Source organism: Streptomyces sp. NPDC001156 (assembly GCF_053598275.1).
Genome location: NZ_JBSFJX010000015.1, coordinates 57,263 through 106,427 on the forward strand (window position 1 = coordinate 57,263; position 49,165 = coordinate 106,427).

General features: G+C 70.2%; 39 protein-coding genes, 1 tRNA gene, 3 pseudogenes and 1 riboswitch (1 of these 44 only partly in view). Of the genes and pseudogenes, 26 read left to right on the forward strand and 17 right to left on the reverse strand.

Going from position 1 to position 49,165, the window contains the following annotated elements; genetic code table 11:
• The 3 genes from ACWDA7_RS10920 to recQ all read left to right on the forward strand — a co-directional run.
• A protein-coding gene (locus ACWDA7_RS10920) for an NADH-quinone oxidoreductase subunit M (protein WP_450603796.1) crosses the window boundary here: on the forward strand, positions 1 to 530 show its 3' portion. It extends 1,042 nt beyond the left edge of the window; the window shows 530 of its 1,572 coding nt (coding positions 1,043-1,572); its start codon lies off the left edge, out of view; it ends in the stop codon at positions 528 to 530.
• Entirely contained in the window at positions 527 to 2,176 is a 1,650-nt protein-coding gene (gene nuoN, locus ACWDA7_RS10925; RefSeq protein WP_450603798.1) for an NADH-quinone oxidoreductase subunit NuoN, read from the forward strand. Before ACWDA7_RS10920 ends, nuoN begins: the two co-directional genes overlap by 4 nt.
• Before the next feature lie 210 nt (positions 2,177 to 2,386).
• Complete coding sequence (recQ, locus tag ACWDA7_RS10930; RefSeq protein ID WP_450603799.1) at positions 2,387 to 4,375, forward strand: DNA helicase RecQ; 1,989 nt, start codon at positions 2,387 to 2,389, stop codon at positions 4,373 to 4,375.
• A 97-nt stretch (positions 4,376 to 4,472) separates the two neighbouring features.
• On the opposite strand, the gene fahA is transcribed toward recQ, so the two are convergent.
• Together fahA and ACWDA7_RS10940 are read right to left on the reverse strand one after the other, a co-directional pair.
• Entirely contained in the window at positions 4,473 to 5,687 is a 1,215-nt protein-coding gene (gene fahA / locus ACWDA7_RS10935; RefSeq protein WP_450603800.1) for a fumarylacetoacetase, read from the reverse strand.
• Between the two features lie 342 nt (positions 5,688 to 6,029).
• Positions 6,030 to 7,250, reverse strand: a complete 1,221-nt coding sequence (locus ACWDA7_RS10940; protein ID WP_450603801.1) for an RNA-guided endonuclease InsQ/TnpB family protein — start codon at positions 7,248 to 7,250, stop codon at positions 6,030 to 6,032.
• A gap of 347 nt (positions 7,251 to 7,597) precedes the next feature.
• Between ACWDA7_RS10940 and ACWDA7_RS10945 the strand changes: the two genes are divergently transcribed.
• The gene (locus tag ACWDA7_RS10945) at positions 7,598 to 8,455 is read left to right on the forward strand and encodes an HAD family hydrolase (protein ID WP_450603802.1); all 858 of its coding nucleotides are present in this window, start codon (positions 7,598 to 7,600) and stop codon (positions 8,453 to 8,455) included.
• Between the two features lie 13 nt (positions 8,456 to 8,468).
• Here the strand turns inward: ACWDA7_RS10945 and ACWDA7_RS10950 are convergent, their stop codons facing one another.
• The gene (locus ACWDA7_RS10950; RefSeq protein ID WP_450603842.1) at positions 8,469 to 8,957 is read right to left on the reverse strand and encodes a transglycosylase SLT domain-containing protein; all 489 of its coding nucleotides are present in this window, start codon (positions 8,955 to 8,957) and stop codon (positions 8,469 to 8,471) included.
• A gap of 19 nt (positions 8,958 to 8,976) precedes the next feature.
• Positions 8,977 to 9,145, reverse strand: a riboswitch (cyclic di-AMP (ydaO/yuaA leader).
• Between the two features lie 372 nt (positions 9,146 to 9,517).
• A complete protein-coding gene (locus ACWDA7_RS10955) occupies positions 9,518 to 11,512 on the reverse strand; it encodes a CocE/NonD family hydrolase (RefSeq protein ID WP_450603803.1) in 1,995 nt (664 codons plus the stop codon).
• A gap of 453 nt (positions 11,513 to 11,965) precedes the next feature.
• Here ACWDA7_RS10955 and ACWDA7_RS10960 point away from each other — a divergent pair, with 453 nt between their 5' ends.
• The 6 genes and pseudogenes from ACWDA7_RS10960 to ACWDA7_RS10985 all read left to right on the forward strand — a co-directional run bounded on the left by ACWDA7_RS10960 (position 11,966) and on the right by ACWDA7_RS10985 (position 17,633).
• Positions 11,966 to 12,976 carry a polyprenyl synthetase family protein gene (locus ACWDA7_RS10960; RefSeq protein ID WP_450603805.1) on the forward strand — a complete coding sequence of 337 codons (1,011 nt, stop codon included), beginning with the start codon at positions 11,966 to 11,968 and terminating at the stop codon, positions 12,974 to 12,976.
• A gap of 218 nt (positions 12,977 to 13,194) precedes the next feature.
• Positions 13,195 to 13,715 (forward strand): annotated as a pseudogene (locus ACWDA7_RS10965) (CHRD domain-containing protein); the annotation flags it as partial.
• A gap of 117 nt (positions 13,716 to 13,832) precedes the next feature.
• Positions 13,833 to 14,216 (forward strand): DUF3455 domain-containing protein, encoded by a 384-nt coding sequence (locus tag ACWDA7_RS10970; RefSeq protein ID WP_450603843.1) that lies wholly within the window; start codon positions 13,833 to 13,835, stop codon positions 14,214 to 14,216.
• 284 nt (positions 14,217 to 14,500) lie between these two features.
• Positions 14,501 to 15,736, forward strand: coding sequence for a LolA family protein (locus ACWDA7_RS10975; protein WP_450603806.1), 1,236 nt, complete (start codon positions 14,501 to 14,503; stop codon positions 15,734 to 15,736).
• Between the two features lie 30 nt (positions 15,737 to 15,766).
• Entirely contained in the window at positions 15,767 to 16,750 is a 984-nt protein-coding gene (locus tag ACWDA7_RS10980) for an ABC transporter ATP-binding protein (RefSeq protein ID WP_450603807.1), read from the forward strand.
• Positions 16,737 to 17,633, forward strand: a complete 897-nt coding sequence (locus tag ACWDA7_RS10985) for an ABC transporter permease (RefSeq protein WP_450603808.1) — start codon at positions 16,737 to 16,739, stop codon at positions 17,631 to 17,633. The genes ACWDA7_RS10980 and ACWDA7_RS10985 overlap by 14 nt, the downstream gene beginning before the upstream one ends.
• A gap of 3 nt (positions 17,634 to 17,636) precedes the next feature.
• Here the strand turns inward: ACWDA7_RS10985 and ACWDA7_RS10990 are convergent, their stop codons facing one another.
• Complete coding sequence (locus tag ACWDA7_RS10990) at positions 17,637 to 18,227, reverse strand: flavodoxin family protein (protein WP_450603809.1); 591 nt, start codon at positions 18,225 to 18,227, stop codon at positions 17,637 to 17,639.
• Between the two features lie 911 nt (positions 18,228 to 19,138).
• Here ACWDA7_RS10990 and ACWDA7_RS10995 point away from each other — a divergent pair.
• On the forward strand, positions 19,139 to 21,097 hold the full coding sequence (locus tag ACWDA7_RS10995; protein ID WP_450603810.1) for a hypothetical protein: 1,959 nt from the start codon (positions 19,139 to 19,141) through the stop codon (positions 21,095 to 21,097).
• 75 nt (positions 21,098 to 21,172) lie between these two features.
• On the opposite strand, the gene rarD is transcribed toward ACWDA7_RS10995, so the two are convergent.
• Together rarD and ACWDA7_RS11005 are read right to left on the reverse strand one after the other, a co-directional pair.
• Positions 21,173 to 22,189 carry an EamA family transporter RarD gene (rarD, locus tag ACWDA7_RS11000; protein WP_450603811.1) on the reverse strand — a complete coding sequence of 339 codons (1,017 nt, stop codon included), beginning with the start codon at positions 22,187 to 22,189 and terminating at the stop codon, positions 21,173 to 21,175.
• Positions 22,190 to 22,328: 139 nt separating this feature from the next.
• The gene (locus ACWDA7_RS11005) at positions 22,329 to 23,183 is read right to left on the reverse strand and encodes an SDR family oxidoreductase (RefSeq protein WP_450603813.1); all 855 of its coding nucleotides are present in this window, start codon (positions 23,181 to 23,183) and stop codon (positions 22,329 to 22,331) included.
• A 91-nt stretch (positions 23,184 to 23,274) separates the two neighbouring features.
• Here ACWDA7_RS11005 and ACWDA7_RS11010 point away from each other — a divergent pair, with 91 nt between their 5' ends.
• Positions 23,275 to 23,685, forward strand: coding sequence for a winged helix-turn-helix transcriptional regulator (locus tag ACWDA7_RS11010; protein ID WP_450603814.1), 411 nt, complete (start codon positions 23,275 to 23,277; stop codon positions 23,683 to 23,685).
• A 10-nt stretch (positions 23,686 to 23,695) separates the two neighbouring features.
• Here ACWDA7_RS11010 and ACWDA7_RS11015 read toward each other — a convergent pair whose 3' ends face one another.
• The 5 genes from ACWDA7_RS11015 to ACWDA7_RS11035 all read right to left on the reverse strand — a co-directional run bounded on the left by ACWDA7_RS11015 (position 23,696) and on the right by ACWDA7_RS11035 (position 30,864).
• Positions 23,696 to 24,775, reverse strand: coding sequence for a 2-oxoacid:ferredoxin oxidoreductase subunit beta (locus tag ACWDA7_RS11015; RefSeq protein WP_450603815.1), 1,080 nt, complete (start codon positions 24,773 to 24,775; stop codon positions 23,696 to 23,698).
• Positions 24,768 to 26,696 (reverse strand): 2-oxoacid:acceptor oxidoreductase subunit alpha, encoded by a 1,929-nt coding sequence (locus ACWDA7_RS11020; RefSeq protein WP_450603817.1) that lies wholly within the window; start codon positions 26,694 to 26,696, stop codon positions 24,768 to 24,770. The genes ACWDA7_RS11015 and ACWDA7_RS11020 overlap by 8 nt, the downstream gene beginning before the upstream one ends.
• 321 nt (positions 26,697 to 27,017) lie before the next feature.
• Positions 27,018 to 27,677 (reverse strand): response regulator transcription factor, encoded by a 660-nt coding sequence (locus ACWDA7_RS11025; protein ID WP_359395325.1) that lies wholly within the window; start codon positions 27,675 to 27,677, stop codon positions 27,018 to 27,020.
• Positions 27,678 to 27,998: 321 nt separating this feature from the next.
• Positions 27,999 to 29,351 carry a sensor histidine kinase gene (locus ACWDA7_RS11030; RefSeq protein ID WP_450603818.1) on the reverse strand — a complete coding sequence of 451 codons (1,353 nt, stop codon included), beginning with the start codon at positions 29,349 to 29,351 and terminating at the stop codon, positions 27,999 to 28,001.
• A gap of 322 nt (positions 29,352 to 29,673) precedes the next feature.
• Entirely contained in the window at positions 29,674 to 30,864 is a 1,191-nt protein-coding gene (locus ACWDA7_RS11035) for a sensor histidine kinase (protein ID WP_450603820.1), read from the reverse strand.
• Positions 30,865 to 31,203: 339 nt separating this feature from the next.
• Between ACWDA7_RS11035 and ACWDA7_RS11040 the strand changes: the two genes are divergently transcribed.
• The 12 genes from ACWDA7_RS11040 to ACWDA7_RS11095 all read left to right on the forward strand — a co-directional run bounded on the left by ACWDA7_RS11040 (position 31,204) and on the right by ACWDA7_RS11095 (position 42,684).
• Positions 31,204 to 31,650: an NADH-quinone oxidoreductase subunit A gene (locus tag ACWDA7_RS11040; protein ID WP_450603844.1), complete on the forward strand. Its 447-nt coding sequence runs from the start codon at positions 31,204 to 31,206 to the stop codon at positions 31,648 to 31,650.
• Positions 31,641 to 32,297 carry an NADH-quinone oxidoreductase subunit B gene (locus tag ACWDA7_RS11045; RefSeq protein WP_450603822.1) on the forward strand — a complete coding sequence of 219 codons (657 nt, stop codon included), beginning with the start codon at positions 31,641 to 31,643 and terminating at the stop codon, positions 32,295 to 32,297. Before ACWDA7_RS11040 ends, ACWDA7_RS11045 begins: the two co-directional genes overlap by 10 nt.
• Positions 32,297 to 33,565, forward strand: coding sequence for an NADH-quinone oxidoreductase subunit C (locus ACWDA7_RS11050; RefSeq protein WP_450603823.1), 1,269 nt, complete (start codon positions 32,297 to 32,299; stop codon positions 33,563 to 33,565). The genes ACWDA7_RS11045 and ACWDA7_RS11050 overlap by 1 nt, the downstream gene beginning before the upstream one ends.
• The gene (locus ACWDA7_RS11055) at positions 33,562 to 34,530 is read left to right on the forward strand and encodes a complex I subunit 1/NuoH family protein (protein WP_450603825.1); all 969 of its coding nucleotides are present in this window, start codon (positions 33,562 to 33,564) and stop codon (positions 34,528 to 34,530) included. The genes ACWDA7_RS11050 and ACWDA7_RS11055 overlap by 4 nt, the downstream gene beginning before the upstream one ends.
• A 110-nt stretch (positions 34,531 to 34,640) precedes the next feature.
• A complete protein-coding gene (locus ACWDA7_RS11060) occupies positions 34,641 to 35,153 on the forward strand; it encodes a 4Fe-4S binding protein (RefSeq protein ID WP_450603845.1) in 513 nt (170 codons plus the stop codon).
• The gene (locus ACWDA7_RS11065) at positions 35,150 to 35,782 is read left to right on the forward strand and encodes an NADH-quinone oxidoreductase subunit J family protein (protein ID WP_450603827.1); all 633 of its coding nucleotides are present in this window, start codon (positions 35,150 to 35,152) and stop codon (positions 35,780 to 35,782) included. The genes ACWDA7_RS11060 and ACWDA7_RS11065 overlap by 4 nt, the downstream gene beginning before the upstream one ends.
• Positions 35,782 to 36,147, forward strand: a complete 366-nt coding sequence (nuoK, locus tag ACWDA7_RS11070) for an NADH-quinone oxidoreductase subunit NuoK (RefSeq protein ID WP_450603829.1) — start codon at positions 35,782 to 35,784, stop codon at positions 36,145 to 36,147. Before ACWDA7_RS11065 ends, nuoK begins: the two co-directional genes overlap by 1 nt.
• On the forward strand, positions 36,144 to 38,135 hold the full coding sequence (locus ACWDA7_RS11075; protein ID WP_450603831.1) for an NADH-quinone oxidoreductase subunit 5 family protein: 1,992 nt from the start codon (positions 36,144 to 36,146) through the stop codon (positions 38,133 to 38,135). The genes nuoK and ACWDA7_RS11075 overlap by 4 nt, the downstream gene beginning before the upstream one ends.
• 6 nt (positions 38,136 to 38,141) lie before the next feature.
• A complete protein-coding gene (locus ACWDA7_RS11080; protein WP_450603832.1) occupies positions 38,142 to 39,716 on the forward strand; it encodes an NADH-quinone oxidoreductase subunit M in 1,575 nt (524 codons plus the stop codon).
• Positions 39,713 to 41,212 carry an NADH-quinone oxidoreductase subunit N gene (locus tag ACWDA7_RS11085; protein WP_450603833.1) on the forward strand — a complete coding sequence of 500 codons (1,500 nt, stop codon included), beginning with the start codon at positions 39,713 to 39,715 and terminating at the stop codon, positions 41,210 to 41,212. The genes ACWDA7_RS11080 and ACWDA7_RS11085 overlap by 4 nt, the downstream gene beginning before the upstream one ends.
• Before the next feature lie 219 nt (positions 41,213 to 41,431).
• On the forward strand, positions 41,432 to 42,295 hold the full coding sequence (gene htpX, locus ACWDA7_RS11090) for a zinc metalloprotease HtpX (protein WP_450603834.1): 864 nt from the start codon (positions 41,432 to 41,434) through the stop codon (positions 42,293 to 42,295).
• The gene (locus tag ACWDA7_RS11095) at positions 42,292 to 42,684 is read left to right on the forward strand and encodes a YccF domain-containing protein (RefSeq protein WP_450603835.1); all 393 of its coding nucleotides are present in this window, start codon (positions 42,292 to 42,294) and stop codon (positions 42,682 to 42,684) included. The genes htpX and ACWDA7_RS11095 overlap by 4 nt, the downstream gene beginning before the upstream one ends.
• Before the next feature lie 409 nt (positions 42,685 to 43,093).
• Here ACWDA7_RS11095 and ACWDA7_RS11100 read toward each other — a convergent pair whose 3' ends face one another.
• The gene (locus ACWDA7_RS11100; protein WP_450603836.1) at positions 43,094 to 44,356 is read right to left on the reverse strand and encodes an APC family permease; all 1,263 of its coding nucleotides are present in this window, start codon (positions 44,354 to 44,356) and stop codon (positions 43,094 to 43,096) included.
• A gap of 183 nt (positions 44,357 to 44,539) precedes the next feature.
• On the opposite strand from ACWDA7_RS11100, the gene ACWDA7_RS11105 reads away from it, so the two are divergent.
• The gene (locus ACWDA7_RS11105; RefSeq protein ID WP_359411111.1) at positions 44,540 to 44,806 is read left to right on the forward strand and encodes a GlsB/YeaQ/YmgE family stress response membrane protein; all 267 of its coding nucleotides are present in this window, start codon (positions 44,540 to 44,542) and stop codon (positions 44,804 to 44,806) included.
• A 102-nt stretch (positions 44,807 to 44,908) separates the two neighbouring features.
• Here ACWDA7_RS11105 and ACWDA7_RS11110 read toward each other — a convergent pair whose 3' ends face one another.
• Complete coding sequence (locus ACWDA7_RS11110; RefSeq protein ID WP_359411109.1) at positions 44,909 to 45,397, reverse strand: YajQ family cyclic di-GMP-binding protein; 489 nt, start codon at positions 45,395 to 45,397, stop codon at positions 44,909 to 44,911.
• Between the two features lie 221 nt (positions 45,398 to 45,618).
• Between ACWDA7_RS11110 and ACWDA7_RS11115 the strand changes: the two genes are divergently transcribed.
• Positions 45,619 to 45,700, forward strand: a tRNA-Tyr gene (locus tag ACWDA7_RS11115).
• 162 nt (positions 45,701 to 45,862) lie between these two features.
• Here the strand turns inward: ACWDA7_RS11115 and ACWDA7_RS11120 are convergent.
• From ACWDA7_RS11120 to ACWDA7_RS11130, 3 genes and pseudogenes are all read right to left on the reverse strand, one after another.
• Positions 45,863 to 46,117 (reverse strand): annotated as a pseudogene (locus ACWDA7_RS11120) (site-specific integrase); the annotation flags it as partial.
• Positions 46,118 to 46,355: 238 nt separating this feature from the next.
• On the reverse strand, positions 46,356 to 46,886 hold the full coding sequence (locus ACWDA7_RS11125) for a hypothetical protein (protein ID WP_450603837.1): 531 nt from the start codon (positions 46,884 to 46,886) through the stop codon (positions 46,356 to 46,358).
• 156 nt (positions 46,887 to 47,042) lie between these two features.
• Positions 47,043 to 49,090, reverse strand: a pseudogene (locus ACWDA7_RS11130) (PA14 domain-containing protein).
• Positions 49,091 to 49,165: the final 75 nt, after the last annotated feature.

Below are 49,165 nucleotides of genomic sequence, written 5' to 3' on the forward strand. Positions count from 1 at the left end.
AGGGCCAGTCCGGGGCAACCCTCTACATGGTCAACCACGGCATCTCGACCGCTGCCCTGATGCTGGTGGCCGGCTTCCTGATCTCGCGCCGCGGCTCGCGTCTGATCGCGGACTACGGAGGCGTGCAGAAAGTGGCGCCGGTGCTCGCCGGCACCTTCCTGATCGGCGGCCTGGCGACGCTCTCGCTGCCCGGGCTCGCGCCGTTCGTCAGTGAGTTCCTGGTCCTGGTCGGCACGTTCGCACGCCATCCGGCCATCGGCATCATCGCCACCTTCGGCATCGTCCTCGCCGCGCTCTACACCCTCGTCCTCTACCAGCGGACGATGACGGGCCCGGTGAAACCGGAGGTCGCCCAGATGCCGGACCTGCGCGTGCGTGAACTGCTGGTGGTCGCCCCGCTGATCGCGTTGCTGATCTTCCTGGGCGTCTACCCGAAGCCGGTCACCGACATCGTGAACCCGGCGGTCCAGCAGACCATGTCCGACGTACACCAGACCGACCCCAAGCCCGAGGTGGAGGCGGCCAAGTGAGCACAGCAGTCGTCCACAGCCTGTGGACAACCGCGGCCGATCCGATCTCGAAGATCGGCGCGCCGAAGATCGAATACGGTCAGTTGGCACCCACCTTGATCGTCCTGGGTGGGGCACTGGTCGGAGTGCTGATCGAGGCCTTCGTGCCGCGCAAGTCCCGTTACTACGCCCAGGCGTTCGTATCGACGGTCGCGCTCGCCGCCGCGTTCGCCGCAGTCGTGGCGCTCGCGGCCGGCGGGTACGGCACCACCAAGGCGCACATCGCGGCCATGGGCGCCATCGCGGTCGACGGGCCGTCCCTGTTCCTTCAGGGGACGATCCTGCTGGCCGGTCTGCTCGGCGTGTTCACCTTCGCCGAGCGGCGCCTGGACCCGGCAGCGCACGGCAACCGGGTCGACTCCTTCGCCGCGCAGGCGGCGGCCGTACCGGGCAGCGAGAGCGAGAAGGCCGCCGTGAAGGCGGGCTTCACGACGACCGAAGCGTTCCCGCTGCTGCTGTTCGCGGTGGGCGGCATGCTCGTCTTCCCCTCGGCGAACGACCTGCTGACCCTGTTCGTCGCCCTGGAAGTCTTCTCGCTGCCGCTGTACCTGCTGTGCGCCCTGGCCCGCCGCAAGCGGCTCATGTCGCAGGAGGCCGCGGTCAAGTACTTCCTGCTCGGCGCCTTCGCCTCCGCGTTCACGCTGTTCGGCATCGCGCTGCTGTACGGCTACGCGGGCTCGGTGTCCTACGGCACGATCGCCCGGGTCGTGGACGGCACGGTCACGAACGTCGACCCGGCGCTCGCGGGCACCATGGGCAATGACGCGCTGCTGCTGATCGGTGCCGCGATGGTCGTGATGGGCCTGCTGTTCAAGGTGGCCGCGGTGCCCTTCCACATGTGGACACCGGACGTGTACCAGGGAGCACCGACCCCGGTGACCGGTTTCATGGCGGCGGCGACCAAGGTGGCGGCGTTCGGCGCCCTGCTGCGGCTGCTGTACGTCGTGCTGCCGGGCATGCGCTGGGACTGGCGTCCGGTGATGTGGGCGGTCGCGATCGTCACCATGCTGGGCGGCGCGATCGTCGCGATCACCCAGACCGACATCAAGCGCCTGCTCGCCTACTCGTCGATCGCGCACGCGGGCTTCATCCTCGCGGGTGTCATCGCGACGACACGGGACGGCGTGTCCTCGGTCCTCTTCTATCTGGCCGCGTACTCGTTCGTGACGATCGGAGCCTTCGCCGTCGTGACGCTCGTCCGGGACGCGGGCGGCGAGGCCACGCACCTGTCCAAGTGGGCCGGGCTCGGACGCAGGTCGCCCCTGGTGGCGGCCGTGTTCGCGGTGTTCCTGCTGGCCTTCGCGGGCATCCCGCTGACCTCTGGGTTCGCCGGGAAGTTCGCCGTGTTCAAGGCGGCGGCGGAGGGCGGGGCGGTCCCGCTGGTGGTGATCGGTGTGATCTCGTCGGCGATCGCCGCGTTCTTCTACATCCGGGTGATCGTGCTGATGTTCTTCAGCGAGCCGCACCCCGAGGGCCCGACGGTGGCGGTGCCCTCACCGCTGACGATGACGGCGATCGGGGCGGGCGTGGCGGTCACGCTGGCACTGGGTGTGGCGCCGCAGTACTTCCTGGATCTGGCGAGCCAAGCGGGTGTGTTCGTGCGCTGACGCACAGCGCCCGCAGGGCGACGGCCCGGTGCCCGCTCGGGGGGTGCCGGGCCGTCGTGCGTGCGGCTCACCGGTTCGGCGCGCGACGCGTCACGACCGCCGGTCCTTGACCTGGGGTGGACACGGGAGCCTGTGGACAACTCCGGACCTGTCGGCGCGGCCCCCTATCGTGGACGTCGTGGTCGAAGGACGACGTACGGGGGACGGGCGATGGACGGGACAGGTGTGATGACCGAGGCGGGCGTGCGGCCGGTGCCGGGCGGTGGCAGCGAGGCGCTGGCCGCGCTGAACCGGGTCTTCGGCTACGAGACCTTCCGCGGCGAGCAGGAAGCGATCATCGAGCATGTGGTGGCCGGCGACGACGCCGTGGTGCTCATGCCCACCGGCGCCGGCAAGTCGCTCTGCTACCAGATCCCGGCCCTGGTCAGACCCGGCACGGGCGTGGTCGTCTCGCCCCTGATCGCGCTGATGCAGGACCAGGTGGACGCGCTGCGGGCGCTCGGCGTGCGCGCGGGGTTCGTCAACTCCACGCAGGACTTCGAAGAGCGGCGCATGGTGGAGGCGGAGTTCCTGGCCGGCGAGCTGGACCTGCTCTATCTGGCCCCCGAGCGGCTGCGCCTGAACGCCACCCTCGACCTGCTCTCGCGCGGCAAGATCTCGGTGTTCGCCATCGACGAGGCGCACTGCGTGTCCCAGTGGGGCCATGACTTCCGGCCCGACTATCTGGCCCTGTCCCTGCTCGGCGAGCGCTGGCCGGAGGTCCCCCGGATCGCGCTGACGGCGACGGCGACGCAGGCCACGCACCAGGAGATCACCCAGCGGCTCGGCATGCCGAGCGCCCGTCACTTCGTGTCGAGCTTCGACCGGCCCAACATCCAGTACCGGATCGTCCCGAAGGCCGACCCCAAGAAGCAGCTGCTCACGTTCCTGCGCGAGGAACACGCAGGCGACGCAGGCATCGTCTACTGCCTCTCGCGGAACTCGGTGGAGAAGACGGCCGAGTTCCTGACCCGCAACGGTATCGAGGCGGTGCCGTACCACGCGGGCCTGGACGCGGGCACACGCGCCGCGCACCAGTCCCGGTTCCTGCGCGAGGACGGACTGGTCGTCGTCGCCACCATCGCGTTCGGGATGGGCATCGACAAGCCGGACGTACGGTTCGTCGCGCATCTGGACCTGCCGAAGTCGGTCGAGGGCTACTACCAGGAGACCGGCCGCGCGGGCCGCGACGGGCTGCCGTCCACGGCGTGGATGGCGTACGGGCTGAACGACGTCATACAGCAGCGCAAGCTCATCCAGTCCGGGGAGTCCGACGAGGAGTTCCGCCGCCGGGCCCAGGCGCACCTGGACGCGATGCTGGCGCTGTGCGAGACCGCCCGGTGCCGCCGCGGTCAGCTGCTGGCCTACTTCGACCAGGACCCCGGGACCGGCGGCTGCGGCAACTGCGACACCTGCCTGGTGCCGCCGGACACCTGGGACGGCACGATCGCGGCCCAAAAGGTGCTGTCCACGGTGTGGAGGCTGGACCGGGAGCGGCGGCAGAAGTTCGGCGCGGTGCAGATCGTCGACATTCTGCTGGGGCGGCGCACGGCCAAGGTGATCCAGTTCGACCACGACCAGCTGTCCGTGTTCGGCATCGGCGAGGAGCTGTCCGAGGGCGAATGGCGCGGCGTCATACGGCAGTTGCTGGCGCAGAGCCTGCTGGCGGTCGAGGGCGAGTACGGGACGCTGGTGCTGACCGAGGCCAGCGGTGCGGTGCTGCGGCGGGAGCGCGAGGTGCCCCTGCGCAAGGAGCCGCCCAAACCCACGGTCACCCGGTCCGCGGCCCCGAAGGGTGAGCGTGCGCCGAAGGTGGCGGCGGAGCTTCCGGCCGAGCTGCTGCCGGTCTTCGAGGCCCTGCGCTCCTGGCGTGCGTCCCGGGCGAGGGAACAGGGCGTCCCGGCCTATGTGATCTTCCACGACGCGACGCTCCGCGAGATCGCAACGGCCCGCCCGAGGACGGTGGCCGAGCTCGGCGCGATCGGCGGAGTGGGAGAGAAGAAACTCGCGACGTACGGGGAGGGGGTGCTCGGCGTCCTGGCCGCCCTCGACGGGCCGGCGGAGGAGGATTCCGCGGACGGTGGGCCGGTGTCCGGCCAGGGCCCCGACCCGGAGTGGCCGGAGCCCGAGGACGAGCCCGAACCGGAGGACTGGGCGTAGGTGCTGCCGGGGGGCGTCTTTCGGCGACGGGCGGCCACAGCGCCCGCACCGTGGCCCCCAGCAGCGTCTCCTGCCCGCTCTCCGGGATGCCGCCGGCTCAGCTGCTCGGTACCACCCGGCCTGACACCTCTCCGAGGCCCACCCGCGTCCCGTCCGGCCCCGGTGCCCACGCCGTCATCGTCACCACGTCCCCGTCCTCCAGGAACGTCCGCTTGCCGTCCGGGAGTTCGAGCGGGTCCCGCCCGTTCCAGGTCAGCTCCAGGAGTGAGCCGCGCTCGCCCTCGGCCGTGCCGCTCACGGTGCCCGACCCGTACAGGTCGCCCGTCCGCAGCGACGCGCCGTTCACCGTCATGTGCGCCAACTGCTGCGCCGCCGTCCAATACATGGTCGAGAACGGCGGTTCGGAGATCACATGGCCGTTGACCGCCACGGACATGTGCAGGTCGTAGCCCGCCGGTTCGTCCTGTGAGTCGTCGAGGTACGGCAACAGGGTGTGCGTGCGCTCCGGCGGCGCCACCCGTGCCTGCTCCAGCGCGTCCAGCGGGGTGAGCCACGCCGAGACGGAGGTGGCGAACGACTTGCCGAGGAACGGTCCGAGCGGCACGTACTCCCAGGACTGAATGTCCCGCGCCGACCAGTCGTTGAGGAGGCAGAGACCGAACACATGGTCGCGGAAGCCGGACAGCGGGACCGGCCGGCCCATCTGCGACGGCACACCCACCACGAATCCCACCTCGGCCTCGATGTCCAGGCGGACGGAGGGCCCGAAGACCGGCACCGGGTCCGTGGTCGCCTTGCGCTGGCCCTGCGGACGGACGACATCGGTGCCGGACACCACCACCGTGCCCGATCGGCCGTGGTAACCGATGGGCAGGTGCTTCCAGTTGGAGGGCAGCGAGTCGGGCGCGTCGGGGCGGAAGATCCGGCCGACATTGCGGGCGTGGTTCTCGGAGGCGTAGAAGTCGACGTAGTCCGCCACCTCGAAGGGCAGATGCAGGGTGACCTCGGAGAGCGGGCGCAGAAGGGGTTCGACGGTCTCCCGGTGCGCGGGCACCATCACCCACGCCGTCAGCGCCCGGCGCACGTCCGACCAGGCGGTGCGCCCCGCCGCCAGCAGCGGGCCGAGCGACGGCCGCGCCAGCAGGGCGGCGTAAGGGGAGCCCAGTGCCAGCGCCGCGGCGCCCGCGTCCAGTACGTGGTCGCCCAGACGGACGCCGACGCTCCGATCGTCCGAGCCGATGGGCGAGAACACGCCGTAGGGCAGATTGTGCGGGCCGAAGGGGTCGCCCTCGGGGAGGTCGAAGGGGGGCATCTGATGCTGCCTCGCTTTCGTGCACTTCTGGTGTGCCGGGCATGGGAAATGTGTTCCATGTGGTCGCCGCACACGTTACGGGGGAGTCGCCTGTCTGGGCAGTGTCGAAGTGTTCGCTATGTCCGAATAGGTCTTGTCGGAGCAGTCAATTCCGGCTTGGCGTCCTTCAGGGATATGGACGGGGTGGGGCCGGTCCATAGGGGGACACGTGGGGGACCCGTGGCCGACAGGGCCGGCAGTGTGCCGTTCGACGCGGACCGCGACGTACCGGGGCTCATATTGAAGGCTTCCCTCCCTGGGAGGGGATTGTCCACCCTCCAGGGCTGAGCGGGGATTTACGGCTCAGGCTGCCGCCTGGGCCAGCGGCCCCGGCGGTCTTACGCCCTCGACACCGTCCGGGTTCCAACCTGCCCGGACCAGCATCACGCGGGCGGAGTTCTTGTCCCTGGGGGACACGGCTCCGCACACGGTGCAGGCATACGTTCTCATCGAGAGAGGGAGTGCGTGCTTGGTTCTCGCTCCGCACGTTGCGCAGTCCATCGTGGTGTGCGCCGGGTGCACCAGACGCACGTCTCGCGCGTGTTTGCGGCCCATCTCGACCAGGGCACGCTTGGTCGCGGCGATGGCGGCATCGGCCGCCTTGCGGGCCATGGTGGTCTTCGCGAGGAACCTCGGATGGAAGTCCTCCACCGCAACCCCGTCATGGCCGCGCATCACACCCTTGGCCCACTTGCGGCCGGTGTCCTCCCGCTGCCTCGCGATCTTCTTGTGCAACTTCGCTGCCTGCGCTTGCGCCTTCTGGTAGCCGGCGGATGCGGGCTGCCCCTTCGGCCGGCGCCGCCGGGCCATCATCCGCTGGTACCTCGCCAGCCGCTGCGCGGCCCGCTTGCCGTACCCGCCATGCGGGAGGTCATAGGCGTCATCGGTGGTGGTGGCGGTCTCCTTCACACCCCAGTCCACACCCAGGACGCGGCCGGTCTCAAAGAGCGGCTCAACCTGAGCCGGGACAACGAAGGACACGTACCAATGTCCGAGGCTGTCCCGGTACACGCGCACGCTCGACGGGTCCGCGGGCAGCTCCCGCGACCACACCACGCTCACCACGATCCCGCCCGCCAGGTGCACACGACCGTCCTTGATGCGAAAGCCCCGCCGGGTGTAGTTCAGGCTCGGCCGCGCCTGCCGCTTCTTCTTCCACCGGGGCATCCCCGCCCGACGGTGCGCCGCAACCCGGTCCTTGATGTCCTTGAGGGCCTTGGCGCGAGCCTTGGCGAAGTCGCGTATCACCTGCTGCTGAGGCACGCTCGCGCCCTCAGCCAGCCACGGCATCCCCCTGCGGGCCTCGGTCAGCATCTTGTCGAGCTGAGCCGGGCCACACGTCAGCTTCTCGCCTGTTGCCCTGGCCTGCACGTGGACCTGTTTGGACTTGGCCACGCATTCGTTCCAGATCCACCGGCAGCGATCCCACTCGGCTTCGAGTCGGCGCCTGGCCGTGTTCGACAGGCGCACACGGAAGGTGTACCGGGCATGCCCGGCGTCCTTTGTGGCCGCTGCTGTCGTCATGCATCCGAACCTACCCGGGAGGACTGACAGTTGAGAGTTCTTGATCATCGTGGGCGACATCACCGCCGTGCGGGGTCGACACCGGATCGCCCTGACGGCGATCCGGCTACCCCTGCCCTGCTCCGCAGGAGTCCGATTCATCCCCGGCCTGAAGGCCGGCGCATCCTCGGAGGAACCCGGTGAAGAGCTCAACGGCGCGTGGGGCAGGGGGAGTCGAGCCGCCGGTCGCCGTTCCCGGGGGCCGTGACGTGAGGGAGGATATCCGTGCGTGCCGGGCTGCGTGGGATATCGGATGCCGTCCGGTAACCGCCCGAACGCTGAGGTGTTTCCATCCGTATTCTCTGATCATGGCCGCACCCCTCGCTTACTCGCTCATCGCCACTGACCTGGACGGAACGCTGCTGCGTGGTGACGACACGCTCTCCGACCGGTCACGGGCCGCACTGGAACGGGCCACCGCGGTCGGTGCACAGCACCTGGTGGTGACGGGGCGCCCGGCGCCGAGGGTGCGACCGCTGCTCGACGACCTCGGCGGGAGGGGGCTTGCGGTGTGCGGACAGGGCGCGCAGGTGTACGACGCCGGCGCTCAGCGGCTGCTTTTCTCCGTCACCCTGGACCGGGAGTTGGCCGAAACCGCGCTCGGCAAGATCGAGGCCGAGGTGGGGCAGGTGTACGCGGCCGTGGACCAGGACGGAGTGCACGGGCTCACGCTCATCGAGCCCGGCTACCAAATGCCGCATCCCACGCTGCCCGCGGTGCGGGTGGAGCGGCGCGAGGACCTGTGGTGCGAGCCCATCAGCAAGGTGCTGCTGCGCCACCACGCCCTGTCCGACGACGAGTTGGCGACGGTGGCCCGTGGCGTGGTCGGTTCCCTGGCTACGGTCACCATGTCGGGACCCGGCACCGTCGAGCTGCAGCCGAGCGGCGTCACCAAGGCGACGGGGCTCGCGCTGGCCGCCGGTTTCCTGGGCCTGAGCCCGTCAGGGACCATCGCTTTCGGGGACATGCCCAACGACATCCCCATGTTCGACTGGGCGGCGCAGGGCGTCGCCATGGCCAACGCCCACCCGGAACTCAAGGCGGTCGCCGACGAGATCACCACGTCGAACGAGGACGACGGCGTCGCCGTCGTCCTCGAGCGGCTGTTCCCGGCCGCCAGCCCCCGGCCGCCAGCCCCCGGCCGGCGGCTGCCGGTCAGGCGCTGACGGCCCGCGGACCTCAGTAGGCGCTGTTGACGTTGTCGATCGAGCCGTACCGGTGGGCGGCGTAGTTGCACGCGGCCGTGATGTTCGCGACCGGGTCGTAGGGGTCGAAGGGCGTGCCCGACACGTGGTACGTCCGGAAGGTCGGGTCGATGATCTGGAGGAGCCCCTTGGACGGGATGCCCTTGCGGGCGTTGGAGTCCCAGAGGTTGATGGCCTTCGGGTTGCCCGAGGACTCGCGCATCACGTTGCGGTAGATGCCGTTGTACGAGCCGGGGATTCCCTTCTGGGCCATGATCGCGAGCGACTGGCGGATCCAGCCGTCGAGGCTACCGGCGCGGGACGTCACGCTGGCGGCCTTCGTCGGAGCGGCCGGCGTGGCGGCCGAAGCGCAGGTCGCACCCATGATCGGCAGGGCGAGAACCACGGCTCCGGTCCCCGCGGCGGTGAGTGCGCGGCGGATGCGGGTGGCCTTGGAGTTGCGGTCCTGGCGACGTGCGGGCAGGGCGAAAGCGGACATGTGGCATTCCTCTCCGGCGCCTGCGAGGTGAGCTGTCGGGTTCGGGCGGGGAGGTGCCCGGCCGTGTCCTCGGTGTCGAGGCACGGCTTCACCCCAAGCCGCTCCGGCACAGTGTCCGGCCCGGCGACTTACCTGGGTCCCCCGCTCCTGCCGTGGTGGGTCGATGGCTTCTCGAGCGGCGGCAGGATTCGGCGGCCCGCTCGGGTCGAAGGGAAGGTATGCGAGAGCACATGTCGGGAACAAGCCTGGATGTCATGCTCCGACCCGATTGACCATGACATCGGGGAATAAGGGGTGTGATCCTCTTTGTCGAGAGATGCTCAACTTGGCATACGCAAAGGGTGATTGGGTGACCCGCCCGAAAGCCCCCCTCCGACGGGTGCGTGACTCAATTCACTTCGCCCTTACGTGAGGCGCGATTGGCAACTAAGGGGCTAATGTGGCAATTCGGACAGGCGGATGCGCGCACCTCTCCCGCCCGGCATTCCGGCCAATCGGGCATATTGCCCCATAAGGGCTTGAGGTGGCGATCGGATGCCTCGCCTCTATCCCGTTCCGCGGGGGATCCGCTTCTCCCATGTGCGGTGGAACACCACCTCGTAGCCGTCCTTGCAGACGACCTCGTGAGAGGTGACGAAGTCCGTCTCGGTGCAGGTGAGCTCCGCGTGCGTCTCCACCCTCGCGTCCCAGCCCGACTCCGGGCGGTGCAGCCGGACCGACCAGTCGCAGCGGATGCGGGCGGTCAACGGACCCGAGTCCTCGATGGTGTACGCCTCCAGCGCGTCCTCGCTCACTTCGAGGCCGTCGGGATACACGCGCGTGCCGTCCCGGCGCGGGTCGACGACCAGGAGCCACTCGCCCTTCGCCACGTCCCGCACCACCAGGCGCTCCGGGCGGGGTTCGTCGAGCGTGGCCGGATCGCTGACGCCGAGCGGCTCGGACTGCTCCGGTTCCTCGAAGGCGATGTGCGGCCCCTGCTCCCGGGTCCGCACCGGGAGTTCCAGCGAGCTTCCGGCGGGGTCCAGCGTGAAGCCCGCCTCCGAACCGGGCCGGGGCCACGCCCACGGCCAGTACGCGGAGGAGACGGCCAGGCGGATGCGGTGACGGGGCGGGAAGGCATGGCCGACACCGCTCAGTTCGAAGACCACGTCCTCCGTCGTGCCCGGAATCCAGGGGGCGGGCCGATCAGGACCGCGGCGCGCCCACAGGTTCAGGACTCCACGGGTGACCAGTGTCGACGAACCGTCGGGCGCCACATCGCAGAGACGGGCGACCACTTGGCCGCCCGGCACCGGACAGGTCAGCCGCAGCCGCACCCGGGGACGGCCCAGCACCCAGGTCTCCTCGGCGGGTTCGAACTCGAAACACACCGACCTCGCGTCCTCCTCGCGCTGGTCCGGCGGCAGATCGGCGTGGTCGCCACGGGGAGCGAAGCCGCCCGAGTCGAGGCCGGTGTGCATCGGGGACCGGACGGGCACGGACGCGCCCTGGAGTGCGTACGGGACCCGGGTGACGTTCGGCGAGGGCCAGGACGGCTCGCCGACCCAGCGGCCCGGGAGTGCGTCGTAGTGCGTCGCCGGAGGATGCGGGTCGCTGATGTACACCCGCAGCGGCGGCTCGGCCATGACTCCCGTGTCCTCGCCCTTGAGCCAGTGGTCCCACCAGCGCAGCGTCTCCTGGAGGAAACCGATCGCCGGACCCGGCAGCCCGTGATCCGGGTACTGGTGCGACCAGGGCCCGATCAGACCGCGTACGCGATCGGCCGGAAGGTGCTCCACGAGCCCGAGGACGGCGTCCCGGTACGGGTCGTGCCGGCCGCCCACCGCGAGTACGGCCGCCCGGCGGAGCGCACCGTGGTCCTCCCGGATGCCGCCGTGGCCCCAGGGGCCGTCCCACACCGGGTGGGCCGGCCAGGTGTCGACGAGCGGGTCGAGCGCCTCCAGGCGGTCGGCCCAGACGTCCCGCCACACCGTGCCCACATGTGCCGGGTCCGGCGGACGGGCCGCGAGGGCGACCAGGGCCGACGCACGGGCGGGCAGGTCCCCGGCGAGGACGGAACCCCCCAGGTGGTGCAGGTCGTTGTCCAGGCGCTCGTCCCCGGCGCACACCGCGACGACCGCCCCCAGCGGCTCGGGCGCGAGGGCCGCGACCCTGAGCGAGGCGATGCCGCCCAGGCCGATGCCGAACATGCCCACACGGCCGTCGCACCAGGGTTGAGCGGCCAGCCACTCGACGACCTCGACACCGTCGGACAGCCCGGTGGCCGTGTACGCGTCGGCGGGCCGGCCGTCCGAGTTGCCGTGCCCGCGCGCGTCCACCCGTACGGAGACATAGCCGTGCCCCGCGTACCAGGGGTGCCGCTGCCAGTCGCGGAGCGCGGTGGAGTCGGTCAGGCGGCCGGGGAGGTACTCGAGGAGGGCCGGGACCGGCTCGGCGGTCAACGGGCGCCACGCGCGCGCATACAGACGAGTGCCGTCCTGGAGCGGGATCCAGAAATCACCGTGAGCCGTCGCGTGGGGGAAGGACGTACGGATGTGCATGTGCGTACCTCGGCTCCTCGGCGATGTCCGCAGCCGGCTGGGGCGGCGGCGCGGTCGCGGGGCGGTGACCTCCCGTTCACGCGCGGCCGGGTGACGGCGACCGGTGTGTACGGTTCGGGCGCCCGCGACCCGGTGGGGTGCGTCCGGCGGGGTACACGGGAGGACGTGAGGGGGCTGGCACCGGCTGCGAGAGGTTATTTCCGGGTATGTCGATGAAGATGTGTTCATATCACCTGATCAAGAACATACCGTTCGTGATTCGATACCGCCCGGCCTGGAACAGTGGGCGCTCGCGGTGATCGAAACGTGACCGGATACGCTGACTTGAGTGATGGCAACGACAGATCGACAAACTCGGTGAGCCACGTCGACAGACAGCGTCATCGACCGAGTGACCGTGCTTGAGACCGACCGTGTGATCGTCAGCAGACGTCAGCAGACAGGAGACCCCACGTGACCGTCGTCGGGCCGTTCGGGCTGAGCGTGCGGGACCAGGCTCTGGAGGCCGATGTCCAGGCCGGACTGGCCGCTGTCGAGGAGGGGTTGCTGGACGCCACCAAGAGCGAAGTGCCCTTCATCACGGAGGCCGCGCAGCACCTCGTGCACGCGGGCGGCAAGCGTTTCCGGCCGCTGCTCGTGATGCTCGCCGCGCAGTTCGGTGATCCGTACGCGCCCGGCATCGTGCCCTCGGCCGTGGTCGTGGAGCTGACCCATCTCGCCACGCTGTACCACGACGACGTGATGGACGAGGCCGAGGTGCGGCGCGGGGTCGACAGCGCGAACACCCGCTGGGGCAACGCGGTCGCGGTCCTCACCGGTGACTTCCTGTTCGCGAGGGCGTCGCACATCCTGGCCGACCTCGGCCCCGAGGCGGTGCGCATCCAGGCCGAGGCGTTCGAACGGCTGGTCACCGGCCAGATCCTGGAGACGGCCGGCCCCCGGGACGGCCGCGACCCGGTGGACCACTACCTCGACGTGCTCGGCGGCAAGACGAGCTCCCTGGTGGCGGTGGCCTGCCGCTTCGGGGCGATGATGTCGGGTGCCGACGAGACGGTCGTGGACGTGCTGACGCAGTACGGCGAGCGGCTGGGCGTGGCGTTCCAGCTGGCCGACGACGTGCTGGACATCGCCTCGGACTCGCGCGAGTCCGGGAAGACGCCCGGGACGGACCTGCGCGAGGGCATCGCCACGCTGCCGGTCCTGCGCCTGCGTGAGCGCGCGGAGCGTCTGGGGCTGGCCGAGGACATCGCCCTGTGCGAGCTCCTGGACTCGGACCTCACCGACGACGCCCGCCATGCGGAGGCGCTCGCCCGCCTCAGGGTGCATCCCGCGCTGGAGCAGGCCCGCCGCGACACGATCCGCTATGCGGAGGACGCCCGCTCGGCTCTGGTCCCGCTGCCGGAGTGCGGTGCGAAGGCGGCTCTGATGGAGATGTGCGACGCGGTGGTGCACCGAGCGGGCTGACCCGTCGGCGCCGCGCGGCGGTACCGGCGGTCGGTACCGCCCGTCACATCGGGTTCTTGTGACACGCATGGCACATCCGTGACCGTTCCGCCATACCTGCCTGCGGAATGTGAGACAGGTCACATAATTGGATTGAGTCCAGTCTCGGATCGGGTCCGTATCCATGCCCAGAAGCTGACGCAGGGGGCGTCAGCTCGGGTACGGGGAGATTTCCGGACATGCGTACAGGCGCTCCGTTCACCAAGCGCCGCAAGAGCCTGATCATCACCGGCATCGCCGTGGCCGCCGCGGCCTCGGTCGCCGCCGCGATCATCCCGGCCTTCGCCGCCGGGCACGGCCACGCGCGGCACGGCACCGACCATGCCGGGCACGCCGACCAGGCCGTCGTCACCCAGAGCGGCACCCTCACCGGCACCGGCTCCGGCGGCACGATCCTTGTCGCGAGCCTGCGCGGCGCCGACGAGGTGCCCGTCGCCGGCGGCCCCGCGGTGGGTGACAGGGACGGCGCCGCCCTGGAGTTCGTCAGGGTCAAGGCCGACAAGGTCTCCGTCGCCGTCACCTGGCGCGGCACGGTCCGGCCCACCCTGCTCCACATCCACCAGGGCCCAAGGGCGCCAACGGAGGGGTCAAGATCGACTTCAGCAAGCTGCTGGAGAGGGGCGTCAAGGGCCACACCGTCGTCGGAACCGTGAAGGTCACGGACACCGCCCTGCTGTCGCGGCTCAAGAGCGACCCAGGCGCCTTCTACGCCAATCTGCACACCGCCGAATTCCCGGGTGGAGCCGTCCGAGGCCGGCTCCACAACGTCACCACCGCCTTCGACTTCCGCCAAGCGCTGGACAACTTCCAGGCCTCGGTGGTCAAGGGCAAGCAGATCTACGAGTGCAAGCCGGCCGCAGGCGGCGGCTACACCTTCGCCCAGCGCGATGTCGCCGCCCTGCTCGGCGGCGGGATCCTGCACTCCTTCGTGAAACCCAACTCCGGTACGCCCCAGTGGGGCGCCCCCGACCGCAGCGCCGTCACCGGCACGGTTCTGACCAAGACCTTCAACGGGGACAGGAACATCCCCGAGCTCGACCTGAAGACCGGCCGGTCCGGCAGGCACCACGGTCTGCTCGCGGACACCGCGGAGATCCTGCGCCTGAACACGGTGGGCGGCGTGGCGCCGACCGGCTCCTGTACCCCTGGAACCGTCGTGGGCGTCCCCTACCGGGCCGACTACGTCTTCGTGCAGCGCTGAGAACCCGGCGGCTCACGCGTCCCTGAGGGCGGCGCCGGCCCACGACCCCTACGGGTCGCGGCCGGCGCCGCTCCGCCGTGTCATACCCGAGGATTACGCGGACTTGAGTCCGCGGGCTGACGCTTCTTCCCGGCCGATTTGGTCAGATGGAAGACACCACCTCACAGGAGTTCGGGTGAGAATGGGCGGCACAGGGGTGGGCGCACCCTCCGGCGAGAGCGAGACCAGAGCCGGGGAGAGTGCACGGACGGCATGCCGCCGCCGACGACGGAGGTAAGGCACACATGGCACCGTACGAATCCGACGACAGCACACCCGCCGAGGAGGTCGAGGACGTACGCGACGGGCGGCGCACGGCCGCGCGGTACGTCGTCCCGGTGACGGTGGTGGGACTGGCCGCGGCGACCATCGGGCTCGTCCCGGCGTTCGCAGGATCCGGCGACCCCGACCTGCCGAAGATCAGCGCGCAGCAACTCATCGAGAAGATCGCCAAGTCGGACGTCCAGCAGATGTCCGGCACGGTGAAGATCAGCACGGACCTGGGCCTGCCGAACCTCGGCGGTGTGGAGAGCGGCCTGACCTCGGGTGCGCTCTCCGGCGATGCGGCGGGCAAGGACGCATCGGCCGCCGACCCGTCCGCCAAGCTGCTGGAACTGGCTTCCGGCACGCACACCGTGCGGGTCGCCGCCGACGGCCAGGACAAGCAGAAGCTCTCCCTGATCGAGAAGGCCGCCGAGTACAGCGTCATCCGCAACGGCGACAACGTCTGGGCCTACGACAGCGCCTCGAACGAGGCGTACCACTCGACCGGTGCGGGCGGCCACGAGAGCGGCAAGGCGACGCCCGAGGACGTGCCGGCCACGCCGAAGGACCTCACAGAGGAGGCCCTGAAGGCCGCCGACAAGACGACCTCGGTGACGGTCGACGGCACCGCGCAGGTCGCGGGCCGGGACGCGTACAAGCTGCTCGTCAAGCCGAAGCAGTCGGGCACCACGGTCGGCGCGATCAGCATCGCGGTGGACGCGAAGACCGGGCTGCCGCTGAAGTTCACGCTGACCCCGGCGTCGGGCGGCGCGGCCGTGGTGGACGCGGGCTTCACCCAGATCTCGTTCGCCAGGCCGGCCGCGTCGACATTCGACTTCACGCCACCCAAGGGCACGAAGGTCACTCAGGGTGACGACCTGAAGGCGGAGCAGAGGAACGAGCACAAGGCGGAGCCGCAGGGCACCGACGAGCGGCTCGGGCGCGGCGCGGAGCCGAAGACCATCGGCGAGGGCTGGAACGCGATCGTCGTGCTGGACACCGGAAGCAAGGGCGGGGTGCCCTCGGGCCCGTCGTCCGACTCCGGCGCGGTCTCCGGCTTCATGAACTCGCTCGGCGACCACGTCAAGGGCAAGTTCGGCTCGGGCACGGTCTTCTCGACCCGCCTGGTCAACGCGCTGATCACGGACGACGGCAAGGTCTACGCGGGCGCGGTCACCAAGGACGCGCTGGTGAAGGCCGCCGACGCGGGCAAGTAGCACCTACGCACGGCACGAGCTGGAGAGCCCATGGAGGAACTGTCCGCCGCGGATGCGGGGCCGGGCACGGTGAGCGACCGGGACGCCCCGGTCATCGCCACCCGCTCCCTGAGCAAGCGCTTCCGCGGCGGGCAGCTCGCCGTGGACGGACTCGACCTGACCGTCCCGGCGGGCAGCGTCTTCGGCTTCCTCGGGCCGAACGGCTCAGGCAAGACCACCACCATCCGCATGCTGATGGGCCTGATCGAGCCCACCTCGGGCACGGCGCGCGTACTGGGGCGGCCCATGCCCCGCGCCTCGCGCGCCGTGCTCCCGCACATCGGCGCCCTCATCGAGGGCCCGGCTCTCTACGGCTTCTTCTCCGGCCGCGACAACCTCCTGCGGTACGACGCCGCCGACCCCACCGCCGACCCGCGCACCCGGCGCGCACGCGTCGCGGCCGCGCTGGACCGGGTCGGGCTCACCGCCGCGGCGGGCAAGAAGGCGAAGGCGTACTCCCTGGGCATGAAACAGCGCCTCGGGCTCGCGGCCGCGCTGCTGCAGCCCCGCAGGCTCCTGGTCCTGGACGAGCCGACCAACGGCCTCGACCCGCAGGGCATGCGCGAGATCCGTCTGCTGATACGGGAACTGGCCTCGGACGGCACGACCGTCTTCCTCTCCTCCCATCTGCTCGACGAGATCGAGCAGGTCTGCACGCACGCCGCCGTCATGGCACAGGGCCGGCTGATCACGCAGGGTCCGGTGGCGGAGCTGGCCGCCGGGTCGCGCGGGCACCTCGTCGTGACGACCCCGGACGTGGCCGGCGCGGCCCGCGTCCTGAAGGAACAGGGCGTGACCGGCATTGTGGTGGGGGAGGACCGGATCACGGGCGAACCGCCAGACCGCGAACTGGCCGACCTCAACGCCGCGTTGGTCACCGCCGGGATACGCGTCCGCGGCTTCGGCGTGGAACGTGCCTCCCTGGAGGACGCATTCGTGGCACTGACCGGGGAGGGCTTCGATGTCGCAGGCTGAGACGGCCGGGGTCGACCCGCTTCCGCTCGCCCGGAGAACCAGCCGGCTGTGGACGTTCGGTCTGCTGCGCAGCGAGCTGGTGACCACGTTTCGGCGCTGGCGCACGCTCGCCCTGCTCGCCGTGCTGGCCGGTGTGCCGATCCTGGTCGGGATCGCCGTCAAGCTCGAGACCGGCGACGGTTCAGGCGCCGGCGGACGGGGCGGTGGGGGCGGGCCGGCGTTCATCTCGCAGATCACCAACAACGGCCTGTTCCTGGTGTTCACCGCGCTCGCCGCCACGCTCCCGTTCTTTCTGCCGATGGCGATCGGCGTGATCGCGGGCGACGCGATCGCGGGTGAGGCGGGCTCCGGAACACTGCGCTACCTCCTGGTCGCGCCCGCCGGCCGTACCCGGCTGCTGCTGGTCAAGTACGCGACCACGATCGCCTTCTGCCTGGTCGCCACGCTCGTCGTCGCGGTCTTCGCGTTCGCGGTGGGCGCCCTGCTCTTCCCGCTCGGCGATCTGACGACCATTTCGGGCACCCGTATCAGCTTCGCCGAGGGGCTGGGCCGCGCCCTGCTGATCGCCCTGGTCGTCGCCGCCTCCCTGATCGGGGTCGCGGCCCTGGGCCTGTTCATCTCGACCCTGACCAACAGCGGCATCGCGGCGATGGCGACCACCGTCGGACTGCTGATCACGGTCCAGATCCTCGACCAGATACCGCAGTTGCACGCGCTGCAGCCGTACTTCTTCTCGCACTACTGGCTGTCCTTCGCGGACCTCATGCGGGATCCGGTCTACTGGGACGACCTCATCCGCAACCTCGGCGTCCAGGCCCTGTACGCGGCCGTGTTCGGCTCGGCGGCATGGGCGCGCTTCACGACGAAGGACATCACCGCGTAGGGCTCATACGGCCGCGGTCTCGTACGGGAAGCGGGCGAGCGGCGCCGCCTGGGCGAAGCACGTCCCGGCCCGTTCCAGGGCCTGCGTGTCCCGCAGTACGTCACCGGGCCTGCTGCCGTTGCCGAGCAGGACTCCGCCGAAGTGCATCTTCATGTACGCGGCGGTGTTGTTGAGCGTGCCGACGAGTGGATCGGCGACTTCCCGCTCTTCGTCGGCGAGCGCGGTGACGCCCCAAAGCGTGCGGCCCGCCATCTGCTTCCTGAACTCGAGGCCGGGGATGCGCAGCCAGGCCGACCAGTGGTCCAGGTAGCGCTTGGTCTGGCCGGACACCGAGTACCAGTACAGCGGTGACGCGATCACGAGGTCCGTCGCCGCCAGGGTGGCGTCGAGCATCCGCGCGACGTTCCGGCCGGCCGGGTGCAGGGGGTCGCTGTCGTGCCGTACGTCCTCGAAGTCGGGCAGCGGGTTCTCGGCGAGGCTGATCCACTGCTGGCCGACGTCGGCGGGCAGCTGGGCGGCGGCCCTGCGTGCCAGCTGTTCGGTGTTTCCATCGGTGCGGCTGCTGCCGAGGACGAACAGGAAGTGGCGGGTCATGCGGGGCTCCCGGGTTCGGCGGCAGATGCGAGCGACAATATGCATGCGCAGTATATGCACATGAATATACATCCAGAAGTGCCCTCTGGTCCACCAGATGGTCGCCATACGGCCCGGATGGGTGCCCCGTGTCGTCGTACGGCGGTCGGCGTGCTCATCGAGGACCTCTGTTCGTCCCCGGTGAACGCCCCGATCGCGCGGGCGGGTTGCGCGCACTCGCGCGGCGGTGGGCCGCTCAGGCCGCCGGTGCGCCAGGCGGGCACCCACGGCACCCAGTAGACGTAGATCAGCGTCTCCTCGGGCGGTGGTCCGCCCGACGATCTTCACGGGTGGCGAACCTCTCTGCAGCGGGGCCCGATTTCCGGGACGAGTCTGTGACGCGGTGGTGACGGGGGACAGGGGGTGGGGACTGGACACTGAACTGCAAAAGGCATCACTGGAGTTCGGTCGGCGCCTGCGGGCTGCCGTGGTGATCACGGGGTTGTGGCGAAGGTGCGGCACGGCGATGGACGGTGACCGCGTCCGGACGGACTACAACCACATGTGCGCATTCGGCGTCGCTGGAGTGGGAGGGGAGCGATGACAACTACGGTGCTCGTGGCGGATGCTGCGCGTTCGACAGGTTCCGCGCGCCCCGTCTCAGCGACGCGTGCGGCGCGAGCGGGCGGCGTCGAGGGGGATTCCGCAGCACACCCGCGTACGCTGGCCTACCGTGCGCTCCTGGTCGAGGGCACGACCCACGGCCGTGACGGCTGGACGAGGACGGGGCCGCCGGGCCGGCGTCCTGCCGAAGCCGGTGCGTTCGGGGGCGGGCAAACTCTGGCGTTTCCCGGAAGTGCCGGCGGCGGACACGGCGGCACTTCCTTCCCCCACCGACGCACTCTCCATCGACCGACCCGAGTGAGGGAACGATGTCTCGACTCAGCCGCGAGCCCGAGCGCGGGCGGACCGCCGAGGGCGCCGCGTCCGCCGGAGGCGCGGAGGCCGGGGTGACGACGATCGAGGTCCATGTGAGGGGCGACGGTGCAGCGGGTGCGGGCACGACCGTGGGGGGAGTGCCGGTGGTCGCCGCGCCGGGGCAGTCGCCGCAGGAGGCGGTCCTGGACCACCTCCACCGGCTCGCGCTGACCGTGGGCCATCCGGTCCTCGCGGTGGTCCGCGACGAGCGGATCGGGTTCGTGGTGCCGATCAGGGTGTCGGCGGACGGGGCGAGCGAATTCGCGGGGGAGCCGGTACCAGTGGACGCGGCCGAGACACCGTCCCCAGGGCCCGAACGGGCTCTTGACCAGCCGAGGGCGCAGGCGGCACCCCCCGCGACGGCACCTGCACCTGAACCTGTCCGGCCACGGCTGGACAAGCCGACGCACCTGCTGCGCGCCATCGAGGAGCAGCAGCAGTCGGCGGGTGGAGCGGCGACGTTCCCTCTGCACGCGGTACCGGAGCCGACGGCGGGACAGCCCGCGCCGGAACCGCAGCTCGTCACTCCCGGACAGCCGACGGCCCGGGAGCACCCTGTCGCCGGGTCGTTCGTGGCCGCCGGGCGTCCCGTGTCGGCACCGCACTCCGCTGTCCACCGTGAAGCCGCGGAGCATCAGCAGGCCACGCCCGGTCAGGAGGTCCCGGCGGCCGTGCGGTCACGGGTGCCGAATCGTCCCGCGCCGGTGCAGCACCAGGCCGCTGCCTCCCGGGGTTCCGCCCCTGCTCAGTCCGCCGAGGAACCTCTCGCCTCCGGGTCGTTCGTGGCCGCCGGGCGTCCCGTGTCGGCACCGCACTCCGCCGACCGCCGTGAAGCCGCGGCGTATCAGCAGGCCACGCCCGGTCAGGAGGTCCCGGCGGCCGTGCGGCCCCCGGTGCCGCATGGTTCCGCGCAGGTGCAGCACCAGGCCGCTGCCTCGCAGGGCGCCGCCCCCGCTCGGCCCGTCGAGGAACCCCCTGCCGAGGAAGACACCGTCGGCGATCGCCCCTCCCACCTCGGTGCCGCCGTCGCCACCTTCATGCTGCGGGCCATGCCCGAGGCTCCGTTGATCAGCGCCACCTCGGGGCCCGCACAGGTGCTGCCGGGGGGCGGCGCCGTCGCCCCGGGGACGGTCTCCGCCCCGACCGGGACCTTCGGTCCGCCGCCGGTGATGCCCCTCCCGCCCGTGCCGCCGGCACCGGCACCCACCTGGAGGGCGCCGGAGACCGGGCCGGACCAGCCGGAGACGCTCAGGCCCGACTTCGAGCCCGACCCCGACTCGTACTCCACCCCCGCGTGGAAACCCACCCCGGCCCCCCGCACCGCTCGGGTCGCCGAGGTGGAGGAGGCCAAGGAACCGCCTGTCCGGGAGTTCGACTCCGTGGCCGAAGCCGTGCTCGCGCCCGAGTCCGGGGCCGTGCCGCCCGGTGGTGCGGGCGGGCCGATCGCGGAACCCATGGCCCGGATCAACGCGGCCGTGAAGCAGGGCCGTATCGAGGAGGCCGCCGACCTGGCCGAGCGGACGGTCGCAGAGGCCTCGGCCGTGCTCGGTGCCGAGCACCCCGATGTGCTGCGCCTGCGTGAACTCACCGCCTACATCGCCTACCTGGCCGCGGACGCCCTGCGCTCCTTCCACCTCTCCCTCGACCTGGCCCGGCTCCGCCGCCGCCTCGGCGACCCGCGCGGCGCCTACGGGAACGTGCAGAGCGCGGCCGCCGCCTGGCGTGCGGTCCGCGACCCGATCCAGGGGCTGCACCTCGGCCGCGACCTCGTCGCCGTGTGGACCGAACTCGCGACCGATGAAGGTCCCGCAGCCGATGACCTCGATCAGCTCGAACGCGCCCGCAGCCGGATGGTCCGGCTCGCCGAACGCGCCCGCAACGCCGCCGGCGGTGAGCACTCCCGGGGACACTGACCGGAAAGGGGCCAGAGCCGCGCACGGCCCTGGCCCCTCGTATGTCGTTCCGGTCGCCCGATGGACGGCCGCGACTCAAGACGTGGCGTCCACCGGCTGATCGGCTCCCGCCACCACACCGTCCACGGTCCGCTGCGCGCTCACCGTTCCGGTGGCGACGATCCCGCCGGGCGCGGCTGTCCCGGCCCTGAGCGTGCGCGCCGCCCGGTGGGCCGTGCGCAGCGCGTCCCCGGTCAGCAGCGCCAGTGCGATCCACACCAGGGCGAAGCCCGCCCAGCGTTCTGGCGGCATCGCCTCGTGGAAGTAGACGATGCCCAGCAGGAACTGGAAGACCGGTGCCAGGTACTGGAGCAGACCCAGTGTTGACAGCGGCACCCGGATCGCGGCGGCGCCGAAGCAGACCAGGGGGAGCGCGGTGACGACACCGGTCGCGGCGAGCAGCGCCGCGTGCCCCGGCCCACCGGTGGTGAACGTCGAGTCGCCGTGCGCCGTCAGCCACAGCAGATACGCCAGCGCGGGCACGAACTGCACGGCGGTCTCCGCCGCCAGCGACTCGATGCCGCCGAGGCTGACCTTCTTCTTCACCAGTCCGTAGGTGGCGAAGGAGAAGGCGAGGCACAGCGAGATCCACGGCGGCTGGCCGTAGCCGATCGTCAGGACGAGCACCGCGGCGAAGCCGACCCCGACCGCCGCCCACTGGACGGGCCGCAGCCGCTCCTTAAGGATCAGGACACCCATCGCTATGGTGACCAGCGGGTTGATGAAGTAGCCGAGCGAGGCCTCGACCACGTGACCGCTGTTGACGGACCAGATGTAGACGCCCCAGTTGACGGTGATGAGCGCCGCGGCGATGGTCACCAGAACCAGCTTGCGGGGCTGCCGCAGCAGCTCCCCGATCCAGGCCCAGCGCCGCATCACCAGCAGTGCGACGCCGACGAGGACCAGGGACCAGACCATCCGGTGGGCCAGGATCTCGATCGCTCCGGCCGGTTTCAGCAGAGGCCAGAAGAGGGGGACGAGCCCCCACATCCCATAGGCCGCGAAGCCGTTCAGCAGACCTGTCCGCCGCTCACTCTTCGACTTCTCAGCCACGGCCCCTCCTTCTCGCGCGACTGCTCCCGTGCAGCATCCATGAAGGTAGCGCGAGCGCCCCCGCCTGTCATACCCGTATCGCCATACGGTCATGACAGGCGGAGGTGGGCCGGGACGTCCAGGGGCCCGCCGGAGGTGATCAGGCCTTCAGCGCGGCCGTGATCGACTCGCTGATCGGCGTGGTCTGGCGGCCGGTGAGACGGGAGAGGTCTCCCGTGGTGACGGCCAGCTCGCCCTTCTCGATGGAGGCGTCCACGCCGGCCAGGATCGCGGCGAGGGGCTGGGGCAGTCCCGCGCCGGTCAGGATCCCCTTCAGCGCCTCGACGGAGACGCTGTTGTACGCGATCTCCTTGCCGGACTGCCGGCTCAGCTCGGCGGTGTACTCGGCGAAGCCCCAGGCGGTGTCGCCGCTCAGTTCGTACGTCTTGTCCTCGTGGCCCTCGCCGGTCAGCACCGCGACGGCGGCGGCCGCGTAGTCGGCGCGCGAGGCCGAGGCGACCCGGCCCTCCCCGGCGGCCTGGACGACGGCGCCGTGCTCCAGGACGGGGGCGAGGTGCTCGGTGTAGTTCTCGTGGTACCAGCCGTTGCGCAGCAGCACATACGGCACGCCCGAGGCCAGGATGGCCTCCTCGGTGGTCCGGTGGTCATCGGCGAGGGCGGCCGTCAGGCTGCCGGGGGCGCTGGTGTAGGCGAAGAGGGCGACTCCGGCCGCCTTGGCGGCGTCGAGAACGACCTTGTGCTGGCCGGCCCGGCCCTTGTCGAACTCATTGCCGGAGATGAGCAGCACCTTGTCGCCGGTGGCGAAGATGCTGTCGAAGCTCGCGGGGTCGTTGTAGTCGGCGACCGTGATCCGTACGCCGCGCTCCGCGAAGTCGGCGGCCTTCTCCGGGGTGCGGACCACCGCGGTGATCTCCTCGGCCGGAACCTTCTCCAGTAGCTGCTCCACCACGTGGCGGCCGAGGTGTCCGGTGGCTCCGGTGACGACGATGCTCATGACTTGGATCTCCTTGGGGGGTGCGTCTGACACTCACCCTAGGAGGGTCACTAACCTGTGGAAAGTACCCACTTTCAAGTAAGGTACTGGCATGACAGTAAGTAGCGCGGTCGCCCGCGGAGGCGACACCGATGCGGCGATGTGCCCCTACCGTCTGGTGCTGGAGCACGTCACGAGCCGCTGGGGCGTCCTCGTCCTGATCGAGCTCCTCGACCGGCCCCACCGCTTCAGCGAACTGCGCCGCGCGGTCGGGAAGATCGCCCAGGTCAGCGAGAAGATGCTCACCCAGACCCTGCAGACGCTGGAGCGCGACGGCATGGTCCACCGCGACGCCAAGCCAGTGATCCCGCCGAGGGTCGACTACTCCCTGACCGACCTGGGGCGCGAGGCCGCCGAGCAGGTGCGCGCGCTGTCGCTGTGGACTGAGCAGCGCATGGACGACGTCGAAAGGGCCCGCCAGGCATACGACGAGGCCCGGGCATCGAAGGCCCGGGCCTCGTGAGCAGCGTGTCCTAGCCGACGACGGTCCAGGTGTCCCCGCCGGCGAACAGGGCTGCGAGGTCGCCCTTGCCGTTGTGCTCGATGGCGGCGTCGAGCTGGTCGGCCATCTGCGTGTCGTAGACGGGCCGGTCGACCGAGCGGAACACGCCGATCGGCGTGTTGTGGAGCGTGTCCGGATCGGCAAGCCGGGACAGCGCGAACGCCGTGGTGGGGGAGGCCGCGTGGGCGTCGTGGACGAGGATCTCCGCCTCGTTCTCCGGCGTCACGGGCACGACCTTCAGGTCACCGGTGCGGAGGTCGCGCACGACGCCGCGGTTGCCTTCGGGGCCGAAGCGGATCGGCTGTCCGTGCTCCAGACGGATCACGGCTTCCTCGGCGCTCTGCTTGTCCTTGAGGGCGTCGAACGCGCCGTCGTTGAAGATGTTGCAGTTCTGGTAGATCTCCACCAGGGCGGTGCCGGGGTGGGCCGCGGCCTGGCGCAGCACTCCGGTCAAGTGCTTGCGGTCGGAGTCGACGGTACGGGCCACGAAGGACGCCTCGGCCCCGATGGCGAGCGAGACCGGGTTGAAGGGCGCGTCGAGCGACCCCATCGGCGTCGACTTGGTGATCTTGCCGACTTCGGAGGTCGGGGAGTACTGGCCCTTGGTGAGCCCGTAGATCCGGTTGTTGAACAGCAGGATCTTCAGGTTGACGTTGCGGCGCAGCGCGTGGATGAGGTGGTTGCCTCCGATGGACAGCGCGTCGCCGTCACCGGTGACCACCCACACCGACAGATCGCGCCGGGAGGAGGCGAGGCCGGTCGCGATCGCCGGGGCACGTCCGTGGATGGAGTGCATGCCGTACGTGTTCATGTAGTACGGGAAACGGGACGAGCAGCCGATGCCCGAGACGAAGACGATGTTCTCCCTGGCCAGACCCAGTTCCGGCATGAAGCCCTGGACGGCGGCGAGGATCGCGTAGTCACCGCAGCCGGGGCACCAGCGCACTTCCTGGTCCGACTTGAAGTCCTTCATGGACTGCCGGGCCACGGCCTTGGGAACGAGGGAAAGCGCCTCGATCGTGTCCCTGCCTTCCGTGGACGTCTCAGCCATCGATGGCCTCCTTGAGAGCCGCGGCGAGCTGTTCGGCCTTGAACGGCATACCGTTCACCTGGTTGTACGAGTGGGCGTCGACCAGGTACTTCGCCCGGACGAGCGTGGCGAGCTGACCGAGGTTCATCTCGGGGATCACCACCTTGTCATAACGTCTGAGGACCGCTCCCAGATTCCGCGGGAAGGGGTTGAGGTGGCGCAGATGGGCCTGCGCGATCGACTCCCCGGCCGTGCGCAGCCGCCGTACCGCCGCGGTGATCGGGCCGTAGGTCGACCCCCACCCCAGCACCAGCGTCTTCGCCTCCTGCGGATCGTCCACCTCGACGTCGGGGACCTCGATGCCGTCGATCTTCGCCTGGCGGGTGCGCACCATGAAGTCGTGGTTGGCCGGGTCGTAGGAGATGTTGCCCGTGCCGTTCTGCTTCTCGATGCCGCCGATCCGGTGCTCCAGACCCGGCGTGCCGGGAAGCGCCCATGGCCGCGCCAGAGTGTGCGGATCCCGCTTGTAGGGCCAGAACACCTCGGTGCCGTCGTCCAGGGTGTGGTTGGGTCCCTCGGCGAACCGCACCCGCAGGTCGGGCAGCTCGTCCAGGTCCGGGATCCGCCAGGGCTCCGAGCCGTTGGCCAGATAGCCGTCGGAGAGCAGGAAGACGGGCGTGCGGTAGGTGAGCGCGATCCGCGCCGCCTCGAGGGCCGCGTCGAAGCAGTCTGCGGGCGTCTTCGGGGCGATGACCGGGACCGGTGCCTCGCCGTTGCGCCCGAACATCGCCTGCAGCAGGTCCGCCTGCTCCGTCTTGGTCGGCAGACCGGTGGACGGCCCGCCGCGCTGGATGTCGACGACCAGCAGCGGCAGCTCCAGCGAGACGGCGAGGCCGATGGTCTCGCTCTTGAGGGCCACGCCGGGGCCGGAGGTCGTCGTCACCGCGAGCGAGCCGCCGAACGCCGCGCCCAGCGCGGCTCCGATACCGGCGATCTCGTCCTCGGCCTGGAAGGTGCGCACACCGAAGTTCTTGTGCTTGGACAGTTCGTGCAGGATGTCCGAGGCCGGAGTGATCGGGTAGGAGCCCAGGAACAGCGGCAGGTCCGCCTGGCGGGACGCGGCGACCAGCCCGTAGGACAGGGCGAGGTTCCCGGAGATGTTCCGGTAGGTGCCCACCGGGAACGCCTTGACGGCTGGTGCGACCTCGTAGGAGACCGCGAAGTCCTCGGTCGTCTCGCCGAAGTTCCAGCCGGCGCGGAAGGCGGCGATATTGGCGGCCGCGATGTCCGGCTTCTTCGCGAACTTCGACTTCAGGAACTTCTCGGTGCCCTCGGTCGGGCGGTGGTACATCCACGACAGCAGGCCCAGCGCGAACATGTTCTTGCTGCGCTCGGCCTCCTTGCGGGAGAGGTCGAACTCCTTGAGCGCCTCGACGGTGAGCGTGGTCAGCGGCACCGGGTGGACGCTGTAGCCGTCCAGCGAGCCGTCCTCCAGGGGACTGGCCTCGTAGCCGACCTTCTGCATGGCCCGCTTGGTGAACTCGTCCGTGTTGACGATGATCTCCGCGCCGCGCGGCAGGTCGCCGACGTTCGCCTTCAAGGCGGCCGGGTTCATCGCCACCAGCACGTTCGGCGCATCCCCGGGGGTCAGGATGTCGTGGTCGGCGAAGTGCAGCTGGAAGGAGGAGACGCCCGGCAGCGTGCCTGCGGGGGCGCGGATCTCGGCGGGGAAGTTCGGCAGCGTCGACAAGTCGTTGCCGAAGGACGCCGTCTCCGAGGTGAAACGGTCACCGGTGAGCTGCATGCCGTCACCGGAGTCTCCCGCGAACCGGATGATCACCCGGTCGAGCTTGCGTACGTCCTTCCCGCCCGCCGGTTTGCGCTGTTCTCCTACGACGGCTTCGTCTGCCTGCTCCGCTGGACTGCTGACCTGGCTGGTCACTGAACTGGACCTCCCTCGAGGCGGCTGACCGGGACGGGCCGTCCCGCCGGCCTTCCCACGATCAACCCTACGTCCGTAAGGGTCGCCTTCCCCCGGCCGTTCGCATGATGGACATCATGGCGAGACGATCCGGCGCCCTGAATTGTCATGATTTACCCACCCCCCGACCGTGCTTTTGAAGACGTTCCGTGCTCATCCTTTGGTTTCCGGTGCTTCTGGCGTACTCGGCGCGCCGACTCGCGGGGCGGCCGGCGCGGACCGGCGGAACGCCGGACCCGAGCGTGCCGCCGGAGCCCCGCTGTCTGAAACAGTGTCAGTCGATCAGGAATTGAGGTAGGTGAGGACGGCCAGAACACGCCGGTGATCCCCGTCACTCTGCGACAGGCCGAGCTTCAGGAAGATGTTGCTCACGTGCTTCTCGACCGCTCCGTCGCTCACGACGAGCTGCCGGGCTATCGCGGAGTTCGTCCGCCCCTCGGCCATCAGCCCCAGGACCTCACGCTCGCGCGGGGTGAGCGCCGCGAGCACGTCCTGCTTGCGGCTGCGTCCGAGCAGCTGTGCGACGACCTCCGGATCCAGTGCGGTGCCCCCCTTGGCCACCCGCACCACGGCGTCCACGAACTCGCGCACCTCGGCGACCCGGTCCTTGAGCAGATAACCGACTCCACGGCTGGAACCAGCCAGCAGCTCGGTCGCATACCGCTCCTCGACGTACTGGGACAGAACCAGTACGCCCAGCCCCGGATGCACCTTGCGCAGCTGGACCGCCGCCCGGACCCCCTCGTCCGTATGGGTGGGCGGCATCCGCACGTCGGCGACGACGACATCGGGCAGCTCGCCGCGGTCCGCCAACTCGGTGATGGTCTTGATCAGTGCGTCCCCGTCCCCGACACCGGCGACGACCTCATGCCCGCGGTCGGTCAGCAGCCGGGTCAGGCCCTCTCTGAGCAGCACTGAATCCTCGGCGATGACCACCCGCACCCTGTCCTCCACGATCCTCGGCCCCCGCGCCTTCAGTTTTCGGCCGCGCGTCCTGTGCGTCCGGTGGTGTCCCGGGCGGCCTCTGGTCCCGCCGCCCCTCGGCACCCTCAGTATCTCGCCGTCCGCGCTTCCTCACCGGGCCTGTGGACAGACTGGCCGGGCGTGTTCTTTCCGCCGGCCGGGGGCGTGAGCGGCAAGCAGGCGGAAGGAGGGCGTGCGCGAAGGCGGCGCGGCGCCCGCGCACGTCCTGTTCCCCCACGGCCGAGCCCCCCGTTCGGACGAACGAACAGGGGGCGGTGTGCCGCGGCGGTGCCTGGACGGTCAGGCCGACCGCCAGGGCAGTTCGGCGGTGATCCGGGTCGGCCCCCCGGGCGGGGAATCCACCACGAGAATCCCGTCCACCGCGTCGAGGCGACCGGCCAGCCCGGCCAGCCCCGAACCGGCGGAGGCGTCCGCACCCCCCAGCCCGTCGTCCGTCACCTGCAGCAGCAGCCGGTCCTCCACCCGCCAGACGTCCACCGTGGCCCGTGACGCCTGGGCGTGCTTGCTGATGTTCTGCAACAGCTCCGACACCGTGAAGTACGCGATCCCCTCGATCGCCGGCGCCGGCCGCGACGGCAAGTCGACCTCCACCCGCACCGGAACCGTGCACCGCGAGGCCACCGCCGACAGCGCCGCGTCCAGACCCCGGTCCGTCAGCACCGCCGGGTGGATCCCACGGGCGAGGTCCCGCAGTTCCTGCAGCGCCGTCTTCACCTCACCGTGCGCCTCGTCCACCATCCGCGCCGCCGCATGCGGATCCTCCGTCAGCTTCTCCTTCGCCAGCCCCAGATCCATGGCCAGCGCCACCAGCCGCGCCTGCGCCCCGTCGTGCAGATCCCGCTCGATGCGCCGCAGATCAGCCGCCGCCGTGTCGACCACCACCCCGCGGTCCGACTCCAGCTCCACCACGCGCGTCGCCAGTCGCGACGGTCCGAGCAGACCGTGCACCAGCAGCCGGTCCACGGTTGTCAGACCCCGCACGATCCACGGCGTGGCCAGCGTGAACAACAGCCCGACCAGGGCGGTCACCGTGATCTCGAACGGGTTGTCGAGGTAGACGTGGTGCGCCTCGTCGCCGTACAGCTGAATCCCGCCCTGGCCGGCGTACGCCGGGAACACCCAGAACCACAGCGGATAGGTCAGCATGCCCCAGCCGGTCACCCACAGGGTCACCCCCACGGTGAACGAGAACACCGCCCACGGGAACTGCAGCACCGTGTACAGCATGTGCCGCCACGACGTCCCGCTCTTGAGCATCGCCCCCATCCAGGCCATCGCCCCGCGCCCCTTGGGCGACAGCGGCTCCGGTTCGGCCACCTCCAGCCCCAGCAGGCCCCGTGCCCGCGCCCGCTCGAGTATCCCGAAGCCCCGGCACCCCGCGAGCGCCGCCGCGAGTACCGGGATCCCGAGGAAGGTCACCAGCAGTCCCGCCCCGAGCGAGAACATCGTGACGCTGTACGTGAACATCGCGATCCCGAGCGGCAGGCTCAGCAGCAGGTAGCAGAGCTCACCCCACGCGCGCCGCTCGATCGGCGCCCGCAGCGCGACCGGAAGCCGGTGCCGCCGCCCCCCGGCACCTTGGGACCCAGGGCCATCCCAGTCTGCGTACCCCTGCCCGTACTGCGTGGCCATCGGCTCGTCCGTTCTCCTCGTCGTGCACCCCGCCGCGGCCGCTCTTTCGGCCCGCGCTGTTTCGTACGTCCACCCTGCTGTTTCCGCGCCGGCCAGGCCATGGAGCGGGTCGGCGTCTTCAAGCGGGGGTTTTCCCCACCCTGCACTTCACGCGGATACGGGTGGTCGGAAGACCTCGTAGAAGCAGCAAGTAGAGGTGGAAGGAAGAAGGCCGGACGCGCGCCCCTGCCCCGATCGCTCCCTGGTACGGGAGCGGTCGTCATGCGGGAGCGGTAGTACGCCCCCGCGTACTACCGCTCCCGAAACCCCTTCCGCGTGCCCGCTACCGCTGACGTGTCTCGTCGCCCCGGTCCCGCCACGGAAGCTCCGCCGTGACGACCGTAGGACCGCCCAGCGGCGAGTCGACGACGAACAGGCCGTCGACCGCGCCCAGCCGCTCCGCGAGCCCCGCCATTCCACTGCCGCCGTCGAGGCGGGCGCCACCGCGGCCGTCGTCCCTCACCTGCATCATCAGCCGCTGGTCAGCCCGCCAGACCTCGACGGAGGCGGTCCTCGCCCCACTGTGCTTGCTGATGTTCTGCAGCAGTTCGGAGACCGTGAAGTAGGCGATGCCCTCGATCGCCGCGGCCGGCCTCGTCTCCAGGTCGACGGTCACCTTCACGGGGACGGTGCACCGCGTGGCGACCGCCGAGAGCGCCGCGTCCAGACCCCGGTCGGTGAGCACTGCGGGATGGATGCCGCGGGCGAGGTCCCGCAGTTCCTGCAGCGCGAGCTTCACCTCGCCGTGCGCCTCGGCGACCATCGCCGCCGCCGCGTCCGGGTCCTCGAGCAACTTCTCCTTGGCCAGACCGAGTCCCATCGCCAGGTTCACCAGCCGGGCCTGCGCCCCGTCGTGCAGGTCGCGTTCGATACGGCGCAGATCCGCCGCCGCGGTGTCCACGACCACCCCGCGGTCGGACTCCAGTTCCGCGATGCGCCGTTCCAGTTCGTCCGAGGGCGACAGAAGCCCCCGCACCATCGCCCGGTCCACGTTCGTCAGCCCCCGCGCGATGAACGGCAGGACCGGCCAGAGGAGGAACAGCGACACGAGCGTCACCGTGAAGGTCGCGATCCCCCAGGGCAGCCGGATGAAGTCGTACAGCATCGTCCGCCAGCCCACCGGGTCCTTCAGGGCCATCCACAGCCGCTGCATCACCCCGCCGCCCCGGCGCAACGGCAGCGGACTCGGCTCCTCCACCCGCACCCCGAGCAGCGCCCTGGCCCGCGCCCGCTCCGCCTTGCCCAGCTGCCGCGCGCCCATGAGCCCGGCTGCCAGCAGCGGCAGGCCGATCACGGTCGCCGTCAGCCCCGCCCCTGTGGACAGCACCGTTACCACGTACGTGAAGCCGACGAGCGCCATCGGCAGGTTCGCGAGCAGATGCGCGATCTCCCGCCAGGTGTATCCGTCCAGAGCGAAGCGCGGCGGTGGGCGCTCGTCGTCCCCGGCGTCGCGGCTCGTGAGGGGTTCGGTCATATCTCCCGGCATTTCCGGCGCATCTTCCGGCCTTTTTCGGTCATGAACACCAGCCTGCCAACCCGGAGCGTCATGACGCCATGAGGCGGACCGCCGCCGTGTGGTGGGGCAAACCCCACCCCGGCGGGACCGCCTCAGAGTGAGCGCAGGCCGCACCAGGGGTACGTGAGCGGAGCCGCACGAGGAGTACCGGCCTATCCCGAGCACGACGGGCTGCTTACCCTCTCTTTAGCAGGGCCTAGACTCCCGTGCGTACAGAACGTCGAACACATGGTTCGCCAGGGTCACGAGGTCAGGGAGTGAGGGGCTGACGTGTCGGATCCGACCGCCATCGCCGTCATGGCGAAGACCGTGAGCACCGGAATCGCGGGGAACGTTTCCACGGCGGGAACCAGAAGCGCCGGAAACGTCGTCGCGGCGGGCTACTTCCAGTCCTATTCCGTCGTCGGGCTGCTCGCCGTCGTGGGCGTGCTCTTCGTGGCCGTCGCCTTCGGCGCGGGCCGTCTGCTGCGCCCGGTCGTGCCCACGCCCGAGAAGCTGCTGACCTACGAGTGCGGCGTCGACCCCGTCGGCGAGGGCTGGGCCCACACACAGGTCCGCTACTACGTCTACGCGTTTCTGTACGTGATCTTCGCCGTCGACTCGATCTTCCTGTTCCCTTGGGCGACGGTCTTCGCCGCCCCCGGCTACGGTGCGACGACGCTCGTGGAGATGTTCATCTTCCTCGGCTTCCTGACCGTGGGCCTGCTGTACGCATACAAGAAGGGGGTCCTGGCATGGACGTGAACCCCTCCATCCCGTCGGCTCCCGAGCCGGTGCTGCTGCCGGAGCCCGGGGTCCTCCCCGCCGAAGGCAACGCGAGGCTCGGCGTGCTGTCCCGTCTCGCCCCCGAGCCGATGAAGGTGGTCCTGAACTGGGGCCGCCGGTACTCCCTGTGGGTCTTCAACTTCGGCCTCGCCTGCTGCGCGATCGAGTTCATCGCGGCGTCGATGGCCCGCCACGACTTCATCCGGCTCGGTGTGATCCCGTTCGCCCCCGGTCCTCGCCAGGCCGACCTGATGGTGGTGTCCGGAACGGTCACGGACAAGATGGCCCCGGCCGTCAAACGCCTGTACGAGCAGATGCCCGAGCCGAAGTACGTGATCTCCTTCGGCGCGTGCTCGAACTGCGGCGGCCCCTACTGGGACTCGTACTCCGTCACGAAGGGCGTCGACCAGATCATCCCGGTCGATGTGTACGTCCCCGGCTGTCCGCCGCGCCCCGAGGCGCTTCTCCAGGGCATCCTCAAACTCCAGGAGAAGATCGCGCGCGAGTCGTTGGGGGAGCGGTACGGCGCCGCGGCTCCGCGGGCGTCCGTGGCCGCGCTGCAGAGCGGGCTCGTACGTCCGCCGCTCAGCGGTGCCACCGATGCCACCAGTGAGGGGGGCGTGTGATGACCGCGGCCGGCTGGCTGCCAGCGCCCGCCGAGGAACTGTTCGGCACCGAGGCCACGGCGGAGCAGTCGTACGAGGTCCTGACGGTGGACGTACCCCCGTCGGCCTGGATCCCCGCGCTGCGCACCGCCCGTGACGAGCTCGGCTGTACCTACTTCGACTGGCTGAGCGCGGTCGACGAACCGGGCACGGGCTTCCGCGTCTCGGCGCACGTCGTCGCCCTGTCCCCGGTACGGCGGCTGTTGCTGCGGACGACCGTCCCGCACGAGGCACCGGTTCTGCCCTCCGCCGTGGACGTGTACGCGGGCGCGGCCTGGCACGAGCGCGAGACGCACGAGATGTTCGGCGTCCTCTTCGAGGGCCACCCGGCCCTGGAGCACCTGCTTCTGCCGGAGACCTTCGAGGGCCACCCCCTGCGCAAGGACTTCGTCCTGGCCGCCCGGGTCGCGAAGGCCTGGCCGGGAGCCAAGGAACCGGGCGAGTCGGAGCACGGCGGCCCGAAGCGGCGCCAGATGCTGCCCCCGGGCGTCCCCGATCCGAACGAGTGGGGCCCGCTCAAGGGCCAGCTTCCCCCGGCTCCCGCCCGCCCGGCCCGGGCCGCAGGGCGCGCGGCCGGCGAACGCCCGGTCCGCCGCGCCCGCACGGCAGCGGAGGGCTCGGCGAGCCAGGCTCCGGCTACTCCGGCCACGAGCGAGCCCGGGGAGACGTCCGGCGCGCCCCGCCGCGCGCGGAGTGCGTCGCAGGGCTCGGCCTCGCAACGCGGCGCGGAGCCGGCCACCGGGTCTGCGGCTCCGCCGGCGGGTGTCCGGCGTGCGCGGAGTGCGTCGGAGGGTTCGGCTTCGCAGCGTGCGGAAGGTACGGGGGGTGGGGAGGCTTCTGCGGCTCCGACCGCCGGTGCCCGGCGTGCGCGCAGCGCGTCCGAGAGTTCCGCCTCCCAACGTGCCGTTGCCCCGGAATCGGAGGACACAGCCGCGGGGCGCCCGGCTGGGTCGCGCAGCTCCGACGCTCCTTGGCACCACGCCCGCCCGGCTTTCGACGAGCCCGAGTCCGAGTCCGCCGCCGAACCTCCGGCCAAGGCGGAGGCCGGACCGCCGGCCGAAACGGAGGGCGAACCGCAAGCCGAACCGGAAGCAGCCGAGACGGCCGAGACGGCCGAGACTGCTGAGGCGACCGGGAGCGAGGAACGTCCCGAGGACGCCCGTCGTCCTGAGCCCCCGACCCGCGACGAACCCCGCACCCCCGACGATCCCTCAGGAGGCACGCAGTGAACGGCGCTCTGGACGTCGCCCTGCGGCTTCTCGTCGTGTTCGTCGTCTTCCTCACCTTCCCGCTGATCATCGGTCAGACGGAACACAAGGTCATGGCCCATATGCAAGGACGCCTCGGCCCGATGTACGCGGGCGGATTCCACGGCTGGGCACAGCTCGTCGCCGACGGTGTGAAGTTCGCGCAGAAGGAGGACGTCGTCCCGGCGGGTGCGGACCGACGCATCTTCCAGCTGGCCCCCGCCGTCGCCCTGCTCCCGTACCTCCTGATCCTCCTCGTCATCCCCATAGGCCCCGGCGAGGGCGCCGTCGGTCAGGTCGTCGACGCGGGCATCTTCTTCGTGCTGGCCGTCATGGGCGTCGGCGTCCTCGGCTCGCTCATGGCCGGCTGGGCCTCCGCCAACAAGTACTCCCTTCTCGGCGGCCTCCGCACCGCCGCCCAGCTCCTCGCCTACGAACTCCCGATGCTGCTCGCCGCCGCCTCGGTGGCGATGGCGGCGGGCACCGTCTCGCTCCCCGGCATCGTCGACGCCTTCGAGTGGTGGTGGGTGCCCTGGCAGCTCGTCGGCGCGCTCGTCTTCTTCGTGGCCGGCCTCGCCGAACTGCAACGCCCGCCCTTCGACATGCCCGTCGCCGACTCCGAGATCATCTTCGGCGCCTACACCGAGTACACCGGCCTGCGATTCGCCCTGTTTCTCCTCGCCGAGTACGCCGGAATCATCGTCCTGTGCGGCCTGACCACCGTCCTCTTCCTCGGCGGATGGCACGGCCCCTGGGGCGCCGGTGGCCTCGGCTGGCTGTGGACGCTCCTCAAGACCGCGATCCTCGCCTTCGTCGTCATCTGGCTGCGCGTCACCTATCCCCGTCTGCGCGAGGACCAGCTCCAGAAGTTCTCCTGGACGCTCCTCGTCCCCCTCTCTCTCGCCCAGATCGCCCTCACCGGCATCGTCAAGGTGGTGATCTCCTGATGTCCCGCCCGTCGCCCGGCCAGGGTTCCTCGACGACGCCGTCCGGGCGGTCCCGGCTGTCGATTCCCGGCTCCGGTCTCGCCAAGGGCCTGGCCGTCACCCTGCGCACGATGACGAAGAAGACGGTCACCCAGCAGTACCCGGACGCCCGGCCCGCCCTCCCGCCTCGCAGCCGCGGCGTCATCGGGCTGTTCGAGGAGAACTGCACGGTCTGCATGCTCTGCGCCCGCGAATGCCCGGACTGGTGCATCTACATCGACTCCCACAAGGAGACGATCCCGGCCGCGGCCCCCGGCGGCCGTGAGCGCAGCCGCAACGTGCTCGACCGCTTCGCCATCGACTTCTCCCTCTGCATGTACTGCGGTATCTGCATCGAGGTCTGCCCCTTCGACGCCCTGTTCTGGTCCCCGGAGTTCGAATACGCCGAGACCGACATCCGCGACCTCACCCACGAGCGTGACAAGCTCCGTGAGTGGATGTGGACCGTGCCCGCCCCGCCCGCCCTCGATCCTGGCGCCGAGGAACCCAAGGAGCTCGCCGCCGCCCGCAAGACCGCCGAGAAGCTCGCCGCCGTACAGGCCGAGCCGACTGAGCCTGCCGGTCCGCAGGGAGGAGAGTCGTGAGCCTTGCCATCGCGGCGGTGACCACGGCCGCCACCCAGACGCACGGCTTCCTCTCCCCGACCGGCGTCGAGATCGCTTTCCTGCTCGTCGGCTTGGTCACCTTCGGCGCCGCGCTCGTCACGGTCACCACCAGGCAGCTGGTGCATGCCGCCCTGTGGCTGGTGGTGACCCTCGGCGGACTCGCCGTCGAATACCTCCTGCTCACCGCCGAGTTCATCGCGTGGATGCAGGTACTCATCTACGTCGGCTCCGTCGTCGTCCTCCTTCTGTTCGGTCTGATGCTCACCAAAGCCCCCATCGGCCGCTCCCCGGACGCCGACTCGGGCAATCGTTGGGCCGCCCTCACCGTGGCGGTCGCCGCCGCGGCCGCTCTGGTGTGGGTGGTCGTCGACGCCTTCCGCACGACCTGGATCGACCTCGGCGCGGCCGCCTCCGGCTCCACCAAGGTCACGGGCGCCAGCCTGTTCCAGAACTGGGTCCTCCCCTTCGAGGCCCTCTCCGTCCTCCTTCTCGCCGCTCTCGTGGGCGCGATCGTCCTGTCCCGCAAGTCGAAGGCGGACAAGGCAGCCGCCACCACGAGCACCGCGACCGTCCCCGGCAGCCAGAGCGAGAAGGAGGGCGTCCGCTGATGCACCTCGCCTATCCCGCCGTACTCTCCGCCCTCCTCTTCTCGACGGGCCTGTACGGCGTCCTCGCCCGGCGCAACGCGATCCTGGTCCTGATGTCGGTCGAGCTGATGCTCAACGCCGTCAACCTCAACCTGGTCGCCTTCGACGTCTGGCTGAGCAGGACAGCCCGGGAAACGCTGCACTCCGGCCAAGCCCTGACTCTGTTCACCATCGCCATCGCCGCCGCCGAGATCGGCATCGGCCTGGCGATCGTTCTCGCCGTCTACCGCAACCGCGGCACCTCGGACATCGACAGACTCCGCGACACCGCCGAGGGCCCCGAAAGCGAACCCCCCGCGGCTGAGAAGGCTGAGGCCACCGCGTGACCACGACCACCCTCGCCGTCCTCGTCCCCCTTCTTCCGTTCCTGGGCGCCGCGGCAGGCCTGCTGTTCGGCCGCACGGCCCCGGGCTTCGTCCGCCCGATCGCCGTCCTGCCCAGCCTCGCGTCCCTGGCGCTGGCTGTGCTGATCGCTGCGCGCCAAGGCGGTGGCGCGACCATCGAGTCCGCCACCGAGCTCACGCCCACCGGCTCGGTCCCGATCGAGCTGGCCCTGAACATCGACGGATTCGCCGCCCTCGTCGCCGTCCTGGTCGGCGTCGTCGCCTCGTGCGTGCAGATCTACTCGACGGGCTACCTGCGGGACGACCCGCGTTACCCCTCCTACGCCGCTCTCGTCTCCCTGTTCACCTCAGCGATGCTCCTGGTCGTCTACTCGGGCGATCTGATCGTGCTGCTGGTGGGCTGGGAAATCATGGGCATCTGCTCCTACTTCCTGGTCGGCCACTACTGGGAGACCCCGGAGGCCCGGGCCGCCTCCATCAAGGCCTTCCTGGTCACCAAGCTCGGCGACATCCCCTTCCTGATCGGTCTGTTCGCGCTGGGCACCGACGCCGGCTCCTTCCGCATCACACGCGTACTCGGCACCGTCGCGGGCGGCGGACTGCATCACCCAACCCTGGTCGCGCTGCTGCTGCTGGCCGGCGTGGCCGGCAAGTCGGCGCAGTTCCCGCTGCACACCTGGCTCCCCGACGCGATGGCGGGCCCGACCCCCGTCTCCGCGCTGATCCACGCCGCGACCATGGTCGCCGCCGGTGTCTACTTCATCGCCCGTCTCCTCCCGGTCTTCGAGGCCTCCTTGGCCGCGATGCTCGTCCTCGCCGTCATGGCCGCGGTCACCATGGCCGGCTCGGCGCTCGCCGCCCTCGCCCAGGACGACATCAAACGCGTTCTCGCGTACTCCACGATCGGCCAGCTGGGCTATATGACCGGAGCCCTCGCCGTCGGCGACCGCAGTGCCGCCGTCTTCCACCTCCTCGCCCACGGCGCCTTCAAGGCGCTGCTGTTCCTCGCCGCCGGCGTGATCATCCACGCAGCCGGCACCAACTCGCTGGCCGCCATGTCCCGTATGAAGGACCTGCGCCTGCGCGTCCCCGACGCCTACTGGACGATGACCGTGGCGCTCCTCGCGCTCGCCGCGATCCCGCCGTTCGCCGGCTTCTTCTCCAAGGAGACCGTCCTCGGCGCGGCCGAGCACGTCGCCACCGGCCACACCGAGCACGCACCTGTCGCGGCCGGCTGGATCGTCCTCGTCACCGGTCTCGTCACCGCCCTGCTGACCGCCGCGTACGCGACCCGTCTGTGGCTGCTCGCCTTCCGCGGCCACGGCGCCGAGGCTCCCGACCACGGAAGGCAGCCCCTCGTCATGAACGCCGTGTTGTGGGTACTCGCGGTGCCCTCGCTGGCGTTCGGACTCGTGTACAGGCTGCTGCCCGACTGGTTCGACGGCCGCTCCCTGACCCCGACGCTCACCACTGCCGTCCTCGGCACGGGCCTCGCTCTGGTGGGCGGACTCATGACGTACAGCGCCTGGCGGCACACCACCGCGCTCGCGGGGCGTGTCCCGCTCGGCGCGGTGGCGGCCCACCCCGAGGCGGACGCCGGTCTGGTGGAGGCCGAAGCCATCGCCAGCCACCTCCCCGCCTACGGCGATGTGGCCTACGCACCGGACCCGGCCGACCCCGGCCGCCTACTGCTCGGCCCGCTGCACCGCCACGCGGCCGTCGGCTTCCACCTGGACGCCGTGTACAACCTGCTCTTCGTCCGTCCGGTCCAGGCCGGAGCGGCACTCGTCCGGTTCCTCGACCGCGAGGTCGTCGAGACCTACGTACGCGGCGCCGGCGCACTGCCCCGGCTGCTCGGGGCCGCTGTACGACGCGCCCAGACGGGCAATGTGCAGACCTATGTGAGCGCGCTGCTCGCCGGCACCGTCGTCCTGGTGGTGGCCGCCCTCCTAGTCGCCACGGGAGCGTGAGCCGGCGTGATCGATATCAGCGAGTCCGTGATGCAGTTCCTTCTGGCATTCATCGTCGTCGTGCCGCTCATCGGCGCGCTCGCCGCCCTTCTGCCGGTCCCGCCCGGGCTGAAGGGCAAGTCGCCCGACCAGGCCGTGCTGAGGCACGGCGTGACGGTCACCGGCGCCGTCCTCATCGCGGTGATCGTCCTGGCGCTCGGCTTCGACCACGACCACCCGTCGAAGATGCAGGCCACGACCGACATCAGCTGGATCCCCGCACTCGACGTACGGATCCACCTCGGCATCGACGGCATCTCGCTCCCCCTTCTGGTCCTGACCGCGCTGCTGACCTTCCTCTGCGCGCTGTACTCCTACTTCAAGATGCCCTCGGGCCCGTCCCCGAAGGCCTTCGTCGCACTGCTGCTCGTCCTCGAGTCCGGCACCCTCGCGACCTTCGCCGTCCTCGACCTGCTGCTGTTCTTCCTCGCGTTCGAGATGGTCCTCATCCCGATGTACTTCCTCATCGCCCGCTGGGGCGGCGAGGGACGGACCCGGGCCGCCTGGAGGTTCATCCTCTTCACGCTGCTCGGCTCCGTCGTGATGCTGCTCGGCCTGCTCCTGATCGGACTCAAGGCGGGCACGTTCGACATGGTGGCACTCGCCACTGACAACGGCCGGTCACTCACCGTATCCGTGCAGGTCATCGCCGTTTTGGCGATCGGGATCGGACTCGCCGTGAAGGCGCCGATGTGGCCGCTGCACAGCTGGCTGCCCGACGCCCACACCTCCGCCCCGACCGTCGGCTCGGTCCTGCTGGCCGGTGTCCTGCTGAAGATGGGCACGTACGGGTTCGTGCGCATCCTGCTGCCGATCGCACCACAGGGATTCCACACCTTCGCGCCCTACCTCGCCGCCTTCGCCGTCGTCGGGATCATCTACGGATCCCTGGCCTGCCTCGCTCTCGCCAAGCGGGGCGCGAAGGGCGACCTCAAGCGGCTCATCGCCTACTCCTCCGTCGGGCACATGGGGTTCGTGCTGCTCGGCATCGCCACGACCACCCCGACCGGGGTGAACGGCGCGCTGTTCGCCAACATCGCCCACGGCCTCATCACCGGCCTCCTCTTCTTCCTGGTCGGCGCGCTGAAAGACCGCACCGGCAGCACCGACCTCGACACCCTCGCCCAGGAGACCGGCGCCGCCCTCTACGGCAAGGCGCCCCGCCTCGGCGGGCTGCTCGCCTTCGGTGCCGTCGCCTCGCTCGGCCTGCCCGGCCTGGCCGGGTTCTGGGGCGAGATGCTGGCGATGTTCGGTGCTTTCAAGCCCGCCGCCGACCTCAGCCGCCCTGCCTTCCTCACCTTCATGGCGATCGCTGCGTTCGGCACGCTGCTCACTGCCGCGTACATGCTCATCGTGGTACGCCGTGTGTGCATGGGCGCGGCACCGGAGGGGGCGCCTAGGCTCGCCGACGTCCACGCCTACGAATTCGCGGCGTGGACACCGCTCGTCGCCCTCACCGTCGTGGCGGGCCTGTGGCCCAGGGCCCTTCTCGGCCTGACGGACCCGGCCGTGCAGCAGCTCCTCGCAGGAGGCACCCGATGAGCTCCCTCGTCCAGTCCGTCGACTGGCTGGCGATCGCCCCGCCGACCATCGCGGCCGTCGTCGCGCTCGTCGTCCTCGTCGCCGACCTGTTCCTGGGCGAGCAGCGGAAGGCGCTCCTCGGCTGGGTCTCCGTCGCCGGACTCGCCGCTGCCGCGCTCATGCTGCTGCCTCTGCTGGACGGCGACCGCGCCACCTTCTGCCTGACGGGCGACCCCCATGTGTGCAGCTACACGGCGGACCGTTTCACCCTGGTCATCCAGTTCCTCGTGCTCGGCGGTGCCCTGCTCGCGGCTCTCCTGACCGTCACCGCCCTGAAGGACGCCAAGAGGCAGCTGCCCGAAGGGGAATTCTGGTTCCTGCTGCTGTCCTCGGCGGCCGGCGCCGCCCTGCTGCCCGCCTCGCGGGACCTCGCGACCCTCATCGTCGCCCTGGAGGTCGCCTCACTGCCGGCGTTCGCCCTGGTCGGCATCCGGTACGGCGACAAGAGGTCCTCCGAAGCGGCCCTGAAGTTCTTCCTGTCCTCCGTCACCGCGACCGCGGTGAGCCTCATGGGCATCAGCTTCGTGTACGCAGCAACGGGCACCCTCTACCTCACCCAGGTGGCCGAGCGCATCCAGCACGTCGACGGTCAACTGCACACGCTCGCCCAGACGGGCGTGGTCCTCACCCTGGTCGGCTTCGCCTTCAAGACGGCCGCCGTCCCGTTCCACTTCTGGGTGCCCGACACCTACGTCGGTGCGCCCCTGCCGGTCGCCGCCTACCTGTCGGTCGTCGGCAAGGCGGTCGGCTTCTCCGGCATCATCCTCATCACTGTCGTGGCCCTCCCCTCGTACTCCGACGTCTGGGGCCCGGTACTCGCCGTCCTGGCGGCGCTCACCATGACCGTCGGCAACGTCGGCGCCCTCCGGCAGCAGGCCACGCGCGCGTACAGCGCCGTACGCCTGCTCGCCTGGTCCTCTGTCGGCCAGGCCGGATACCTCCTGGTGCCGATCGCAGCGGCCGCCTACGCCAAGGACGCCCAGAAGCCGATCGGCTCCACCGTGGCCTACGCCCTGATGTACGCGGTGGTGAACCTGGGTGCGTTCGCCGTCGCCGCCCTCGTGGGCCGTACAAGGACGCTCAATCGCCTCACCGACTACCGCGGCCTGTACACGTCGAACCCCCTGACCGCGCTTCTTCTGGCCTTCTTCCTGCTCTGCCTGGCCGGGCTCCCACCAGGCATCATCGGCCTGTTCGCGAAGGTCACCGTCTTCTCCGCGGCCGTCGACGCGGGGCTGGGCTGGCTCGCCGTGGTCATGGCCGTGAACGTGGTGATCGCGCTGTTCTACTACCTCCAGTGGACGGCCCTGCTCTTCCGCGCCCCCGAGGGGGAGCCCGAGAAGCACCGGGTCCCGGCCCCGCTCTCGGCCGCCATCGGCCTGACCGCCGTCGCGGGCGTCGTCCTGTCGGGAGCCCCCGAGTTGGTGCTGCGTTTCTCGGCCACTGTCCTCTTCTGACGAGGGGCGCAAACCACGCATGTGCCGCACGGCGTCACGTAAGCGCGCGTGCAGGAGCCGCAATCGTCACCCGGACGGCCTACGTGTGCCGCTGCACGCACAAGGGAACTTGAGCTGTCCGCCTGGCGTTGACCAGTGCAGGAGGGTCCACTGAGAAGTGGAGTCAACAACATCCGCAGACAAAAGGGTTCCCCTGCCGCACCACTTGGAGGGCGTACCGTGCACCGCCGGCACAACGGGCTCAGGACGGCAGTACTCCTCGGGGGACTGTCCGCACTCATCATCGTCATCGGCAGCTTCTTCGGCCGTACGGGCCTGATCGTCGCGCTCCTCATCGCCATCGGCACGAACGCCTACGCGTACTGGAACAGCGACAAGCTGGCTCTACGCGCGATGCGCGCGCGCCCGGTGAGCGAGTTCGAGGCCCCCGCGCTGTACCGCATGGTCCGCGAGCTCTCCAACCAGGCCCGCCAGCCCATGCCCCGCCTCTACATCTCACCGACGGAAGCCCCCAACGCCTTCGCGACCGGCCGCAACCCGCGCAACGCAGCCGTGTGCTGCACCGACGGCATCCTCCGTCTCCTCGACGAGCGCGAACTGCGCGGCGTCATCGGGCACGAGCTGAGCCACGTCTACAACCGCGACATCCTGATCTCGTCGGTCGCCGGCGCCCTCGCCTCGGTGATCATGTTCTTGGTGAACTTCGCCTGGCTGATCCCGGTCGGCCGTTCGGACGACGACGACGGCCCGGGCATTCTCGGACTGCTGCTGATCATGATCCTGGGTCCGCTCGCCGCGACCCTCATCCAGTTGGCCATCAGCCGCTCCAGGGAGTACGAGGCGGACGCCTCCGGCGCCCAGCTGACCGGCGACCCCCTCGCCCTGGCCAGCGCCCTGCGCAAGCTGGAGGTGGGCACCAAGCAGCTTCCGCTGCCGCCCGAGCCGCGCATCGAGACAGCGAGCCACATGATGATCGCGAATCCCTTCCGTCCGGGCCAGGGACTCGCAAAGATGTTCTCCACACACCCGCCGATGGCGGAGCGCATCGCCCGGCTCGAGCAGCTGGCAGGGCGTCGCCGATGAGGACAATCCTGAACGTCATCTGGCTCGTACTGAGCGGCTTCTGGCTGTTCCTCGGATACCTGCTGGCGGGCGTGCTGCTCTGCGTCACCATCATCGGCATCCCGTTCGGTATCGCGGCCTTCCGTATCGGCGTGTACGCGCTGTGGCCCTTCGGCTATACGACGGTCGAGCGCCGCGACGCGGGAGCCCCCTCCTGCATCGGCAACGTGCTGTGGCTGATCCTGGCGGGCTGGTGGCTTGCCCTCGCCCACATCGTCACGGGCATCGCTCTGTGTCTCACGATCATCGGCGTCCCGTTCGGCATCGCCAACTTCAAGCTCATCCCGGTCTCGCTGCTCCCCCTGGGCCGGGAGATCGTGCGCACGGACGAACCCTTCGCGCCGCGCTGACCGGCGGGTCGATGGCCCGCCCGGGTCCAGGGCGGAACTGCCTCGGCAGGGGCACTGAGGCATCGTTTGGCCGGGTGGCCAAGGGCTGCCCGGTCGGCGAGGCAAGGCCACTTCCCCCGGCCCCGGACGGCTGAGACCGGGGTTATCCACAGGCCGCCCCACCGTCACGCCGCGCCCTGCATCATGAACCCATGACCGAGACCGAGCAGTTGCCGGACAGGGGGCGAAACGGGCCCGCGACTCCCGCACGCAGGGCCGGCTCTTGCTCCCCGCGCCCATCGAGAAGTCCACAGACGGCACGGATCTGCCGCGGAGGCCGGAATTGACGATACGTACGGGCATAGCGTCGCGGGCTTCACGGCCGACCGTCGGCGCGACAGCGGCAGTGCACTGAAACCCCGGCTGGTGGCTAGCGCGCGGCCACCCAGCGTCGTACGCCGTACACCAGCACCCCCAGGCACCCCACGCCCGCGCCCACGACCACCGAGACCCCCGGCAGTGCGAACGCCAGTGTGAGGCACCCCAGCAGCCCGACGGCGGGTGCGATGCGCGAAGCCGGCGACGAATCGAGCGTCCAGGCAGAGGCGTTGGCGATGGCGTAGTACACCAGCACCCCGAAGGAGGAGAAACCGATCGCGCCCCGCACGTCCACCGTCGCGGCGAGCGCGGCCACCACGGCACCGATGGTCAACTCCGCCCGGTGCGGCACCTGGAAGCGCGGATGCACGGCCGCCAGCGCGCCCGGCAGGTGCCGGTCGCGCGCCATGGCCAGCGTCGTCCGCGAGACACCCAGGATGAGCGCCAGCAGCGAGCCCAGCGCGGCCACTGCGGCGCCCACCCGTACCACCGGCGCGAGAGCGGGTACGCCCGCTGCCCGCACCGCGTCCGCCAGCGGTGCCGCCGCATGCCCGAGTCGATCCGCGCCGAGCACGGAAAGGACGGAGACAGCCACCGCCGCGTACACCACGAGGGTGATGCCCAGGGCGAGCGGGATCGCGCGCGGGATGGTGCGCGCCGGGTCCCGCACCTCCTCCCCGAGGGTGGCGATTCGCGCGTATCCGGCGAACGCGAAGAACAGCAGCCCGGCGGCCTGCAGCAAGCCACCGGCACCACCGGAGCGGCCGACATCCAGCCGTGCGGCATCGGCAGCCCCGGAACCGAGACACACGACGACCACGCAAGCGAGGACCGCCAGGACCACCGCAACGATCACACGCGTCAACAGGGCCGACTTCTGCATGCCGCCGTAGTTCACGGCGGTCAGCGCGACGACGGCCGCCACGGCCACAGCGTGCGCCTGTCCAGGCCAGACGTACGCACCCACGGTGAGTGCCATCGCCGCGCAGGAAGCGGTTTTCCCGACGACGAACGACCAGCCGGCCAGATACCCCCAGAACGCACCGAGCCGCTCCCGCCCGTATACATAGGTGCCGCCCGAGGCGGGATAGAGGGCGGCCAGCCGGGCGGAGGAGGTCGCGTTGCAATAGGCGACCACGGCGGCCACGGCCAGCCCGATCAGTAGGGCGGAACCGGCCGCGTCTGCCGCCGGAGCCAGGGCTGCGAAGATCCCGGCGCCGATCATCGAACCGAGCCCGATGACCACGGCGTCCCCGACCCCGAGGGTCCGGCGCAACCCCACGCCACCGGGCTGCTGTGCCCTGGACTGTGTCATGGGGCGAACCATACTGATGCCTGCAACCGGCGGACTCGGCGAGGCGTCCTCCCCGACGACGGGCCCGCGCGAACGCAAGATCGAGCGAGACCGACAACAGGACGAGCAGCGCAACGCATGAACACGGCCTGGCCGGAGCAGGAGCACAGCACAGGCGCAGCGCGGGAAGGCAGGGTTCAGGGCATGGGCATTGTCAGCTGGATCATTCTGGGGCTGTTGGCAGGGGCCATCGCCAAGTTCCTGCTGCCGGGCAAGGACCCCGGCGGCTTCATCGGCACCACTCTCATCGGCGTCGCGGGTGCCTTCATCGGCGGCTGGATCTCCGCGCGCTGGCTGCACCACCCGATCACCAAGCAGTTCTATGACGGCGCCACCTGGGCGGCCGCGATCGGCGGCTCGCTGGTGCTGCTGATCATCTACCGTCTTCTGTTCGGTGACTCACGGCGCTGAGCACCGCCCCACGCCGCAGTCGGCAGCAGAGAAGGGTGGGCGCCCGGTCCGGGCGCCCACCCTTCTCATATCTCGTACCGTCCTCACTGGCCGACGGGCGACCTACCTGTAGTTCACGAACTGCAGAGCGAAGTCGAAGTCCTTGCCCTTCAGGAGGGCGATCACGGCCTGGAGGTCATCGCGGCTCTTCGAGCTGACGCGCAGCTCCTCGCCCTGCACCTGTGCCTTGATGCCCTTCGGGCCCTCGTCGCGGATGATCTTCGCCACCTTCTTCGCGTTGTCCTGGGAGATGCCCTCCTCGATCGACGCGAAGATCTTGTACTCCTTGCCCGAAAGCTGCGGTTCGCCGGCGTCCAGGGACTTGAGGGAGACCCCGCGCTTGACCAGCTTCGACTGGAAGACGTCGAGGATGGCGTTCACCCGGTCCTCGGAGTTGGCCTGCATCAGGATCTTGTCGCCGGACCAGGAGATCGAGGCGCCGACGTTCTTGAAGTCGTAGCGCTGCGAGATCTCCTTGGCGGCCTGGTTGAGGGCGTTGTCGACCTCCTGCCGCTCGACCTTCGAGACGATGTCGAAACTGGAGTCGGCCATGTCCTGTGGCTCCTTGTATCGGGATGGATCGGGGTACGTGCAGGCGTGCGGGAGCGCGGCCGCCTGGCCCGGCATCGATCCGGGCCGCATCCGGCTAAGCCTAGCCACCCGCCCCCTCCGAGCGCCGATCTATCGGGTGGCGAAGCACCCCTGTGCATCAGGTATCGTTTACGTCGTTGCCAGGGGCCACCGCGAAAAACGGCTCCGAAGCAGCAATCCTTGGCGGTGTGCCCGAGCGGCCAAAGGGAGCAGACTGTAAATCTGCCGGCTCAGCCTTCCCAGGTTCGAATCCTGGCGCCGCCACAAGACCGAAAGGGTCTGCGACCAGCAGCAATGTTGATCGCGGACCCTTTCGGTGTTCACGAGCACGGCATGGTCGCTATGGGTGCTTTTCCCAGTGTGTCTCGCTCTGATTCGGGTGCTGACCAGTCCGTGTGGGGCAGGCGTGGGGCAGCTTCCAACCTCCTAGCTGCCGTTCTTCAGTGCCCGCTCGATTCGGGCGTTCGCTGTGGCGGCGCCGCCGTCCAGGCACTTCGCGTACACCCGGAACAGCACCGCCACGCTGTGGCCAGCGCGTGCGGCCACCTCCTGCGGTTCCACCCCAGAGCTGAGCCACGTGGACGCGGCGGCGTGGCGAAGATCATATGGACGCTTCGCCAACAGCGACGCGCATTGAGTAGGTGTGAGAGCACGCGCGCGGGCTTCCGCCCACACCTCGCCTGGCGCAGGCGGGCCGCTTCGGCCCGGTTCTGGAAGCAGTCCGCCCGCGGCGGGATCACCCCGACCTGGTGCGGCCACGACGCTTGCGTGCGCGGCCCGGCATGCTCGTGCCGGTGCTGGTGGATCTCACCGGCGACGAACCCGGCAGCGATACTGCCACCGCCCGCGATGACCTGCGAGAGGTGGGCGGAGGCGTACGGGCCGGTGGGTCGTGGGCCGGGAGTGGCGCCGGGTGCGGTCAGCCCTTGTCCGGACCCGGCTGCGAGGGGTTTGGCGCCGCCCCGATCGTCACGTCCCCCATCCGCAGGGCGGCCGCCGACCCGCCCTCGGCACGGATCTCCGCATTCCCGCCGACGGCCTGCCCGTCCCCGGACGCCGACACCCCGCCACCCGCACTCCCGGAAGCCGCAGCGGCCAGCAGTTCCTCCACTAGGTTCGCTAGGGCCTCGGCGAAGCCCGCATCCCGCTCGGCGGCATCCTCCAGAGAATCCGTCAGCCGCCGCTGGGTGCGCTCCGAGAGCACTTCCCGGCCCTCACTGGCCTCCTCCGCAGCTCGTAGGAGCGCCGGATCCTGGCCGAGTTGTCGGCTGACCAAGTCGTGCAGCCGGTCCATCCCCGCATCCAGCCCCCGGTCGACCTCGGCATCCGCCCGCCCCGCCACCCGCTGGGCCTTCCGGGCCAGCCAGGCGAACACATACCCCACCGCGATCTCCACCCCCGGAACCACCACAACCCCCTTGATCCAGCCGAAAGACGGCACCACGAACATGCCCACACCCAGAGGCCCTGCCCCCGCAACTGCGGCTCATGACCGAGCCGTTGCTGAGTGCGGGGAAAGCTGACGCCGTGGTGCAGGACTGGAAGCTCGGCTTCCAGTCCCCTGCGTGGCATCGACCGCCTGTACCGGTGCGCTCGGCGGGAGTGCTCAGTCGGTCACGGCGACGGCCTCGAACGCGCCCGAGGTGGTGCCGTCCGCGTAGAGGACCGTGACGCGGTAGTACACGGTGGTGGCGGCCGGCTGTGTCCTGTCCCACCAACTCCAACTGGTGGTGTCGCCCCGTGGCTCCGTGCCGACCAGGTCGAACGTCCCGGTTTGCCGGTTCCAGCGGTGGATGGCGAAGCCCGAGACTGGGCTGCCGTCCTCGTTCCGGTCGCTGGTGAGGTACCAGCTGATCGAGTCGTTGGTGTCGGTGCCAACGAACAGCGGTCCGCCGGTTGCGGGCGGGGCGGTGGGCCGGAGGTCCAGCTCGGTGACGTCGGTGACGGTCGCCCCGGTGTCCGGGGTGAGCTGGTTGCCGTACTGGTCGACGGCGACGACGCTGTAGCGCACCTGCTGCCCGTCGGCGGGTACGGCGTCGTGGAAGGTCGTTGCCGTGATCTCCCACGGCTGCAGGAACGCGGGGTGCAGCACCGGCTTGTACGTCCACTGCCCGTCGACGAGGGTCCCGCGCAGCACGATGTAGTGGTCGAGGCCAGGCGCGTTGCTCGAGTCCCAGGAGAGGGTGACGCCGTTCTCCTTCGGGATGGCGGCAAGACCGGTGACCGCGGCAGGGGCGGTCGTGTTGCCGACGGCGGTGACGGCGACGTCCTGGGACGGGGCGCCCTGGTTTCCTTCGCGGTCCTCGGCGACCACCCAGTAGTAGTACGTGGCGCCAGGCGTCGGGGCGGGGTCGGTGAAGGAGGTGCCCGTCACTTTCTCGCCGACGATTTCGTGCTCGCCCCCGGCGGTGCGCGGGTTGCTCGATCGGTAGATCGAGTAGCCCGCGAAGTCGTCGCTGGTTCGCTCGGAGGCGTCCCAGGTCAGCGTGACGCCCGCCTCTCCCTCTGTGGCTCGCGCGTTGAGGGCGGTGTCCACCGGGCCCGTCAGGTCGAGGGTGTAGTACGTCGCCGTGCCTGAGGCCGTCGACTCGTTGCCGTGCGTGTCGACGGCGGTGACGACGTAGTAGTAGTTGTCGCCGGTCTGCGGCAGGGGCCCGCGGTAACCGCCGCCGGACAACGTGTCGCCGGTCAGCCGGTTCTCGGGGGTGAGGGCGACCGGGGAGGACGTCGAGCGGTACACGCGGTAGCCGGCGAGGTCCGGCTCCGTGTTGCCGTTCCAATAGAGGGTGACCGTGGTGGGGAAGCCGACGGCCCAGTTGTCCTCGACGCCCTTCGGGGCAGCGGGGGCGATGCGGTCGAGGGTGGTGATGCCGACGTCGGCGGTGCCGGACGAGGCATTGCCGGCCTTGTCGTAGGCGCGGACCTCGTAGTAGTAGACGTAGCCGTCCTTGGGGACGGTCGTGTCGGTGTACGGGGTGGACGTCGTGGTCGCGATCGGCTTCGTGGGGAAGGAGGTGCCCTTCAGACGCCGGTAGACGCGGTAGCCGGCGAGGTCCATCTCCTTGTTCTTGGCCCAGCTGACCGTCGTGGACGTGGTCTTCGCGCTGTAAGTGGCGGTCGCCTCGGTCGGGACGAGGGGCTTGACCTTGTCGACGGCAGCCGAAGTGCGGGGGGAGTAGCCGAACTTGACGTTGGCGGAGCCGGTCCAGTTGACGAAGTCGACGCGGAGGCTGTGTTTGCCCGAGGGGATGGTCATGTTGACGGTCTTGGTGACGGTGCTGGCGACGTTCTTCCACATGTCGATCTTGCGGACGCCGTCGAGGTATATGCGGATGCCGTCGCGGGAGGAGGCGGTGAAGGTGAAGGGGCCACCGGAGCCGAAGTCCCTCGTCACGGTCCAGCGGACGCCGAAGTTGTCCTTCGGCAGTCCGGTGGCGGGGGCGCCGGTGCCCCAGTTCTCGTCGATCACGGAATCGCAGTCCGTGCGCTTGGGAGCACCGGAGAAGGCGGTGTTCGCGTAGAACGTCCGCTTGAAGACGGGCGATGTGCAGGTCACGGCGGCGGAGGCTGGGGGGCTGCGATGAGCAGACCGCCCGCGGTGGCGAGCACGACGGCGCTGGCAGTGGCGACCGTCGTGCGTCTAGGTCGGTTCATGCGTTCCTACAGTCCTGGTCGTCGGCGACAGGACCCTGTCGCCGTGTCGTGGTCGTCGTCGTACGCCCCACCCTG

Excerpts from the sequence above, each read along its gene's own strand:
- ACWDA7_RS10985 (WP_450603808.1), top strand. The coding sequence starts at position 16,737 with ATGTCGCAGGCTGAGACGGCCGGGGTCGACCCGCTTCCGCTCGCCCGG.
- ACWDA7_RS11005 (WP_450603813.1), bottom strand. The coding sequence starts at position 23,183 with ATGAGCATCGTCGTCACCGGAGCCACCGGACACCTCGGCCGCCACGTG.
- ACWDA7_RS10995 (WP_450603810.1), top strand. The coding sequence starts at position 19,139 with ATGTCTCGACTCAGCCGCGAGCCCGAGCGCGGGCGGACCGCCGAGGGC.
- ACWDA7_RS10940 (WP_450603801.1), bottom strand. The coding sequence starts at position 7,250 with ATGACGACAGCAGCGGCCACAAAGGACGCCGGGCATGCCCGGTACACC.
- ACWDA7_RS11010 (WP_450603814.1), top strand. The coding sequence starts at position 23,275 with ATGACAGTAAGTAGCGCGGTCGCCCGCGGAGGCGACACCGATGCGGCG.
- ACWDA7_RS11110 (WP_359411109.1), bottom strand. The coding sequence starts at position 45,397 with ATGGCCGACTCCAGTTTCGACATCGTCTCGAAGGTCGAGCGGCAGGAG.
- ACWDA7_RS11095 (WP_450603835.1), top strand. The coding sequence starts at position 42,292 with ATGAGGACAATCCTGAACGTCATCTGGCTCGTACTGAGCGGCTTCTGG.
- ACWDA7_RS10980 (WP_450603807.1), top strand. The coding sequence starts at position 15,767 with ATGGAGGAACTGTCCGCCGCGGATGCGGGGCCGGGCACGGTGAGCGAC.
- ACWDA7_RS11050 (WP_450603823.1), top strand. The coding sequence starts at position 32,297 with ATGACCGCGGCCGGCTGGCTGCCAGCGCCCGCCGAGGAACTGTTCGGC.
- fahA (WP_450603800.1), bottom strand. The coding sequence starts at position 5,687 with ATGCCCCCCTTCGACCTCCCCGAGGGCGACCCCTTCGGCCCGCACAAT.
- ACWDA7_RS11100 (WP_450603836.1), bottom strand. The coding sequence starts at position 44,356 with ATGACACAGTCCAGGGCACAGCAGCCCGGTGGCGTGGGGTTGCGCCGG.
- recQ (WP_450603799.1), top strand. The coding sequence starts at position 2,387 with ATGGACGGGACAGGTGTGATGACCGAGGCGGGCGTGCGGCCGGTGCCG.
- ACWDA7_RS11045 (WP_450603822.1), top strand. The coding sequence starts at position 31,641 with ATGGACGTGAACCCCTCCATCCCGTCGGCTCCCGAGCCGGTGCTGCTG.
- ACWDA7_RS11040 (WP_450603844.1), top strand. The coding sequence starts at position 31,204 with ATGGCGAAGACCGTGAGCACCGGAATCGCGGGGAACGTTTCCACGGCG.
- nuoK (WP_450603829.1), top strand. The coding sequence starts at position 35,782 with ATGCACCTCGCCTATCCCGCCGTACTCTCCGCCCTCCTCTTCTCGACG.
- ACWDA7_RS11035 (WP_450603820.1), bottom strand. The coding sequence starts at position 30,864 with ATGACCGAACCCCTCACGAGCCGCGACGCCGGGGACGACGAGCGCCCA.
- ACWDA7_RS10945 (WP_450603802.1), top strand. The coding sequence starts at position 7,598 with ATGGCCGCACCCCTCGCTTACTCGCTCATCGCCACTGACCTGGACGGA.
- ACWDA7_RS11105 (WP_359411111.1), top strand. The coding sequence starts at position 44,540 with ATGGGCATTGTCAGCTGGATCATTCTGGGGCTGTTGGCAGGGGCCATC.
- ACWDA7_RS10955 (WP_450603803.1), bottom strand. The coding sequence starts at position 11,512 with ATGCACATCCGTACGTCCTTCCCCCACGCGACGGCTCACGGTGATTTC.
- ACWDA7_RS11125 (WP_450603837.1), bottom strand. The coding sequence starts at position 46,886 with ATGTTCGTGGTGCCGTCTTTCGGCTGGATCAAGGGGGTTGTGGTGGTT.
- ACWDA7_RS10990 (WP_450603809.1), bottom strand. The coding sequence starts at position 18,227 with ATGACCCGCCACTTCCTGTTCGTCCTCGGCAGCAGCCGCACCGATGGA.
- ACWDA7_RS11060 (WP_450603845.1), top strand. The coding sequence starts at position 34,641 with ATGACGAAGAAGACGGTCACCCAGCAGTACCCGGACGCCCGGCCCGCC.
- ACWDA7_RS11015 (WP_450603815.1), bottom strand. The coding sequence starts at position 24,775 with ATGGCTGAGACGTCCACGGAAGGCAGGGACACGATCGAGGCGCTTTCC.
- ACWDA7_RS11085 (WP_450603833.1), top strand. The coding sequence starts at position 39,713 with ATGAGCTCCCTCGTCCAGTCCGTCGACTGGCTGGCGATCGCCCCGCCG.
- ACWDA7_RS10975 (WP_450603806.1), top strand. The coding sequence starts at position 14,501 with ATGGCACCGTACGAATCCGACGACAGCACACCCGCCGAGGAGGTCGAG.
- ACWDA7_RS11030 (WP_450603818.1), bottom strand. The coding sequence starts at position 29,351 with ATGGCCACGCAGTACGGGCAGGGGTACGCAGACTGGGATGGCCCTGGG.